Here is a 57,671-nt window from a genome sequence, read left to right on the forward strand (position 1 = left end):
AGAGAATTAAGATTATCAGCAGGAGCAGGATTTATAGTAGCCCTTACAGGAGAAGTAATGACAATGCCAGGATTACCAAAAGTACCAGCAGCAAACAAGATGGATATACTTCCAGATGGCACTATAGTTGGTTTGTTCTAAGTAAGGAATTTATATACGACATTAAAGAGGGTAGTTTGTACTATCCTCTTTTATTTATGAAATTTATTTTTGATAAATTTAGACTATCTATTTTGGCTAGATGAAACCTAGGTAGAGATTAGAGTTTTAATATTCTTAATAATTGATAAATAAACTTATGTATATTATATTATGTAAACTAAATATTCTTTTTTTCGACATGATTTAGGTTACAAACAATTCACAACTTGTCCACATAAAAATATTTAAAAAAACAGCTTACTTGTGGATAATGTGGAAATATTACTATGATGGACATATAATATTGTATAAAAATGTGGATAACATTGTGGATTATGTGAATAATATGTGGATTAAATGGGGAGAATAAAATTTTTGTTTTAAAAATTAGAATAATATGGAACCAAATCTATTATTTTACCGTTGACATAATTCGATAAGATAAATCAAAAAAATAAATAAAACATCATTTTAATCAGACTTGATTAAAATAGGGTTAAATGCTTTACCTCTATTTTAATCAAGTCTTTGAAGTTATTTTTTAATATTAATTCTATCTATAAATCTATTCTATATATTTGCTTCCTCAGTCAGCATAACCCATTTATCATAGAGCTCTTCAAGTTCGTCCTTAAGCTTTAAAATTTCTTGGTGAATTTTCTGACTTTTTTCGTGATCAGAATATACACTTGGATCGCACATTTCAATTTCTAATTCATGAATTTTATTTTCATGTTCAGATATATTCTTTTCTATGTTTTTTATCATTTCTTTCTGTTTTTTTTCAAACAGCTTTTTATCTTTTTCTTTTTTTCTTTCAGCCTTAATCTGTGTTCTAGTTTTTTCAATAGCATCATCTTCATCATCATATATAGGTGTATTCTTTTTCTCTAGGTAATATGAGTAATTGCCTAGATACTCGCTAATACCTTTACTAGATAAATCAAGTATTTTATTTGCAACCTTATTTAAGAAATATCTGTCGTGTGAAATGACTAAAAGAGTACCATCATAGTTTAAAAGTGCATCTTCTAATACCTCTTTAGAGTCTATATCAAGATGGTTAGTAGGCTCATCCATAAGAAGCAGGTTTGCTTTTGACATCATAAGTTTTATTAAAGCTACTCTGCTTTTTTCGCCACCGCTTAATTCAGATATTTCTTTAAATATATCATCACCAAAGAATAAAAACTGAGCAAGGAGAGATCTAATTTGGTAATGATCTAAAGATGGATTTTCATCCCAAATTTCATCTACAATAGTTTTTTCTTCGCTGAGACTAGATTGCTCTTGGTCAAAATATCCTATATTTACATGATGGCCCAAATCTATTGTACCTTCATTAATAGGCACCTTACCTAATATCATTTTAAAAAGAGTAGTCTTTCCTACACCATTAGGTCCTATAAGCCCAACTTTTTCTCCTCTATAAATTTTGAAGTTTACATCATTAAATAGATGAAAGTTATCGAAGGCTTTACTTAAGTTTTCTACATATATTACATCGTTTCCACTTTTAATCTTTGGTTCAAATATAATTTTTGATTTTTTACTTTCATTAATAGGAGCATCGATTTTTTTCATTTTATCAAGCATTTTTTGCCTGCTTTGAGCTTGTCTTATATATCTTTGACCACCATAAGACATAAATCTTCTAATGATTTCTTCTTGTCTTGAAATCTCTTTTTGCTGCTCTTCATATTTTTTCCCCAAAAGCTCTAACTCATCTTTTCTTTTCTTCATAAAATCAGTGTAATTTCCGTTATATATTTTTAATAGAGACTTTTCTAGATAGAATATTTTAGAAACGGTATTATCAAGAAAATACCTATCGTGAGAAATAATTATTGCTGCACCCTTATATTCATTAATATATTTTTCAAGCCAATCTATAGCTTGTATATCAAGATGGTTAGTAGGCTCGTCTAAAAGTAAAATATCGGGCTTGCTTAATAATAGCTTTGCTAGCATAACCCTTGCTTTTTGACCACCGCTTAAATTGGATACAGGCATATAAAGTTGTTCTTCACTAAAACCTAATCCTTTTAGAGTGCCTTTGATTTCACTTTTAAAGCCATATCCATTCTTATTTTGAAATTCTTCTGTAAGATAGGCGTACTCATCCATTAAAGAATCTAGTAGTTTGGATTCCTGCTTTTGTCCTTCTATACTAATATTATGTTCAAGTTGTCTTAACTTTTTTTCCATATCCATTAAAGGCATGAATACATCCATAACTTCATCAAAAATAGATTTATTACTTTCTATTTGAGTGCTTTGTTCTAGATAGCCTATTTTACAATCCTTTGATACATACATTTCTCCAGAATCCATTGAGATTCTTCCAGATAAAATATTAAATAATGTGGACTTGCCAGCACCATTTAGTCCAACAAGGCCAACCTTTTCATTATCATTTAGCGAAAAAGTGACTTTATCCAGTATTGTATCTACTACATAGCTTTTAGATATATTGCTACATGATAAAACTATCACTTTGAATCCTCCTTATTTCTTATCAATAATATAATTTTAACAAAAAACGTTTAGAAAAGAAACAATAGGGTAATATTTTTAAAAGACAAAGAGATAATAAATATGATATAATGTGCTCGTTATGACTTTATCATTAAATTGACAGAAATTTAACCTAATGGTATAATATTTAAAATATCTTATAAGTGTGAAAATCAGAATAAGAGTAGGTGGAATAATAATATGGAAAAAGTAAATCGAATTTCGATGGCGGTCATAAGAAGACTACCTAAATACTACAGATATTTAGGTGAACTATTAGATAAAGACATCAATAGAATATCATCTCAAGAATTGAGCAATATTACTGGATTTACAGCTTCTCAAATAAGACAGGACTTAAATAATTTTGGAGGCTTTGGTCAGCAAGGGTATGGTTATAATGTTGAGGAATTACACAAACAGCTTGGCAAGATTTTAGGCTTAGAGAGAACCTATAAGGCTGTTTTAGTAGGGGCAGGTAATCTTGGGCAAGCAGTGGCAAACTATAAAGGATTCGAAGATGCTGGATTTAAACTTTTAGCCTTGTTTGATAAAAACCCTAAGCTAATAGGATTAAAAATAAGAGATATTGAAATATTTGATGTTGATCATATGGAGAATTTTATTAATGATAATGGGGTAGAGATAGGTATTATAACTACTCCAAAGGAACAAGCACAAGGAGTAGCAGATAAGTTTATTAAGAGCAATATCAAGGGTATATGGAATTTTGCTCCTACTGATTTGAAAGTTCCTGAAAACGTTGTAGTTGAAAATGTTCATCTAAATGAAAGTTTATTTATATTATCATATATGTTTAAAGAAAAAAATAGAAAATAAATAGGTTTTTAAAATATAGGAAATTAAGTGGACGGGGTTAGTACTTTAAAATAAAGCACTAACCCCGTTAAATTATGCATAAATGGTAAACCTGAGTGTAGCAAGTGGAGGAGCAATAAGTTTTAACTCCTTTTTTATTTGAATCAAAAATAGCATATTGCTTTATTAATATTTCCTATATTAGATATTAAAACTATAGAAAATATTAATTGGTTTTTTTATGTCGAATTCGTTAGAATTTTAAAATGAGAGTAAATTCCGTAGGAGCGATGATATGATTAAAATTAAAAATCTAAGTAAAAGCTATGGGAAATTAAAGGTATTAAAAAATATAGATTTAGAAGTGAAGAAAGGTGAAGTGGTGGCTATTATTGGACCGTCTGGAACTGGGAAATCCACTTTATTAAGATGTATTAATTATCTTGAAGAGCCTGAAGCTGGTGAGATTGAAATTGATGATATAAAAGTTGATATAAAAAACATTACTAAAAAAGAAATATATGCTTTGAGAAGGAAAACTTCAATGGTGTTCCAAACATATAATCTATTTAAAAATAAAACTGCATTAGAGAATGTTATGGAACCTTTAACTATTGTGAAAAAGATAGATAAAAAGGTTGCGAAGGAAAAGGCGTTAGAAATATTAAAGTCTGTAGGCTTATTTGATAAAAGTGACTATTATCCATCTAAGTTATCAGGAGGACAACAGCAAAGAGTAGGTATAGCCAGAGCTATGGCTGTAGGACCACAGGTAATGCTTTTTGATGAACCCACTTCTGCATTGGATCCAGAACTTGTAGGAGAAGTATTAGATGTTATTAAAGGATTAGCAGAAGCTCATACTACTATGATTATAGTTACACATGAAATGAGTTTTGCAAAAAACGTAGCTGACAGGATAATTTTTATGGATGATGGAATAATTGCAGAGGAAGGTTCACCAGAGCAGATATTTAGCAATCCTAAAAATCCAAGAACTAGTCAATTTTTAAGACAAGTAGTAAGAGAAGTATAGGTATAAAACTTAGCTACAAGTATTTATGAGGTGAATTTATGTATGATAATAAGAAAAATTCTGCTTACAATATAGTTTGCAAGAAGGGTACATGCGGAATTTGTAATTGTTTTTGTGGGATTCAATTATTAGTAAAGGACAATAAAATCATTGAGGCTAAAGGAGACAAGGAACATCCTTTAACTAAAGGTTTTATTTGTCCAAAGGGTAGGGCGATTCCTGAGATAGTACATTCTGAAGAGAGGCTTAGAAAGCCTTTGAAAAAAAATGGTCAAGGTGCTTTTGAAGAAATAAGCTGGGAGGAAGCATTAGATATTATAGTTGAAAAGCTAAGAAATGTTAAGAAAGAGTTTGGACCAGAAGCACTGGCCTTACATACAGGACAAGCTGGTGTATTTATGCAGTTTACAAGTTATGCTGAAAGGTTTTGCCAAGTTTATGGAACGCCGAACTTTTCAACAGCTGGAAGTCATTGTAATACATCAAAGGAGTTGGCAAATATTGTAACTGTTGGGTCGTTACCTGTTCCTGATTATGGGAATAGTAAATGTATTCTTTTGTGGGGCTATAATCCTCAATACTCAGCTCCAGCTCAGATGATGTACATAAATAAAGGTTTACAAAATGGAGCAAAACTCATAGTTATAGATCCAAAGCAAACAAAATTAGCGAAAAAGGCAGATATTCATTTGAGAATAAGACCAGGAACAGATGGTGCATTAGCTCTTGGATTTATCCATTTGATTATTAAAAATAAACTATATGATGATAAGTTTGTTAAAAAATGGACAATTGGTTTTGATGAATTAATAGAGCTGGCTAAGGACTATTCACCAGAAAGGACATCTAAAATCACAGGGATTTCCTCAGAAGACATTATAGAAGCATGTAAAATATTTGTTCAAAATAAACCGGCTAATATTTCACCTGGAATATCTTTAGAACTTCAAAGTAATGGCTTTCAAACTGCTAGAGCTATTTCAATATTACAAGTTATAACAGGAAACATAGATATAATTGGCGGTGCAAGACTAAATAAAACTATACCTCTCTCTCCCATAGTAATGGATCGAAAGGTTCATACTGGTAAGCCACCTATAGGTGGGGATAAGTTTCCACTATTTTATAAAATAAATGGTAGAGCTCAAGCTAATATATTTAGTGACGCTATACTTGATGGGAATCCGTATCCTTTAAAAGCTATGATTGTTATAGGTAGCAATCCAATATTAACTTGGCCAAATACAAATAAGTTAAGAAAGGCATTAGAAAAAATTGATTTTTTAGTAGTAATGGATATCTTTATGACGGAAACAGCAAAATTAGCAGATTTAATTATTCCAGGTGTTAATTATTTAGAGAGATATGAAATTTGGAATGGAGCTATACGTTTTGGTGAAGAGCTTATGGGATTATCACCTAAAATAATAGATACTACAGATGGCATGTCTGAATGGAAATTCATAAGTGAAATAGCTAAAGGGCTAGGATATATCAAGGAATTTCCTTGGTCTACAGAAGAAGAGGCACTAGATTATCGTCTTGAGGCTCTTGGTTTAACATTTGAAGAAATTGAAAAAATGAGCAATGGATATGAATATGGAGTATATAAAGAAAAAAGATATGAGCTAGAAGGATTTAAAACTCCTTCGAAAAAAGCAGAGATATATTCAAAGACTTTAGAAGAATTAGGAATTGAGCCTTTACCAAAATACTATGAACCAGCAGAGAGCCCTAAAAATACTAAGGCATTAGCTAAAAAATATCCGTTAATATTATCAACGGGAGCAAGAAATTTAGAGTATTACCATTCTAGGTTTAGGAATATAGAATCTTTAAGGAATTTCAAAAAAGCTTTTGAACCATTATTAGAAATCAATCCTAAAACAGCATATGAAGAGGATATTGAAGAAGGAGATACTGTAATTGTTGAAAGCTTGAGAGGAAGTATAGAATTAGCTGCGAGGCTCACAGAAGATTTGCCTCAGGGAACTATTTATATTCCTCATGGTTGGGATGAGGCTAATGCCAATGAACTAACTGATAATAAAGAATTAGATCCTATAACTGGATTTCCACCAGATAGAACATTGCTAGCTAGAATAACAAAGGTTAATAAATAAGATTAAGTTTTTACTTAATATAAATAAAAAAATAGATGGAGGAATGAACATGTATAAAAACAAGAAAAAATTAATATGTTTTTTAGTTCTAGTTTTAACAATCTCAGTTTTTGCAGTAGGATGTGGTGAAAAAACAGAGCCTGCAGATTCAAGCAAGGGAACTATAGTTGTGGGAGCTTCTGGTGAATTTTATCCTTTAAATTTCATGAAAAATGATGAACTTCAAGGATTTGAAATTGATGTATGGAATGAAATTGCTAGCAGAACAGGTTATAAAGTAGAATATAAAACTGCAAAATTTGCAGGGCTTTTTGGTATGTTAGATGCAGGTCAAATTGATACGATTTGTCATCAAATAGCTATAAATGCAGAAAGAGAAGAAAAATATTCATTTACAGAGTCATATTTAAATGCAAATTATCAATTGGTTACAAAAAAGGATAGTGGATTAAATAAGTTAGAAGATTTTAAAGGTAAAAAGATTGGTGTAGTAGCTGGCGGATTAGGAGATAAAATGCTGCAAAAAGTTAATGAGGAGAACAATCTTAACATAAATATACAAGGTTATGAAGGCACTGCAGCCATGGATGCAGATCTTGAAATGGGAAGATTAGATGCTAGATTAGGACCTGCTATTCAAACTAGGGCTACTATTAAAGAGCAGAATTTAGATTTTATTGTAACTGATGTAGTTATTTTTACTGAAACAGCTGCTTTTCCATTCAAAAAAGGTGAAGAAAGTGAAGCTATAATAAATGATGTCAATGAAGCTTTAGAATCTATGAAGGAAGATGGCACTTTATCAAAGTTATCTATGAAATGGTTTGAAGTAGATGCTACAAAATAGTATTAGGATGGTGTAGCATGATGCTTAATTTTGATACTGAATTTTTTATTAGTTTATTTCCAATAATTCTTAAATATGTGAAAGTTACTTTGAAGCTTTCTATAGTATCTTTGATTTGTGCACTCCTATTAGCTACAATAATTGCCTTAGTAATATATTTTAAAGTGAAAATTTTATCGCCATTTTTAAAAATTTGGGTTTCAATTTTCAGAGGAACTCCTTTAGTAACTCAATTATTTTTTATATATTTTGGGCTTGCACAGGTTATACCATTTTTAAAAAATATGAATGGGTTAACAGCTGCTATATTAGGTTTAAGCTTAAATGCATCAGCCCATATGTCAGAGACATTAAGGGGAGCTATATCATCTGTTGATAAAGGGCAAATAGAAGCTTGCTTATCTATAGGAATGACTAATCTTAGGGCTATGACTAGAGTAGTTCTTCCTCAAGCTATGAGAGTTGCTATACCAGCTTTGTCAAATAGTTTTGTAGATATTATAAAAGGCTCAGCTATGGCTTTTACTATAGGTGTTACTGAATTAATGGGAGCAGCCCAGATGGAAGGGGCATCAAACTACAAATTTTTTGAAACATTTACAGCTGTGATGCTTGCTTATTGGATTATAACTTCTATATTTGGACAACTTCAAAAGATACTAGAGAAGAAGTTAAATAGCTCTTATAGTTGAAAATATTCATCTAAATGAAAGTTTAATTATATTATCATATATGTTTAAAGAAAAAATAGATAGCAAACAGGTTTAGGGACAAAAGTGTCTGAATAACGGACACACAATGTCTGAATAATGTACAAAAATAGACTGTTTTTACAATAGTCTATTTTTTTATGTAATTTTAGGAGCAATTAACGTTATAGAATTAACAAATAAATTTCTAAAAAATATAACCATTATCACATTATGATAATAGTCGATAAATAAAACTTCTAGTTTGAAAAAAGTAATGATTTATTAATAAAGCTAGTAATTTCAATGATTATAATGTTTAAGCATAGTTTAATATTTACAAAAAATGATTTACATCTCAAATAATGTTAAGGAAATTTAAGATAATTGATTCACAAGGATAATGGAAATTTAATATCTATTAAAGTATAATAAAATTAGTGGCAAGACTTTTGCAATATAGTAGGAAAGTGCGTTATAAAATTATCAAATTTTTATATTATAGAATAATGAGGAGGGAAAGAAATGAATTTTAGCTTTACTAATGAACAAGAAATGATAAGAAAAGTTATGAGGGAGTTTGCTGAAAAGGAAATAAAGCCAATTGCAGCAGAAATTGACGAGACGGAAAGATTTCCTAGAGAAAGCGTAGAAAAGATGGCAAGATATAATATGCTTGGTATACCTGTACCAGAACAGTATGGTGGGGCAGGAGGAGATGACATAGCTTATGTTATAGCCATAGAAGAGCTTTCTAGAGTTTGTGGTACTACTGGAGTAATATGTTCTGCTCATACTTCTCTTGGCTGCTGGCCTATATTAAAGTATGGAACTGAAGAGCAAAAGCAGAAATACTTAATTCCTTTAGCTAAAGGTGAATACTTAGGCGCTTTTGGACTTACAGAACCAAATGCAGGTACAGATGCAGCAGGGCAACAAACAGTTGCAGTTCCTGATGGAGAAGATTATGTGTTAAATGGAACTAAAATATTTATTACTAATGGTGGACAGGCAGATGTTTATATAATTTTTGCTATGACAGATAAATCAAAAGGTACAAGGGGTATAAGTGCTTTCATTGTGGAAAAGGATTTCCCAGGGTTTAAGATTGGTAAAAAAGAAAATAAAATGGGTATTAGAGCATCTTCAACAACAGAGCTTATATTTGAAAACTGCAGGGTTCCAAAAGAAAATCTGCTAGGAGAGATTGGGAAAGGCTTTAAAATAGCTATGACTACCCTTGATGGTGGTAGAATTGGTATAGCTGCTCAGGCATTAGGAATAGCTCAAGGAGCATTAGATGAGGCTATTAAATTTGTAAAAGAAAGGCAACAATTTGGAAGGTCAATAGGACAATTCCAAGGAATTCAATGGATGATTGCAGATATGGTTACAAGAGTAGAGGCTGCAAGATTTATGGTGTATAATGCAGCTTATAGAAAATCAGCAGGCTTAGATTATAATAATGCAGCTGCTATGGCCAAGCTATTCGCAGCAGAGATAGCAATGGAAGTAACTACTAAAGCAGTGCAGCTACATGGAGGCTATGGATATACTAGGGATTATCCAGTTGAGAGAATGATGAGAGATGCTAAGATAACTGAAATATATGAAGGAACTTCTCAAGTTCAAAAAATGGTAATATCAGCAAATGCATTAAGATAGAAAAGGAGTGAAAATGCTATGAGAATAATTGTTTGTGTTAAGCAAGTTCCTGATACTAATGAAGTCAGAATAGATCCAGTAAAAGGCACCCTTATTCGTGAAGGTGTTCCAAGTATTATAAATCCAGATGATAAAAATGCTTTAGAGGAAGCTTTGAAGATAAAGGATACACATGATGATGTAGAAGTAATGGTTCTTTCAATGGGACCTCCTCAAGCTAAGGAAGCGTTAAAGGAAGCTATTGCTATGGGAGCAGATAAGGCTATACTATTAAGCGATAGAGCTTTTGCAGGGGCTGATACATGGGCTACCTCTACTACAATAGCTGCTGCCATAAGAAAAATAGGAAACTACGACATTATATTCTGTGGTAGACAAGCAATAGATGGAGACACAGCACAAGTAGGACCACAAATAGGTGAACACCTTGGATTGTCTCAAATTACTTATGTAGAAAAACTTGAAATCAATGGGAAAGAAGTTACGGCTCATAGATCATTAGAAGACGGATATTATGTGGTAAAAGCAGAGATGCCAGTTCTACTTACTGCAATAAAAGAGCTTAATGAACCTAGATATCCTTCTGTTAAGGGCATATACAAGGCATATAGAAATGAAGAATTGGTCAAAGTTTGGACAGTCGATGATATAGATGTTGATAGAGAGCAAATAGGACTAAAAGGTTCACCTACTCAGGTTAAGAAATCATTTACACCTGCATCAAGCAAAACAGGTGGAGAGATGCTGACAGGTAGTCCAAGTGAAATTGCAAGACAGTTTGTAGTTAGGCTGAAAGAAAGACAAATCATATAATTTCTTATGTTGAGGTGATAAAAATGGCTGTTAAGGTAATAGAAGATAAATGCAGGGGCTGTTCTTTATGTATAAAAGCTTGTCCTTTTGACGCAATAGAAATGAAAGAAAAAAAAGCTGTTATAAAAGATAATTGTACATCATGTGGTGCTTGTGTAGAAGTATGCCCTTTTGAAGCTATAATAAAAGAAGAAGAAGAAAAAGTAATAACAGAGGATATATCAAAGTACAAAGGTGTATGGGTATTCGCAGAGCAAAGAGAAGGGAAATTATTAAATGTTGCAGTTGAGCTTTTAGGAGAAGGTAGGAAAATAGCAGATAAGCTAGGAGTGGAGCTAACAGCAGTTCTACTTGGGAACAAGGTAGATGATATTGCAGAAAAGCTAGTAAAATATGGTGCAGATGTGGTATTATATGCCGAAAGTGAATTGCTAGAAACATATACAACAGATGGATATACAAAGGTTATTACAGAACTAATTAAAGAAAGAAAACCAGAGATTATTTTGATAGGGGCTACTAATATAGGTAGAGACTTAGGACCTAGACTTTCAGCAAGGGTACATACAGGTCTTACTGCAGACTGTACAAGACTAGAAATTGATGAAGAAGATAATAAGCTACTTATGACAAGACCTGCCTTTGGTGGCAATTTAATGGCTACTATAGTATGTCCTGATCACAGACCTCAAATGTCTACAGTTAGACCAGGAGTAATGGAAAGAGCAAAAAATGACGAAAATAGAAAAGGTAAGGTTGAGCTAGTAGATATTAAATTAACTGAAGATGATATAAAGGCTAAAGTTGAAAACATAGTTAAATCAGGCAAAGCAGAAGTTCCACTAGAAGAAGCAAAGATAATAGTATCAGGTGGAAGAGGATTAGGAACTCAAGAAGGCTTTGAGTTAGTTGAAAAACTTGCTAAAAAGTTAGGAGGAGTTGTAGGAGCCTCTAGAGCTACTGTTGATGCAGGTTGGATTGAGCATTCTCATCAAGTTGGGCAAACAGGTAAAACTGTAAGACCTAAGCTTTATATAGCTTGTGGAATATCAGGAGCTATCCAACACTTAGCAGGTATGCAAGATGCAGAATGCATAATCGCTATAAATAAAAATCCAGATGCTCCAATATTTAAAATAGCTGATTATAGCATAGTTGGAGATGTGACTGAAATAATACCAGCAATGCTTGAGGCGTTAGATAATGTAGATGATATAGTGTCTGCTGTTAAGGCTATGGCGGCTAACGCTTAGGGTTAAGAGAGAATCGTGAATGTTTTGCAACTTCAGTAGCAAGACACTCACGATTTTTTTATAACGAATACGAAAGCAACAATTTCCTTCTCTTATTTTACCCTTGTTTTATTGATTTTTATAAAAGCTAAAATGTCCTAAGCAAATATACCTATAATATGATAAAATGTTCTTATGTAATTTTATATAATAGGAGTGATAACATATGAAAAAACTAATAAGCAAGTTAAAAAGTGTAGAAGGTGGCAGAGTATTAGATGTAGCTACAAGGGATGGAGCTTTCATAGTAAAGCTTAAAGAAGGGCTCAAAAACTATGAGGAAATAATAGGAATAGATAATAACGAAGAAATAATTAATAAGAACAATGAAAATAATACTGAATTAAATATAAAGTATTTATTTATGGATGCTACAGACATGGACTTTGAAGACAACTCATTTGATATAGTTTGTATGTCAAATACTCTTCATCATTTACCAGATAAAAATAAGGTACTTAATGAAATGAAAAGAGTTTTAAAGCCAGGTGGAATCTTTATAATAAATGAATTACTTGATGAAAATCAATCACCTGCACAGATGACACATGTGAAATTACATGAATTAGAAGGAGTAATGAATTCTTTATTAGGAACTTATCATAGTAAAACCCTTAAAAAGCAAGAAACGATAGACTTAATCAAGGACTTAGGAGTAAACATAGAGGAAATCTTTGAAGACTATGAAACAGACAGAGAAATACAAAAAGGATTAGCAAATAGAGTCCTTAATTTATCAAAAAAAGTAGCTAAGTTAAAAGACTATTCTCAATATGAGGAAATTGTTAAATTAGCAGAAGATATAAAGAAAAACTTTGATAGTTTCGGTGTAGAAAGAAGTACACAGTTGGTTATTATGGGTAGAATATAGAGGATTATATTTACTCAAATATCTGGAGGAATTTTATGAAAATAGTAGCCTTAATAGGTCATAGTGGTACAGGGAAAAGCTATAAAGCAATTACCGTGGCTAAGGAAAAAGATATTGAATATATTATAGATGATGGTCTTTTAATAAGAGGAAATAAGATAGTTGCGGGGAAATCTGCCAAAAGGGAAACTACGACAGTTAGTGCTATTAGAAGAGCAATCTTTATGGACAGTACTCATAGATTAGAAGTAAAGAATGCAATAGCAAAGTATAATCCTTCTAAAATACTCATATTAGGCACTTCAGATAAAATGATAGACAAGATTACAAGCTCTCTAAGGCTATCAGAAGCAAGCGAAAGAATTTATATTGAGGATATTTCAACAGAGGAAGAAATAGATACAGCTAAGAAATTTAGAAAAAAAGAAGGTAAGCATGTTATTCCTGTTCCTACCTTTGAAGTAAAAAAGGACTTTTCTGGATACTTTATTGATAGTCTAAAAATATGGAGGAAGAAAGAAAATCATAAGGAACAAGTATTTGAAAAAACAGTAGTTAGGCCTACCTTTAGCTATCATGGTAAATATACAATTTCAGATGGTGTCATAAAGGATTTACTAAGACATGCTGCAAGTAAAGTCATTGGAATTTCTAGGGCTTATGGAGTACAAATAAAAAGTCTGGAGCAAGGAATTATTATTAGAATAAATGTTGAGATTATGTATGGAAATCCAATCATACCATTGATTACTTTAATGCAAGAGCAGATAATCTATGAAGTTGAGAATATGACTTCTCTAAATATTTTAGCAGTTGATGTAGTTGTGAAAAAAATGATACTACCTAAAAAAGAAATCAACTTTTTTCTTCAAATTTGAAGAAAAAAGTTGATTAATATTTTTTATAGCTTAAATGTATTTACAAGAGAATTTAATTCTTCAACAACATTTTCTAAATCTATAGCCATTTGAGCAATACTTTCTATTGTAGCAGTTTGTTCTTCAGTAGTAGCAGATACCTCCTCTGTAGAAGCAGCTGATTCCTGAGATATTGCTGCAATACTCTCTATAGAAGAAACTACACTATCCTTAGTTACATTAACCAAACTTACTTTTTCTAAAAGAGTATTTATTTGCTGAATAGATTTTTCTATAGAATCATAAATTAATTCAAAGGTTTTACCGTTTTCGTCCATTGCAACATTTGATTCTTGGAAAATTTCATTGAACAGATCTACATTTGTTTTAGTCTTAGTCATACTATTTTTTATATCTGAAATAATGTTTTCAATATCATTTGAATAATGTGCTGATTGTTCGGCTAATTTTCTAATTTCTTCTGCAACTACAGCGAATCCTTTACCATTTTCTCCTGCTCGAGCTGCTTCAATAGAAGCATTCAATGCAAGTAAGTTTGTCTGTTCAGATATAGATTGAATTGTGCTTACTATGCTATGAATAGAATTAGATTGCTCTGATAAATTGTGCATATTATTAGACACTTCAACAGCAAGCTGAGCATTTAATCTAAACTTTTCCTGAAGGACTTTTATTTTTTCTAAGCCTTCAATGCTTTGTTTTCCCATTTCATCGGAAAAATCCTTCAATCTTGATGAGCTTTCTTCTATACTATTGATTTCTCTAGCAAGGACTAATAACTGCTCCGTACCTTCCTGAGTCTGTTTAGCTTGTTCAGTTGCTCCTGCTGCCATTTCCTCTATTGCCTTCGCTACTTCCTGAAGTGAAATAGAACTTTCATCAGTTGTAGTGACTAAACCTTTCGAATAAAGACCTAACTGACTAGAATTAGTAGAAATTCTATTAACTATTTCTCTTAGGGCAGTTCTCATCTGAGCTATTGATTTTGCCATTACTCCTATTTCATTTTGATGAAGATATAGATTGTTGTTTTTATCATCATCTTGTTCTTCTAGATTAAATTCAGAAGTTCTATTAATAAGTTTTGTTAAGCTAGATATAGGAGATGAAATCTTTTTACCAGATAAAAAGGCTCCAATAACCGATATGATTATTCCTATAACAATGATTCCAGAAAGAAGAACTATTAGTGAATACATATCTTTATATACTTCAACTATTGGGGCGATAATTATTAAAGTATATCCATTGATAGTCCTAGCGTAACCTAATAATTTTTCTTCTCCTCCAAAAAATGTTCGTAAAACATTTGAACCACTTTGCTCAATATCTTCTACAATATACTTATACTGACCATTATTAATAGTACCTATGTTGTCATTTACAGTAAGAGTTGGATGAACTAAGTAATCATATTCTTCATTTAAGAGAAAAGCATATCCAGTATCAAAAACTTTGATTTTATTTACTAGATTTTTAAAATCCTCAAATGAAATTCTCAAGCCAACAACACCTATTACTTCACCGTTGGAGATTATAGGAGATGAAAATGTTACGACTTCAGAATTAGTTCTTTCATCTATATATGGATGAGACCATATACTTTTCTTTTTATCAACTACATCATGAAACCATAAATTACTATCTTTTTTTTGAATAAAATCTACTTCTTCAACATCTGTTATTTTATTAAAATCACCTGTTCCACTAATTCTCTTGAAATCTACATGCTTTAAATTATCTGTCAAATCAGGTCTAAAATAAATAAATACTCCGTCTATGGTTTCATCAGTTTTTGCTACATTCTCTACTAAAGGTTCTAGGTCATTTAAAAAGTGTTCTGTAGCTTCTGGTTCATTTAATATAGAGATAATATTTTCAGTATTGGATACTGTTGAAGCAATGATATTTATTGAGTTTTCGAAATGTTTAATACTTTGGTTTAGTTCATTTACATTGGTAGTGGCAGTTAATAGAATATTTTCTTTTGCCTTTTCCATAATTACCTTACTACTTACAAATATACTTACTGCGCCAGTAATCACTGCTAATAATACAGTGTAGACTAATATAGATGTGATTATTTTAGTCTTAATAGTTTTGCTTTTAGTACTGTTAAATTTGATTTTTTTCATATGTACTGCCTCCCATAATAAATTTAGTGTTTTATGGAAGAATAATTTAATTAGTTAGGAAGATTTTCAAATAGTATTGTACTATATAGTATCTTTAATTGAAATAGTTAAAAGGTTCTAAATAATATAAGTAATATGAAAAGATGTATATAATACGTCAACAATATACAAAATTCACTGATTATTAGAATTTTTGAGTTGTGAAAAAATGATAAAAAATTAATACTTGTTTACTTTAAGACGAATTATATGTTATAATTCATTTGTAACAATAAGGAAGTAAGGAAAACGTATACATCAGATGTCTATTCATAATCCAAGATTTTTTATGGTCTCATTTGTCATTTTTATTTAACATTTTGATTCCTTATTACGAATATTTAATATAACGAATCAACTATGTTAAAATTTTAAAAATTAACCTTAAAGGGAGGAACAAAAATGGCAGAAAAAACTTTAAATCCTTTTGAAATTGTTCAACAACAGATAAGGTCTGCTTGTGACAAACTAGGTGCAGAAGACGCTGTTTATGAATTACTTAAACAACCTCTAAGAGCGCTTGAGGTAAATTTCCCAGTTAAAATGGATGACGGAAGCATCAGAGTATTTACAGGCTATCGAGCACAGCATAATGATGCACTTGGTCCAGCAAAGGGAGGAATAAGATTCCATCCTGGAGTTAACTTCGATGAAGTTAAAGCTTTATCAGCATGGATGACATTTAAGTGTGGGGTAGTTGGAGTTCCATATGGTGGAGGAAAAGGTGGAGTTATTGTTGACCCTTCAGAATTATCTCAGGGAGAGCTAGAGAGACTTTGTAGAGCTTACATAATAGCCATATCTCCTGTTATCGGAGAAAAGAAAGATATTCCAGCACCAGATGTAGGTACTAATCCACAGGTAATGTCTTGGATGACAGATGAATATTCAAAGATGAGAGGAGAAAATGTTCCTGGAATTATTACTGGTAAACCTGTTGCATATGGAGGTTCACTAGCTAGAAATGAAGCTACTGGATACGGAGTTGCTTTAATGATGAGAGAAGCAGCTAAGAAAAATGGTCTAGATATGAAAGACTTAAGAGTGGCAGTTCAAGGCTTTGGTAATGTAGGAAGTTTTGCTGCATTATTTGCTGAAGTACTAGGGGCAAAGGTCGTTGCAATATCTGACTTCTCTTGTTGTTTAGTTGATGAAAATGGAATAGATGTTAAAGCATTAAAAGAATATGCTAGTAAAAATAAAAATAAATTCATAACAGGATTTGGAAACGGTACAAAAGAACTTGACAGAGAAGAAATATTTGGAATAGATTGCGATTTGTTCTCACCATGTGCACTAGAAAATGCTATAACAAGTCAAACTGTAGATAAAATAAAAGCTAAAATCGTAGTTGAAGGCGCTAATGGTCCTACTACTCCTGAAGCAAATAAGGTACTTAACGAAAAAGGAATGTTTGTAGTACCTGATATTTTAGCTAATTCTGGCGGAGTTACTGTATCATACTTTGAATGGGTACAAAACTTAATGAATCACTACTGGTCATTCGAAGAAGTACAACAAAAACAAGAACAACTAATGGTTAAGGCATTTAATGAAATTATAGAATTAACAGAGAAATATAATGTTGACATGAGAACTGCAGGATATATGATTTCAATTAAGAGAGTAGCAGATGCTATGAAACTAAGAGGATGGTATTAATTAAATAAGATTAACTTGAAGAACTCTATTTTTAGGGTTCTTCTTTTTATGTCTATGACAATTGGCATGCTAATTGCTTTACAATAAGAAAAGTTTCTTTATTACGGCAATTTACATAAAGAGGTGGGAATTGAAATGAATTATAAAACAGATGTGCTAGTTATAGGAGGAGGTAGTGCAGGTTTACATGCTGCCATAGAAGCCAAAAAACATGGAGTAAAGGTGATTCTTGTATATAAAAAAGGTGGAAATGCTACTATTATGGCTGCAGGTGGATTTGCAGGAAATTTTAGACTGAATGAGGAAATAGATGAAGAAAGGGTTAACGAAGTATTTGTAGAAGATATTTTAAAATCAGGCAGAAATATTAACAACAGAAAAATTGTAAAAAAGCTTGTGGAAAATAGCAGTAAAGAGATTTATGAGTTACAAAAGTTAGGCGTAAAACTCTATGAAGAAGAGAATGGAAATATAAAAGTATTTCATGCTTCTGGTCATTCTTATCCTAGAACTGTTAGATGTGTAGGTGGTAATACAAGACAATACTACTCAACATTAAGAAATTTAGCTCTGGAACTAGGTGTTATAATCATAGAGGATGTAGAAATTATAGATTTAGTAAAAGTAAATGGAAAAGTTTGTGGAGCTTTTGGCATTCATAAAAATAATCTTATATTCTTCTCTAGTAAAAGTGTAATATTAGCTACAGGTGGTATAAGTGCAAACTATAAATTTTCTACACATAGAAAAGGAATTCAAGGTAATGGGCTAATCATGGGCCTAAATGCAGGAGCAAGGCTTGTAGATATGGAATTTATACAATTTATGCCTACAGTTATAGCCTATCCCCAAAATTTAGCGGGTTTTATTGTTACAGATACATTAAGGGGAGAAGGAGCAATTTTATTAAACAAACACCTAGAAAGATTTATGGAAAAATATTCACCAGTAAAAAAAGATATGGAAACTAGGGATATAATTTCTCAATCAATTTTTCAAGAAATTTATGAAGGTCGTGGAACGGAAAGAAGTACAGTATATTTAGATGCAAGACACATCGATAGAGAAAAAATCAAGAAAAGTTTTACAAATTATGAATTGCTTATGAAAGCAGGTATTGACCCTAAAGAAAATCTCATAGAGATTACTCCCGGCACTCATTATACTTGTGGTGGCATTAAGATTGATGATAATGCTTATACTGGTGTTGAAGGGCTATGGGCTGCTGGTGAAGTAACAGGAGGACTACATGGAGCAAATAGGCTAGGTTCTGTGGCTTTAACGGAAAATATAGTGTTTGGTAAATTAGCTGGAAAAAATGCAGCATTATATTGTTTAGAAGCAAAGAAACATTTTGTTGACTATAGACCTGATTATTCTATATCTTATGAAGGTCAAAATCAAGAAAAACATAAAGAAATCATTGAAAATTTAAGAAATATTCTTTCTAATGCTGCTGGTATAGTTAGAAATGAGGATGATTTATTAAAAGGATTAAAAGATGTAGAAGATATTTTATCTAAATTAGAAAGCAAAGAAAAGGAAAAGAATAATTACTCATATGAATTGTCTAGTACACAGGCAAAGTCCTTTGCCTTGATTAATTATTGTATATTAAAATCTTGTTTAATTAGAAAAGAAAGTAGAGGCACACATTTTAGAAAAGATTATGTAGAAGAAAAAGAAAAATTAGCAGAACCAATATCTATAGAAAGAAAAGGAGAGAAAATTTCACATTATTTTGATGAGGAACTCTAATTAAATAGAGTTTCTTTTTTTATTGAAAAATATATTGTTTAGAAAACTACAAAATCATTTCAAATAACAAAAGTGCATTTCATATTAGAAATGCACTCCAAAGCCATGTAATTGCTTGGATGAAATGTTTTATGAAAATTTGCATTTCAAAAATGAAATACCATTTATGAAAGAATGACTTTTTATCCTCTGGAAAGCTAGTATTTAGTCAAAACACTTTGTTAAAAACTTGGCATACATCTTGCTATATTTATAGATAAATAGTATAAGTTTCCTACTACTGCTTAATTTGTACATAACACGTGCATAACACATAGTACATGTCAAAAAGTAAGCACTATACAGTATATACTGAACATAATAAGACATTAACTCATATATACAGCAATGGAAACGAAAATAATAGAAAGGAGGGAATAACTAATACTGGCAGTAGTAATCAGTTATTTTTCTAGGAAACTAATTGCTATTTAATAGAAAACTTGTCGATTACTAAACAATGAACAGGAGGAGAAAAGATGTCTGAAAAAAATAATAGTAATGCATTAGAAAACGCCTTCAACTCAGTTCCTGATTCTGAAAGAAAATCATTATTAAGTCTTACTGTAGTGCTAGCAGGCTATCCAATAGCGTTATCTAACTTTGTCATTGGTGGTGCTGTTGGAGTAGGAATGACATTTTCAAAAGCAACAACAACTTTATTAGTTGGTAATGCTATACTTATAGCTATAGTATTGGCTACAGGTTATATGGCTTTTAAAACAGGTTTATCCACTTCCTTTTTATCAAGAAGAGTTTTTGGTAAAAAAGGTTCAACAATATTTTCGCTATTATTAGCTTTTTCTTCAGTAACATGGATTTCTTTAAATGGAGATATATTTGCTAGATTAATAGATAGCACTTTTTCTTGGTGGCCACTACCTATTTCGATTACTGCAATTTTATGTATAGCTTTATGGACTCAATCAGCTATTAGAGGATATAAAGGACTAGAATTTATAAGTTATTTAGGAGTTCCTGCAGCACTTGTAATGTCCATTGCTGGAGTTATAGCTGTAGGAAAAGCATCAGGAGGATATGCAGATATTTTTACTTATGTACCTGCTACTTCATTATCTTTTACTGCTGCAACAGCATCAATTATTGGAGGATGGGTTTTTGGAGCTACTATAACACCGGATGTTTGTAGATTTGCTAAAAGTACAAGAGACCTTGTTATTGCAGGTATAGTTGCATTTACTATAGGGTGTTTCGGTCTACAATTTGCAGGAGCTCTTGTAGGTATAAAGACTGGTAATGGAGACTTTACAGCAGCTATGACTTCTTTGGGACTTGGTGTACTAGCCTTTTTTGCAGCCATATTCTGTTTATGGACAACTCAAGACAACAACATATATGGAGCCAGTTTAGCTATACAAAATGTATTGGATGATACATCTTTAAAAGGAAAAGTTAAACATAAACATATTGCACTTGCAATAGCAGGTTTAGCAGCTATATTTGCAGCTCTTGGTATATTTAACTATCTGGTTCCAATTACACAAACTCTTTCAGTGTTAATACCACCAGTTCCAGGATTATTAATTGCAGAAGAAGCTTTCGTAAGAAATTCTAAGGAAAATATGAAAGTAAATCCAATAGCAATGGTCTCATGGCTATTAGCTGGAATTGCTAGTTATATAGCATTAAAGACAGACATGTTTGTTCCACCTATAGTTGGTATAATATCAAGTGTTATATTCTACGTAATTTTAAGTAAAATATTTGATGCAAAACATGTAGCTAAAGTATCAAATAACTAAAGTTTTTATGCAAATAGGCTCTTGGTTAACCTTACAAGAGCCTATTTTATTAATATTGTAAGAAATGGTACATTCTTTATTTACTAGATATAAGGGGAAAATCACCATTTAAATGAGTAACTTTTATTAAATAACTTGTAAAGCTATAAGTTGCATTATTAATTAAAACACCCTATATCCATAGATGAAATATTCTGTTATAATTATAATGAACGATAATATTACAAATATGACAAATAATATGTTAAGTTGAATCGAGGTGTTATTTATTATGAGTAAAATGCTTAATACTCTACTAGGTTCACTTCCCATTATTGCAAAAGTTACATCTGGATATGCAGCTCTTACTGATAGAAATGGAGAAAGAATTAAAACAACAGATTCCGCAGGGAATGAGGTTATTGAATTAAAAGGTGTATATTATGATTTGGCTAAGGAAGCAGCTGAAAAGCAAGAGACGGTGTATGGAATGTCTCAGCTTGAATATGGTGCAGAAACTTGGTGTATACCGATTGAGGACTATGTTCTTTGCTGTAGCAATGTTGAGCGTGTAGGATATAGTAACTCGTTAAAGAATTCACTTATCGAAGCCCTTCCTTTTATAGCTAGGGTCGCTGGTGGTGAAGCAGTAGTATTTGACAGTGAAGGTAAAAGATTGGCCTCAGTAAACTCTGATGGTGAAGTAAATACTAAATTTTTAGGTACTATTAGTAAAGATGCAAATGAAGCGATGAAAAAACAAAGACCTATAATAGGTGAATCAAATTATATTAGTGGAGCAAATGCAGTTAGAATTCCTATAGGAAAAGATTTTGGATTTGGATTCAATAATGAAGATTATGTATCAAAAAATCAAAATCTAATGGATGAAATGAAAAAATATCAGGCTGCAAAATATAACTTTTCTGATATTATTGGAAAAAGTAATGAAATTAATAGAGCAAAAGAAGTTTCTAAAATTGCAGCTCAATCTAATTCTAGTGTCTTGATACTTGGCGAAACTGGAACAGGAAAAGAAGTATTTGCACAATCTATTCATAATGCTAGTATTAGGTGTAATAAGCCTTTTGTAGCAATAAATTGTGCTGCTATACCACAAAACCTTATGGAAAGTAGTTTCTTTGGATATGAAAGTGGAGCCTTTACAGGAGCCAAAAAAGGAGGTTCATCAGGAGTATTTGAACAAGCTAATGGTGGAACATTGTTTCTGGATGAAATCAGTGAAATGCATCTAGAACTCCAATCAAAGATACTAAGAGTTTTACAAGAAAGAGAAGTTAGGAGAATAGGCAGTGAGAGAGTGATTAAGTTAGACATACGTGTCATATCAGCTTCTAACAAAGACTTGGACGAGTTGGTTAAAGAAGGCAAGTTCAGACGAGATTTATTTTATAGGCTAAATGTTCTCGATATACATCTTCCTTCCTTAAGGTATATAAAAGAAGATATTCCACTACTAGTTAATCATGCAATCAGAAATATGAATATTACTTTTGGAAAATTCGTTGAAGGAATAGATGAAGAGTCTCAAAACATTTTAGTTAACTATAGCTGGCCTGGTAATATTAGAGAGCTAATGAATTGTATTGAAAAAGCATTTAATATTTTAGGTAATGAAAGAATAATTAAAAAAGAGCATTTACCTAGAAATATTATGGAAAACTACAGTATTACAGATGTCAATAGCGAAGGGCTTGACGAAATGATTAAAAAATATGAAAGAGAAATAATATTAAGAGCACTTGAAATAAACGATGGGATTAAGTCTAAGACTGCAGAGTATTTAAAAATAAGTACAACTACTTTATGGAGAAAAATGAATCAATTAGATATTAAAGAATAAAATCATTGCATTAATGTAAAGCTACATTTCATTTTCGAAACACATCTTACATCGTTATTTATGCGCAATAAGCGAAAATTCAATAAAACATTTCAAAAGCGAAACATTTCTAGAGGCAACAATTTAAGGGCCAAGCATGTGAATTTTTCAATGCGATTTATTAAAAATCTTTAACAAAGAAATTTTTATCTGTTATGGAATATAATTGCTGTTTCATCTATGGCTTAGTTAAGCCTATATAAGCTGCTATATAAGCCAAAAAACTATAATCTAATGAGAATTGAATCTTTATCTTAAAAACTTGGCAAGAATATTGCAATAAAGTTTATTGTGAAACTATAGCAAGAATTATGGTGAAATAATTATCAAGTTTCACAATAAAATTTTCTAAAATAGGAGGGGAAATATGAATTCTTATGAATACTTTTCGCCAAAAACGATGAATGAACTATTAGATGTATTAGAAAGTGCAGATGAGCGCACTCATATCATAGCTGGCGGAACAGATATAGTTTTAGACATACGTTCAGGCAGAATAAAGCCTACGAAAGTGGTAAACATCAATAAAGTAGAGGAACTGAAATATGTAAAAGAAGAAGAAGGCTATATAAAAATAGGCTCTATGATGACTTTTACTGACTTAGAAATAAATGAGCTTATTAATAATAAGGTTAAGATTTTAGCCAAAGCTTGTAGTGAAGTAGGTTCACCACAAATAAGAAACTTAGGTACAGTTGGAGGAAATATAGTAAATGCCTCTGCTGCTGCTGACTCTGTAGCTGCATTTATAGGCTTAGATGCAAGTGTTGTACTTAAGAGCAAAAAAGCAGAGAGAACTATGAAACTTGTGGATTTTTATGACAATGGGAAGCCAAATATAAGAAAAGATGAAATTTTAACAGAAATATTCTTCGAAAAACCAAGTGACAATACAGCTACATGTTTTACTAAACTTGGTAGAAGAAAGGCATTAGCTATTGTTGTTTTAAGTATGGGAGCTCTAATTGAAAAAGATGAGTCAAATAAATGTACTAAGGCTCAATTTGTTTTAGGCGCTGTTGCTAAACACCCTATGAGAATACATGAAATTGAGGAAAAAATAATAGGGAAAGAGTTAAACAGAGAAAACTTATATGGATTATTAGATGACATGTCAACAGTTATTTATAATACTATTTTAGAGGGATCTCCTAATAGGCTAAGGAGTGCTAAATATAAGAGTAAGAGTATAGTAGGAATCGCTAAAACAACTTTTGACAGCATTCTTTCAGACCTAAAGATTGAATAATATAGGAGGCTTGGAAAATGAGCAAAGTAAAAATTAATTTTAATTTAAACTATGAAGACGTTACTGTAGAGGTTGATTCAAACAAAAGATTAGTGGACATGTTGAGAGAAGATTTAGGGCTTAAAAGTGTAAAAGAAGGCTGTGGCGAAGGAGAATGTGGAGCTTGTACTGTGATTTTAGATGGGAAAGCAGTGACTTCATGTACTGTATTAGGGCCACAAGTAGATGGGTGTAGTGTAGTAACATTAGAAGGTCTTTCGAAAAATGGAGAATTAGATAAGCTTCAAGAATCATTTATTGAGGCAGGTGCAGTTCAATGTGGTTTCTGCACACCTGGAATGATTCTTTCTGCAAAAGCACTTTTAATGGAAAATCCAAACCCAACTAAAGAAGAGATTAAAAGAGCTATGGCAGGAAACTTATGTAGATGTACTGGATATGTAAAAATAGTTGAAGCCGTTGAGTTAGCTACTAAACGTTAAATAAAGGAGGGGAAAAAGTGAAAGATTTTGCAGTTGTTGGAAAAAGTCCTATTAAAAAGGATGTTTTAGGAAAAGTAACAGGAAACGCTTTATTCGCAGCTGATATTGAAATGGAAGGTATGCTTTTTGCAGCTGTAAAAAGAAGTGATGTAGCGTCAGCATATATAAAAAAAATTGATACAAGTAAGGCAGAAGCATTAGATGGAGTTGAATGTATACTAACATCTAAAGATATTCCGGGAGGAAACAGAATCGGAATAATTATAAAAGATGAACCTGTATTAGTAGATGATAAAGTAAGAAGAATAGGCGATGCAATCGCACTTGTTGCTGCTAAGACAAAGGAAATTGCTGAAAAAGCTGTAAAGCTAATAGAGGTAGAATATGAAGAAATAAAACCTGTATTTACTATTCAGGATGCTCTTAAAGAAGATTCAGCAAAAATACATGGAGACTCAAATATTCTACAAAAGAAACAGTTAATACGCGGAGATGTAGAAGAAGCATTTAAAAAATGTGATGTAATAGTTGAAAACACTTATGAAACATCATACTTAGCACACATGTTTATTGAACCTGATGCAGGAGTTGCGAAATTTGAAAATGGAGTAATGACAATATGGAGCTCCACTCAAAATCCTCACTTTGATAGAGGAGAAGTAGCTAGAATGCTAAATATGCCTCAAAATAGAGTGAGATCAGTACAAACTGTAACAGGTGGAGGATTCGGAGGAAAACTTGATATATCTGTACAATGTCATGTTGCACTTTTAGCATATTATACTAAGAAACCAGTAAAAATGGTAAGAAAAAGAGAAGAGTCTATGCTTGTTTCAAGTAAAAGACATCCTATGAAAATGAAGTTTAAAACAGGTGCAACAAAAGATGGAAAAATATTAGCGACAGAGGTGGAAATGTTCAGTGATACAGGTGCATATGCTTCATATGGACCAGCAGTTCTTACAAGAGCATTAGTACATTGTACAGGACCATATGAAATCCCAAATGTTCGCGCCGTAGCTACATTTGTTTATACAAATAACCCAATGGCAGGTGCCTTTAGAGGTTTTGGTGTTCCACAAGTTGCCACAGCACATGAAGGTCAAATGGATGCTCTAGCAAAAGAACTAGGAATGGACAGAGCAGAAATTAGAAAATTAAATGCTCATAAAGTAGGTACTGTTATAGCTACAGGCCAAGAATTAAAAGACAGTGTAGGTATTATAGCAACAATAGATACTGCTTTAGAAAAGTCAATTGAATTAGGGATGATTAATAGAGGAGGTGACTGTAAATAGCCATGAAAAAGAGAGGAACAGGAATTGGAAGCATGTGGTATGGAATAGGTAATACAGGTCTACCAAATCCAGCTTCAGCTTTTGTGGAAGTTCATTCAGATGCTACTGCTACTGTGCTAGCAGGATGCGCAGATATAGGACAAGGTGCTATGACTGTTATGGCACAAATAGTTGCTGAAGAATTAGGATTGAATTATGAAGATGTATATGTAACTGTTGCTGATACAGGGGTGACTCCAGATGGTGGTGCAACTTCTGCTAGTAGACAAACTTATATTTCTGGTAATGCTTGTAGATTAGCTGCAAAAATGGCTAAAGAGACAATTCTAGAAGTAGCAAGTGAAGTTTTGAATGTAAAGAAAGAAAAAATCAGCACAAGAGATGGTTTAGTTTATGAAAGTGAGAACAAAGAAAATTCTATTATCTACAAAGATTTAATGATAGAAATGAAAACTAGAGGTAAGGTTGCAGTTGGAAGCGGGTCTTACAATCCTAATACAACTTACTTAGACCCAGAAACAATGGCAGGTATTCCTTTTGAAACTTATTCTTATGCTACAGCAATAGTAGAGGTGGAAGTTGATACAGAAACAGGTTTAGTGGATGTATTAAGAGTAGTTTCTTCTCATGATGTGGGACAAGCAATAAACAAACAAATGGTTGAAGGACAAATTCATGGTGGAGTTATGATGGGTAAAGGCTTTGCATTACTTGAAAAAGCTGAAGTAAGTAATGGAAAAGTCAATAATATTAACTTCTCAAAATATTTAATAGATACAATGATGGATACTCCAGAAATATATCCAATAATTGTTGAAGAGCCTAGCCAAACTGGACCTTTTGGTGCTAAAGGAGTAGGAGAACCAGCTCTTATACCAGTTATTCCAGCTATAGCTAGTGCGATAGAAGATGCTATAGGAATAAGAATAAATAAATTTCCTATAACACAACATGATATTGTAGAAGCCTTAAATCAAAAATAATGACTAGAAGTCTTGAAAAAAATTAGGTTTTTACTGTTATACTATTTTATTTTATGGGTTGATTATGGGTTGAAGCTTTGAAATGAGCTTAAAGAGGCTTCTTTGAAAGCATTAACAATTCAAAGTAGCTTCTTAAAACCCATATACTTGAAGTTATTAAAGATATAAGAGAATTTATCTATGGATAAAATAAAACAAAAAATGATATGGGGGTTGTTTCGTTGAGTCAAAATCAAAACACAGCAACAGCATCAAAGCAAAGCTTTCTAAAAAGAAAGAACATAGAAATATCTGTTAAGAGATATTTAATTGATGCCTTGGGACTAATGGCTCAAGGGCTTTTCGCTTCTTTATTAATCGGTACAATATTGAACACATTAGGAAGTAAGCTAAATATACCTTTCTTAAGTGAAACTGTGTGGCCTATAGCTAGAGATATGACTGGAGCTGCCATAGGGGTTTCTGTAGCTTATGGTTTGCAGGCGCCACCACTAGTATTATTTGCTTCCACTATTTCAGGTGCTGCAGGAAATGCATTAGGGGGACCAGCTGGTGCTTTTGTTGCAACTATACTTGGTGCTGAATTTGGTAAAATCGTTTCCAAAGAAACTAAGCTTGACATTATTGTTACACCAGCAGTAACAATTTTAGTAGGTGTTCTAGTTGGATCAGCTGTAGGACCAGCAGTTAATGCATTTATGACTGCTACTGGAGAATTAATAATGTATGCAACAACTTTACAACCATTATTAATGGGAGTAATAGTTTCTGCAATAGTTGGTATGACATTAACTCTTCCAATAAGTAGTGCTGCACTATGTATGATGCTTAGTCTTGGGGGAATAGCAGGTGGTGCTGCTACTGCTGGATGCTGTGCACAAATGGTTGGATTTGCTGTAATGAGCTTTAAAGAAAATAGTTGGGGTGGATTAGCTGCACAAGGTTTAGGTACATCTATGCTTCAAGTACCTAATATAGTTAGAAACTGGAAGATATGGATTCCACCAACATTAGTTGCTGCTATAACAGGACCTATGGCAACAATACTATTTAAGATGGAAGGAACTCCAATGGGTTCTGGTATGGGAACTAGTGGTTTTGTTGGACAATTTGGTACTATAGAAGCTATGGAAGCTGCTGGTAAAGGTGGAATGCAAATGTGGATTGGAATTTTATTATTACATTTTATAATACCAGCTGTCCTTACTCCAATAATATGTAATTTAATGAAGAAAATTGGATGGATTAAAGAAGGAGATTTAAAATTAAACTTATAATTAGTTAGATTTAATAACAGTATTTATTTGGAATAATTTAAGTTAGGGAGATTTTTACCACTAGTAGAGGCGGGGCACTCTATTAGTGGTAATTAATTATGCTAGGGGTATTATGCATGAAGAAGAAGGTTTGGGATGAATGATTTAATATTTACATAACACTCCTGTAAATAAACATTTCAATATCGAACCTATATTTCAATTTTGAAATGCTATGTAATATGAGTATGTTGATATTCTCGGGAAAATAGGAAAATGGCATTTCAAAATTGAAATATATAAAGAAAAAAACTATGTATTTAGGCAAATTTAAGGGGGGATTAGTTGGCATGAAAATTGCTATATTATTTTAATAGAACTTTTCTAATTTATTATAAAATATAAAAATATAAATATAAATAAACAATCAGGAGGTACAAAATGAAAATAGGTTTTATTGGTTTAGGGGTTATGGGCAAGAGAATGGCAACTAATGTGTTAAAGGGTGGCTATGAGCTTACTGTATCTGACCTAAATAAGGATTCAGTAAAAGATTTACAACAATTAGGAGCTAAAGCAGCAGAAACTCCAGCTGAAGTAGCTCAAAATTCTGATGTAGTACTTACATCTTTACCAAACTCCGCTATAGTAGAAAATGTTATTCTAGGTAAAAAAGGAATCCTAGAGGGAGCTAAAGAAGGAACTATAATAGTAGATTTAAGTAGTATTACTCCAAAGTCAATACAAAATATTGCAAAAAAAGCTAGCCAAAAAGGTGTAGAAGTTTTAGATGCGCCTGTAAGCGGTGGAGCAGCAGGAGCAGAAAAAGGAACTCTTACTATTATGGTGGGAGGAAAAAATGAAGTTTTTGAAAAAGTTCTTCCAGTACTAAACTGTATAGGAACAAAAGTTAACCACGTTGGTGAAGTAGGAGCTGGAGATACTGTTAAATTAGTAAACAATCTATTACTAGGAGCTAATATGGTAGCAGTTGCTGAAGCACTAGCTTTAGGAGTTAAAGCAGGACTTAAACCTGAAATTCTTTACAATATTATTAGTAAAAGCTCAGGTTCTTCTTATGCACTAACTGCTAAGTACAATAACTTTATAGCTAAAGGCAATTTTGAACCTGGATTTATGATTGATTTACAATACAAAGATTTACAACTAGCAGTAGACACTTCAAAAGATTTAAAAATGCCATTAGTAATGGGTAATTTAGCTCAACAAATGTTTGAAATGGCAAGAGCAAAAGGATTAGGAACTGAAGATATATCAGCTGTATTAAAATTATATGAAGAATGGGGAAATATTGAAGTAAGAGAGGAGCAAGCGTAATTATGGCTATTGAAACTATGATTAAAGAAAAAATGCCCCTAACTCTCGGGGATATAGTAGAAATTGCAGATAAAAACAATTTAAGATTTGTTGATGTAGTGCTCAATGAAGCAGAAATTCAAACAGGTAAAAATAGAGAAGAAATATTAGAAGAAGTATTAAAAGAGTTTGAACATAATTTACAAGCTGTAGAAGTTGGATTAACTACTGGAAGTAGTTTGTTACTTGGTACAACTGGCTCAGAATTAAATAATATGGAGGGATTTAGATTATTTAAGGATGAGTTTGTTGACAAAGCTCTAGTATATACAATAGCAGCTCAAGTAGGAAATCATGGTATAGGGCTTAATCCATGTGCAGGTACTGGAGACTCTTGTCCTTATACAGGCTTTATTAAAGCTATGTTTGAATCTGGTTATGAAAAGAGTAGAGTAGCAGAAGTAGCTGCAATAATATTGAAAGTAGGCTCAATGTTTAGAGTAGGTAAGACAACTACTGGATGTAATATGGAAGGCTTCGGTGCAGGTTCAGCTGCCATTGCCGCTGCAACAGTTGAACTATTGGGAGGAAGCGCAAAGGACACAGAACGTGCTATGGTTATAGCTATTTCTCCTACGATAGGAGTTCCTTGTACTCCAAGGGTTATGGTACCAGCCCTATGTGCAACTCATATAGGAGGAGCTATATTAAATGGTACAATGTCAGCAGGCTTAGCAGTTAAGACTAGTATTGAAGTTAATGTGCCAATAGATGTTATGCTTGCAATGGCTACAGAGATTCATCCTATATCAGCAAAGGCTTTAGTACCTGTAGTAGTAGAGTTTATGCAGCCATTCTTTAAAACTAAGGAACCAGTAGAAAAACTTATAGATGAAAAAATTAAAGCTGAAGAAAAAGCACATATTGAACAAACATTAGTTAAAGCAAAAAAAATAGCTAAGAAGCTAGCTGAAGGTGCAAGACCAATTACTAACACTTTAGGTGAAGCTGTTGTTGGCGGTAGTAGTCAAGCTGTTGGTTCTCCAACAAATACAGGTAGAATTGCTCACTTCTTAGCAAAAGGGAAAATAAAGAAAGTTAAAATAGAGCTTTACCCAGAATTATTTGCACGTAGAGGAATAAATGTTCCAGGAGTATTGATGGGGGCTGTTTATGGAGCATCTACTGCTGATGGAAAAATGTATAAAGAAGTAATGGAGCTAGTAGAAAAAGAAGGAATAGCAGTAGAAATAGTTAAAGATGATGAGTATCAAGTTCAAAGAATTACAATTGAAACTGACCAAGGAACATACATGGTAGATGCTTTAAATAGAGGTGGAGGAAGATTAGTATTAAGAAATGCTACACCTTCAAAACAAGAAGCTATTGATATAGCTAATAAATTAGGCATAGTACTAGTTGAATAGTCGAAAGAAGGTGAGACAAGTGAACATTATAGAAAGAATTATTGCAAAAAAAGCTAATAAAGAAACTGTTAAAGTTGGAGAAGAACTAAGTGTAAAAGTAGATTTAGCAATAGCTCACGATGTTACTGGTCCCTTAGCAGTGGCTCAATTTATGAAAATAGGAGTAGACAAAGTATTTGATAAGGATAAAGTCGTATTTGTAATGGACCATAATATACCTTGTTCATCAGTGGACTCAAGAATTCAGCATAGAACAATAAATGAGTTCTGTGAAAGATTTGGTGCAAAAATATATGGCAGGTCTGAAGGAGTTATTCACCAAGTTGTCCATGAAGAAGGATTGTATAAAAAAGGCGATATTGTAGTAGGAGCTGACTCCCATACTTGTACAGCAGGAGCCTATGGAGCAGTGGCTATACCATTAGGTTCAACTGAACTTGCGGCAGTTATGGCCTTAGGAGAGCTTGACTTGGAAGTACCAGAAACTTATTTAATAAACGTTGATGGAAAATTAAATCCTGGAGTTTATGCAAAGGATATTATTCTTTATGTTATAGGTAAATTTGGAACAAATGGATTTACTGATAAAGCAGTAATATTCAGTGGAAGTACAATATTAGGACTAAGTAATGAAGAAAAAATGACAATCTCTAATATGATGATAGAAATGGGAGCTATGATTGGTTACATTGATCAAGGAAATGAAGAAATAGGTAATGTAAAAAAAGCATATAATATTAGCGCATTAGCTATTCCACCTGTAGCGGCTTGTCCTTCATCTCCAGGTAATGTAAAACCTGTTAAAGAAGTAGAGGGACAAAAAATAAATCAAGCTGTTGTTGGAAGCTGTACAAATGGAAGGCTTTCAGACTTAAGAATAGCAGCAGAAGTATTAAAAGGAAGAAAAGTTGCACAAGGTGTTAATATGGTAGTAGTTCCTGCTTCAAAGACGGTTCTAGATAAAATGGAAGAAGAAGGCTTAACAAAAATATTTAGAGAAGCAGGTGCAATAGTTACTAACCCAGGATGTGGACCTTGTTTTGGGGCACATCAGGGACTACTTGCAAAAGAAGATGTGGCTATATCTACTACAAATAGAAATTTCCCAGGAAGAATGGGACACAAGGAAGCAAAGATTTACTTGGCTTCTCCTAGAACAGTAGCAGAAAGTGCTGTAAGAGGATGTATTACATGCCCAGGCACAGTAATTCCATTGGAGGGGTAGTTAATGGACAAGATAAAAGGAAATGCATTTATATTAAATGAAAATGTGGATACAGACCAAATACTTCCTGGATATGCTATGAGCTATCCTGTTGAAGAATTGAAGAAAGTTACATTAAGAGGAAGTATAATTCCAGACTTTCCAGAGAAAGTTAAAACTGGAGACATTATAATAGCTGATGACAATTTTGGCTGTGGCTCTAGTAGAGAACAGGCTCCTGTAGCTTTAAAAAGCTGCGGTGTAGGAGTAATAATAGCCAAATCCTTTGCAAGGATTTTTAGAAAAAATTCTATTAATATAGGGCTACCAGTAGTAACTTGTGAATATATAAAAGAAATAAAAAACGAAATAAAAGAAAATGACGAGTTCGAAGTAGATTTAATAAATGGAACTATAACAAATCTAAGAACACAGAACCAATACAAGCTTAATCCTTTATCAGAAACCACACTTGAAACTCTTCAAGCAGGTGGACTAATAAATAAAGTTAGAAATAAATTAGTGGAGAGAGGTGCAATTAATGGCTAAGAAAAGACCAAATACCGAGAGAATTATTAGAGAAGACATTGACAGAATAAAGGCTTATGAAAAAGCTTTCGGTGTCAAAATGCCATATATTGATGAAAATGGAGAAGTACAAGGTTTACCTGACCCATATCCAAGAGAAATCAATGGAGTAGTACGTAGTGGATATAGATTAACTGAGCTTGGAAGAAAAGCTGTAGAGACAGGAAACCCTATTCTAAATCCTATACTTGGAAGAAATAGTGCAGAAGAGACATTTAAAGAATCACAACATATGTATGATATGGCTGAAAAGCTTGGTGTTACAATATTTCAGTTTGTTCACTCAGAAGCTACAAGACATATTGATCCACTAGACGGTATAGAACTAATAGAGCAATCTAGAGGAAAAGGTGGAATTACCCCAGAAGGAGAAAGAGAATTTGTTCAAATGGGTGGTGGCTCAAAGCATCCTATTAGAATAAATGCTACAGGAGATACAACTCATTTAAATGTTTTAAATGCATTAATAGCTGGATTTGATGGTACTGACATAGGGCCAGTTATTCACGTACACTTTGGTGGAAGAGGAATACATGATTTCAGAACAAAGGTAGAAAACGGATACAAGGCAATTCAAATCTGTGCAGAAAATAATATGTTTGTTCAGCTTGATACTCACAAGCATATAAACAATATAATGGGAACAGATGGTATGGCTTTAGCAATGGTTTTATTATCTGAAGGTTTAGCGGTGAAAGCAGGCTTAGATAGAGCATTAAGTGCTATTCAAATGAACGTAGCAGGAATCAACGTATTAGCTGACTTAGCTTTAGTAAAAGCTTTTAGAGAAACTATTTGGAGTGAATTTATAATAGCAGTTCCAGAAACGTTCCAAAATCCACCAGCAGATCTTATTGCAGAACAGGCTCACTTTGCTAGAATGGCAGCATCAGCAAAGCTTGCAGGAGCAAACTTCTATAGGCCAAAGGCAGCGGAAAATGTAGGTATACCTACTGGTGAATCTATGGCTAAGGCTATGTGGGCTACACAAAATGTATTTGAGGGAACTTATAAGGTTGATATTCATGATCCATTTATAGACCAAAGAAAAGAAGAAATAAAGACTGAAGCTATGGCAGTATTAACAGCTGCACTTAAGAGAGATAAGATGTTGAAACCTGAAGAAATAAATGCTGATTTCTGGGCTAAATATGATGATCATGAGTTAATTGATTTAATAGTTGAAGCAGGAAAAAACGGTATTTTAGATACACCTAGAGCAGGTGGTTGGGATCTTAAGAGATTCGTTAAAACACATAGAGATAAAGATGGTATTAGAAGATATGTGCCAGGTTACACTCCACTAGGAGTAGATGAAAAGTACATGCCTATTGCTAAAGAAAAAGTAGAAGTTCAAAAAGAAACTCCAATTACTAAGAAAGAAAAAGTAGTTTTAGCAACAGTTGGAGCAGATGCACACGTAGTTGGAATAAACATGGTTAAAGAAGCATTCCAAAAAGCTGGATATGAGGTAATATTCTTAAGAGGTATGAATTTACCAGAAACAGTAGCAGAAGTTGCTGCTGAAACTAAAGCTAGTGTTATTGGAGTAAGTAACCTATTAGGATTAGGCCTTACATTATTTCCAAGAGTTGCTAAGAGACTCGAAGAACTTGGACTAAAGGATGATGTGGTACTTCTAGCAGGTGGTAGAATAGCAGAAAAAGAAGAAGAACATGCTATGTACGAAAAGAAAATCAGGGAAGAGGGAACTGGTTTCCTTGGAGTCGATAACTTCTTTGGACCTGGAACTGACCTTGATGAATGCATAAAATGGGTTGAAGATGAATTAGCTAAAAAAGCAAATAAATAATTTTATTTGCAAGCAACCTTTTCTTATATAGATTAAAAAAAGACAGGGAGGAAATAATATGGACCAAATAAAAACACCTGTTGTAATAATGAGAGCAGGCACTAGTAAAGGAATATTTATTAAAGAAGAAAATTTACCAAAGGATCAAAAAGAAAGAGATGAACTTATACTAAAAATATTTGGCAGTCCAGATATTAGACAAATAGATGGTTTAGGTGGAGCTGATCCATTAACAAGTAAACTAGCTATTATAGGGCCTTCTACAAGAGAAGATGCTGATGTAGACTATACATTTGGACAAGTTTCATATGTAGCACCTAAAATAGATTATTCAGGAAACTGTGGAAATATATCTTCTGGAGTAGGTCCATTTGCAGTAGACGAAGGCCTTGTAAAAGTTGAAGAGCCTTATACAACAGTAAGAGTACACAATACTAATACAGGTAAAATATTAGTTGAAAGAGTAGAAGTTAAAAATGGTAAGGCTAAGGTTACAGGAGATTATTCTATAGCTGGTGTTCCAGGAACAGGCTCAGAAATAACTATTGATTTCTCTGATACTGCTGGAGCAGCAACAGGTAAACTTCTTCCAACGGGAAATGTAATAGATAAAATAGAAGTAACTGGATATGGTGAAATAGAAGCTTCTTTAGTAGATGCAGCAAATCCTGTTGTTTTTGTAAGAGCAAAAGACTTAAAATTAACTGGTATTGAGACACCATCACAAATAGATGAAAACAAAGCAATGTTAGCTACATTAGAGGAAATAAGAGGTAAGGCAGCTGCTATGATGGGATTAGTTAGTGATTGGAAAAATGCAGTTAAAGAAGCTCCCGCATTTCCTATGATAGCATTTGTTTCTCCAGCTCAAGACTATGTAGACTTTACTAAGGGAAAAGAAATAAAAGAAGCGGATGTAGATTTTGTTTCTAGACTTATGTTCATGCAAGTTGTGCATAAAACTTATGCAGGTACAGCAACAACATGTACAGGAGCAGCTGCAAGAATAGAAGGCACTATTGTAAATGAAGCAATGAAGGCTAAAGGAAGAGGTAAGGACAGCGTTCTAAGAATAGGTCATCCAGCAGGAGTAATAACTGTAGACGCAGCAGCAAAATGTGAGAACGGAAGCTGGAAATTGGAAAAGGCAGCAATAAGTAGAACTGCAAGAAGAATTATGGATGGCAATTGCTATACAGTTAAATAAGGGATGAATAAAAATGTGTAAATACGATTATCTAATAATAGATATAGGAAGCACTTATACTAAGCTAAGACTTTTTAAAGACTGTGAACTGGTGGCGACTGTACAGTCGCCTACTACAGTTGACAATGTTTATAAAGGCATAAAAGCAGGACAAGATATTATAAAAGAACAATTAGATGAGGATAAGATAGAAGCTAAAAATGTTCTAGCCTCTAGTAGTGCAGCAGGTGGCTTAAGGATGGTAGCCATGGGTTATATGACTAGAGTAACTGCAAAAGCCGCAAAAGAAGTGGCTATGAACTCAGGTTCTAAAATCCTTGAAATAGTGTCTAATGAAAATCTACCAGAATACAGAGTACAAATTCTAAAAGAGATAAATCCTGATATTATTCTACTAGCAGGAGGAACTGATTTTGGTGATGAGTCTTCACTTATTGAAAATGCCTCTTTAATAGTAGAAAGCAAGGTTAAAGGAGTAGTAGTTATTGCAGGTAACATCAAGGCTCAGGCAGAGGCCGCAAGGATATTAAGAGAAGGCAAGGTATCTCATGTAAGAGTTCCAAATATTATGCCTACAATTCACCAGCTTAGGGTAAAGGAAGCAAGAGATGCTATTCATAGAGAATTTATAAAGCAAATAACTAAAGCTCAAGGCCTAAGCATATTACAGGAAGAGATAACTAATGATAAAATCATACCTACACCTGGAGCAGTTTTAATAGCTTCTGAACTTCTTGCAAAGGGGACTTATCTAGAAAAAGGTATAGGTGAAATAATAGTAGTAGATTTAGGTGGAGCAACTACTGACGTCCATTCCATAATACCTGGATATGATAACCTTGAAGATGAAGAAATAGGACTTATAGTAAGCAATGAAAAGCAAGTTTCTTATAGAACTGTTGAAGGTAACTTAGGAATGCGTATTAGTGCAATGGGAGTTCTAGATACAGTAAGCCCTAAAGCTATTTTTCACAAAAGAGGATTAAAAGATGAAGAGCTACTAGAGGAATTTACTCAATACTGTACTGAAGTAGAAAAAACACCAAGACATATAGCTGAAAATGAAAAAGAATATATGTTTGATACACTTATTGCAGAAACTGCAGTAGAAGTAGCTTTAAAAAGACATGCAGGATTTATCTCTACTGTTGCAGACCCTATTACAGGTATTTTGCCAGGGATGCCAATAGGTAGGGATTTAAGAAATGTAAATACCATAATAGGAGTAGGAGGAATCTTCTCACATAGAGAAGCTTCTGAAAGTAAAAAAATCATAGAAAACGCATTAAAAGATAAGGGTATTTCGCTTTTACCTAATGACCCTAAAATAATAATAGATGAAAATTATATACTTTATACTGGAGGCATTATTTCACAAGTTGATGAAGAGTATGCATTTCAGATACTAAAAAAACAATTTAAATTATAAAAAAGTGGAGGTAACAAAATGAAAACATCTTCTATGCTAAGACAATTATTAAATGATAAGGAAATACTTGTAGCACCAGGAGCACATGATGCATTAACAGCAAGAGTAATCGAAAAATCAGGATTTAAAGCAGTATACATGACAGGATATGGACAAGCAGCTAGTGTTTTAGGTAAACCAGACATTGGATTATTAAGTATGACTGAAATGCTAGATAGAGCTAGAAAATTTGCAAGCGCTGTAAATATACCAGTTATAGCTGATGGAGATACTGGTTTTGGAAATGCTATAACAGTTATGAGAACAGTAGAAGAATACGAGGCAGCAGGAGTAGCAGCAATTCAGCTTGAAGACCAAGTAGCACCTAAAAGATGTGGACATATGCTTGGAAGAAAAGTTGTAAGCCTTGAAGAAATGGTTGGCAAAATCAAGGCAGCTGTAGCAGCTAGAAAAGACCCTGATTTTGTTATAATAGCTCGTACAGATGCTCGTACAATATTAGGTATAGATGAAGCTATAAAAAGAGCAAAGGCTTATGAAGAAGCAGGAGCAGATGTAATATTTGTAGAGTCAGTTGAAAGTGTAGAAGAAATGAAAAGAGTAAATAGTGAAATAAAAGTTCCTACACTTGCTAATATGGTTGAAGGCGGTAGAACTCCTCTTTTAACTAACAAAGAGCTAGAAGAAGTTGGATACAATTTAGTTATATACCCAACAGCATCAACTTATGTAACTGCAAAGGCTATGTTTGGTTTAATGGAAGAGTTAAAAGTAAATGGTACTACTGCAAAGAGCTTTGATAAAATGATAACATTCGCAGACTTCAATGACTTAGTAGGTCTAGGAGAATATGCAAAACTTGAAGATGGCTATGTAAGAGAATAATTAATTATAAGTCTCTACAGTTTCTAGATAATTTCACAAACAAAACCATAATTTCATAAATGAAATGAAGCTAAGACAAGTATAATTGCCTTTCCTATTGATTAAAATAAGCACATTGCATTATTGAAATGGTTAATTGAATTATCAAAAATTAAGAATCAGTTAAAAGCAGGAGAAACCTCATATATTTTCGTTAATTTTATGGCATAGATTATGCAAGTATAATTAGTATCAAAATAATTACTTAATTAAGGAGGTAGTTAGAATGTCAAAATTAGGTATTAAAAATATTGGTATTTTAGTAACAGGGGATGTAAAAGCTCCTATTTCAAAAGCAACTACTATTATAGTTGAAGATGGTAAAATACTAAAAATAGGTGAAGAAAAATTATTAGAAGAGTTTAAATGCGATAAAGTAATTGATGCAAAAGGCTCAACTGTAGCACCAGGATTTATCGATTCTCACGTTCACCCAGTATTAGGAGACTTTACACCAAGACAAAACACATTAGGATTTATAAATGGTTCAATGCATGGTGGAGTTACAACAATGATATCAGCAGGAGAATGTCACACTCCAGGTAGACCAAAAGACGCTACTGGAACAAAAGCATTAGCAGTACTTGCACATAAGAGTTCAAAAAATGCAAGACCAGGTGGAGTTAAGCTTCATGGTGGAGCATTGATTCTTGAAAAAGGATTAGTAGAAAAAGATTTTGAAGAACTTGCAAAAGAAGGAGTTTGGTTAGTAGGGGAAATAGGACTAGGATCAGTAAAAGATCCTGAGGAAGCAGCTCCAATGGTTAAGTGGGCTAGAAAAAATGGATTTAAAGTTATGATGCATACAGGTGGAACTTCAATTCCTGGTAGTAGTACAATAACAGCTCAAGATGTTATAAATACAGATCCAGACGTAGTTTCACATATTAATGGTGGACCTACTGCAATAGCACCTGAGGAAGTTAATAAGATAATTGAAAATACTAAGATGGCTTTAGAACTTGTACAATGCGGAAACTATAAAATAATGAAACATACTGTTAATGCAGTAAAAGAAAAGGACCAATTAGAAAGAATTATTGTTGGAAACGACTCCCCATCAGGTTCAGGTATAATACCTCTAGGAGTTCTAAGAACATTATCTTATGTTGCTTCAGAAACAAATGCTTCAGCAGCAGAAGCAATATGTTTTGCAACAGGTAATACAGCAAAGGCTTATGGATTAAATGTAGGTTTTATTGAAGAAGGAAAAGAAGCAGACTTCGTAATAATGGACGCACCAATGGGCTCAATAGGCAAAAACTCCTTAGAAGCTCTTGAAGCTGGAGATGTTCCAGGAGTATCAATGGTAATAATTGATGGCGAAGTAATGTTTACAAAAAGCAAAAACACACCTCCTGCAACTCATGGTGCAGTTATCTGCTAAGCTAGAAAGGAGAAAAATAGCCTATGATAGTAATTGATTATGATAAATGTAAAGGCTGCAGTATATGTGTAAGAAACTGCCCTTTAGATGCTATAGAAGTTAAAGAAAAAAAAGCTTATACAAATGATAAATGTGTATCTTGTGGAATATGCTTTAGAGTATGTCCATTTAAGGCAATAGAAAAAACAGAAGAGCAAAAACCAGAAACAGTTAAATGTACTCACTGTCCTGTTGGATGTACAATACCAGTAGGAAAAACAGGTGCATGTAAGAGATATACTAATGTAGATGGCGAAATCGTTAGAAATAGAAAGTTAGTTGTAGATGCTATAACTACTGTTCCTGAAAAAGAAAATTTACCATATAAACCACTTATAACTGCTGTAGGTAGTGGGACAAACTATCCATGCTGTCGTCCAGCACCATTTATTGTACAAGATAATCTAGAAGGTGTAGACGTAGTAACAGTAGTTACTGAAGCTCCCTTAAGCTATAGTGGTGTAAAAGTAAAAATAGATACAAACATCCATATAGGAGACGAAGGCGCTAAAGTAAAAAGAGACGGTAAAGTAGTCGGAATGGTAACTACAGAAGAATATGGTTCTAAAATGCTTACTATAGGTGGAGCTAATCTTCTAAGTAACGGAAATGACGGATTTATAGTTGCAAGAACTATTGTAGATTTAGCCAATGGAAGAAGAGTAACATTAAAAGTAGATAATGGGAGCACACTAGAAATACAACAAGGTGAAGCACCTATTATTGATGGCACAAAGGAAAAGCTAATGAGAGTTGGCTGTGGTAGTGCTACTGTAGGACTATTCGCAAGACATTTATGTAAGATAGTAAACGAAGCAATAATATTAGACTACCATGTAATAGGACTCCTATCAGAACACCTTGCAGGTGAAGAAGTTGGATTGAAATATAGTGGAGTAGTACCTTATGGAGTTAAGAGTACAAGAGGTAGATATTTTGGAAAGCCTGGCCATGGTTGGGGAGGTACAGAAATAGTTAATCCAATAGATGCTGTTACTTCTGTAAACATGGATTTAGCAAAGCCAGGATACAAGATTCTTGTAACTGAAACTACTGGACAAAAAGCAGCACTATTAGAAGTTCAGGAAGACGGCTCAGTTAAGGAAATTTCTATGACAGAAGAAGTATTAGCTGCAGTTAAGCTAATATCAGATACATGTGAAGAATCAAAGGTTTCAGTTATATATACTGGTGGAACAGGTGGAAGTGCAAGAGGTGGAGTAACTAGTTTCCCAAGAAAATTAACTGATGCTATACATGAAGAAAAAATTAGAATGACTGTAGCAGGAGCGCCAGTGTTTATCCTTCCTGGAGGAGGAATAAATTTCATGGTAGATGTAGGAAAGATGGTACCAGAAGCTACAACTTGGGTTCCAACACCTGCAACAGTAGCTCCAGTTGAGTATACTATGACAAGAGAGAAATACGAAGAGCTTGGAGGACATACTGAGTCTATAATTACTAAAGATGAACTTTTAAAAATGCTTGAAAATGAGGAATAGTTATGATTGAAATGCTTCAAGACAATAGAGTATTTGTAAATCACGGTCCTATACAAATGGTTATAGATGTGTCTATAGAAGGCAAGAGAGTTCCTGAAATAGGATTTAAAGTAGGAGAATATATACTAGACCAATTTGATAAGCTAGTGCATTATATTCCTGATTTAAAAAAGATGAGAGCTTATAGGAATATAAATAATGAATTTCCTAAAGTCTTAAATAAGATGATTGCTGCAGTAGAAAAGTGTGGTTATGAAGAGCTTAACACCCTTGGAGCTGTAGCAGGTTCCTTTTCTGATGTGGCTCTAGAAAAAGCAATAGAGCTAGGTGGCACTAGAGTCATTATAAATAACGGTGGAGATATTGCATTAAAAGACTTGAAAGGAAAGCCAATTAAAGTTGGAATTCCATACACAAAGAGCAATGAAAAAAGACAGCTAGTTTTAACTATTACAGAAGAACAGGGAATTCACGGTATATGCACTAGTGGTATAGGAGGCAGAAGCTTTACTAAAGGAATAGCCACTGCTGCAGTAGCTTTAGCATCTAATGCTGCTACTGCAGATGCATGTGCTACTTATATAGGCAATATGACTAATGTGGAAGATGAGAATATTATTCGTTGTCTTGCAGAAGAAATAGATTCTGGAACTGATATTAAGGGTCAACTTATAACTTTAAAAGTAGGTAAAATCAGACAAGAGAAGAAGTATAAAGCATTATTAAACGGGCTTAAGATAGCAGAAGACTTGTATAATAATGAAATAATAAAAGCTGCTATTTTATGTATAGATGAAACAATTGTAAAATGTCCAGAAGACTTAAGTGTAGAATCTATACATTTATAAATAAAACTAATAATATAATAGGAGGCTTTACAAATGGATATTAAAATAAGAAAATATTATACTTTTGTAGAAGAAATCAAAGCAGATGGCGGAAAAGAAGTAGAAGGAAGCCATAAAAGAGTGTCAATAGCAGTAGTGTTTGAAAATCCTTATGCAGGAAAATATGTTGAAGATCTTTCACCATTATCAGATTGGGCATCATCAATAGCACCAGACTTAGTTGAAAGAGCATTAAATGCAGCAGGTATTGATAAAAGCGAAGCAGAAAGCTATGGTAAAGCAGCAATAGTTGGTGGAAATGGTGAGCTTGAGCATGCAGCAGCACTACTTCACCCATCACTAGGAAAGCCATTTAGAGAAGGACTTGGAGGAGGAAAAGCTATTATTCCTTCAGCTAAAAAAATGGGATATCCAGGTTGTTCAATAGATGTACCACTACACTTTAAAGATGCAGCATTTGTTAGAACTCACTTTGATGCAATGGAAGTAAGAGTTCCAGATGCACCAAGAGACAATGAAATAGTTCTAATCCTATCAGTTACAAACTGTGGAAGACCACATCCAAGAGTAGGCGGACTTAAAAAAGAAGAAGCTAAATGTGAAGACGGCTTAAGATAAAAAATATTTATTTAAAATATTCGTAATGTAGATTTAATAACTAAATATTAAACTGTATACGAACATTCCTTACATTCCTAGATAATTAACCATAGAACTAAATAGTTCTATGGTTAATTTTGTTGAGCAAACAATTTGTAACGTTTAGTTTGCTTTTTTCTGTATTTATAGGGTAAAATAAAGGTTATGGTATATTGTTTTTGGTTATATTATTAAAATAAAGCAAATTGAATATCTGGCCATGGAGGACGATATTTATGAAACATAGAATTTTTGAGGAAAAGGATAAGATAATAATAAAAGATTTAAAAGACTTTGAGCCTAAACATATTTTTGAATGTGGGCAATGTTTTAGATGGGATGAAGAAGCGGATGGAAGCTATACTGGTGTAGCATATGGAAGGATTCTAAACGTTAGAAGAGATGGTGAAGATATAGTTCTTTCTAATACCAACTTAGATGACTTCAATAACATATGGGCAGATTATTTTGATTTGAAGAAGGATTATACAGAAATAAAAAACAAATTATCCAGTGATTCAATATTAAAGGAGGCTATAGAGTTTGGACATGGAATAAGGATATTGAATCAGGATGTGTGGGAAATACTTATATCTTTTATATTATCAGCGAGAAATAGCATTCCTATGATTAAAAGATCAATAAATATGCTAAGTGAAAGATATGGGGAGTATATTGGTGAATACAACGGAAGGAAGCATTTTAGTTTTCCAGAAGCAAATGTTTTAGATAAACTATCTCTTGAAGAGTTAAAGGACTGTAAGACATCTTTTAGAGCAAAATACATAATAAATGCTGCAACTATAGTATCCAGTAAGCAAATAGATATATATAGGATTAAAAATCTTTCTACAGAAGATGCTAGAAAAGAGCTAATAAGATTTACAGGAGTAGGCCCTAAGGTTTCTGATTGTATTATGTTATTTTCAATGAATAAGCCTGATGCCTTTCCAATAGATGTTTGGGTAAAAAGGGTTATGGAGCATTTTTACTTAAAAAAGGATACTAATCTAAAAGAAATACAGGAATATGCCCAAGGTAAATTTGGAGAATATGCAGGATATGCTCAGCAATACTTATTTTATTACGCAAGAGAATTAGGTATTGGAAAAAATAATTGAGAATTGAGAATTGGAAAAGGTTTTTAACAGAACCAGCAATAACGGAGATGTCTGCTGTTGGTGGCGTTTTAATTATAGGTATAGGCATTAACCTTTTAGAGTTGAAAAAGATAAAAATAGGAAATATGCTGCCAGCTATATTTATACCTATTATATATTTTGTAATTTCCATTGAAATTGTTCCATTTTTACTGAGATTTTAATAATATAACTAGGTGTGTATAGAGATTTTTCATCTATTTTTTATAGAATTATGAAAAGCAAAGATATATCGCAATATCAAGTAAGAAACGAAGAAAAATTATTATAAAATGGAATAATGACGGTAAAACCGAAATTATAGTCTAAAATGGCATTTGATTCTATAAAATGCTTTAGATAACATATATGTTGTAAGAATTAGCACTCAACGATAGAGAGTGCTAATAAATAAAAAAGAAAAAGATAAAATTAAAATAAACAGGGAGGGTCAAACATGAATATTAAGCCATTAGGAGACAGAGTTGTTATTAAAAAGGTAGAAGTTGAAGAAAAAACTAAAAGCGGTATAGTACTTCCAGGTTCAGCTAAAGAACAACCACAAATAGCTGAAGTTATTGCAGTAGGTGCTGGAATAACAGGAGATGAAAAGAAAAAAGATGAAATAAAAGTTGGAGACAGAGTAATATTCTCTAAATATTCAGGAACTGAAGTTAAAGTAGATGATGTAGAATACACTATAGTAAAATTGGCTGACATATTAGCTGTAGTTGAGTAGAAGTAGATTAAAATAAATATACGTTCACGGTTTCGAACATGAATAATTCTAAAGCTCATTCCAATAAAAAATACTAAAATTCGTAAACTCACTACGTTCAAACATACGAATTTCTTAACGTATTTTTCATCTACATTTGCTAAGAATTATAGTCATGTTCTGCAAATGTTCACTAAATATTTATTTTAATCTCGAGTGTTTATTAATGATGGATTCAATAAAATTTAGGAGTGTGAATATAATGGCTAAAGATATTAGATTTAGTGAAGAAGCACGTCGTGCTATGGAAAAAGGTATAAACAAATTAGCAGATACAGTTAAAGTAACTTTAGGACCAAAGGGGAGAAATGTTGTTCTAGATAAGAAATTTGGTTCACCACTAATCACAAACGATGGTGTTACTATAGCTCGTGAAATAGAACTTGAAGATAAATATGAAAATATGGGAGCTCAATTAGTAAAAGAAGTAGCGACAAAAACTAATGATGTTGCTGGAGATGGTACTACTACAGCTACAATATTAGCTCAAGCAATTATTAGAGAAGGATTAAAAAACGTTGCTGCTGGTGCTAACCCAATGATTGTTAAAAGAGGTATACATAAAGCAGTAGACGTTGCTGTAGATGAAATAAAGACACTTTCTAAACCAATAGAAAGTAAAGAGTCAATAGCTCAAGTTGCATCTATATCTGCTGGTGATGATGAAATAGGAAGCTTAATTGCAGAAGCTATGGATAAGGTTGGTAAAGAAGGAGTTATTACAGTTGAAGAATCAAGATCAATGGGAACTACTCTTGATGTAGTTGAAGGTATGCAATTTGATAGAGGATATTTATCAGCATACATGGTAACTGATACAGATAAAATGGAAGCAGTATTAGAAAACCCATATATTTTAATTACTGACAAGAAAATAACTAATATTCAAGAAATTCTACCAATATTAGAGCAAATAGTTCAACAAGGAAAACAATTATTAATCATTGCTGAAGATGTTGAAGGAGAAGCTTTAGCTACATTAGTAGTTAACAAACTAAGAGGAACATTTACATGTGTAGCTGTTAAAGCACCAGGATTTGGAGATAGAAGAAAAGACATGTTAAGAGATATAGCTATTCTAACAGGCGGAGAAGTTATATCAGAAGAATTAGGATATGACTTAAAAGAAGCTACATTAGACATGTTAGGAAGAGCTCAAACTGTAAAAGTCGATAAAGAAAACACTACAATAGTAAATGGTGCTGGAGATGGGCAGGCTATTAAAGATAGAGTAAGACAATTAAAATCACAAATAGAAGAAACTACTTCAGAATTTGATAAAGAAAAACTACAAGAAAGACTTGCTAAATTATCTGGTGGAGTTGCAGTTATCCAAGTTGGAGCAGCAACAGAAACAGAATTAAAAGAAAGAAAGCTTAGAATTGAAGATGCATTAGCTGCTACTAGAGCTGCAGTAGAAGAAGGTATAGTATCAGGTGGTGGAGTTGCATTAATCAATGTTATACCAGCAGTTAAAGAATTATTAAATACAACTACCGGAGATGAAAAGACAGGAGTTAATATAATAGTAAGAGCTTTAGAAGAGCCGGTTAGACAAATTGCAGCAAATGCGGGATTAGAAGGCTCAATCATAGTTGAAAAGGTAAAAGCAAGTGAAAAAGGCGTTGGATTCGACGCATTAAATGAGCAGTATATAAACATGATTGAATCTGGTATAGTAGATCCAGCAAAAGTAACAAGATCAGCTCTTCAAAATGCTGCATCAATAGCTGCTATGATTCTTACTACAGAAGCTGTAGTAACTGATTTACCAGAAGAAAACGAACCAGCTATGCCAGGAATGGGCGGAATGGGCGGTATGGGCGGAATGATGTAAAAAACCCATTAACCAAACGATTTGGATAGTTTGATGATTAATTAAATAATTGATATTTAAATACCAACAAAAGTATGCTAATGAACTTTTGTTGGTATTTTTTATAAAGTATAGGAGAGTTCTGCTTTGTTGTTTTATATTTCTCATTTTTTTGTTTTATAAATTACTTATACTTAGTAACTAAATTTTCTATCTCTTTTTCACTAGCTAATTTCATATTATTCCAACATCTAATTTCAATTGCTTCGAGAACGGAAGACTGTATTTGCCGTACATTTGATTGACAATGTAAAAGTATTTGCCTAAGTTCTGAACATGAAGATTCCATTATAGTGCAGTTATAAGAATTTGATAGTTGCTTTTCGGAATAAATAAGATCTTTCAACAAATCCTTTTCTGTAAGGTGTTTATCTATGTACACAGATAATCCTCTCCTTGTAATAGATTTTTACTCACTAAAGAATCTTACAGCTTTAGCTACAATAGTATCAAGAACTTAAATAAGATAGTAGCAACTTATAGTTTTCCTCATGTATTTTTCCGGTATTGTAGCAAATATTTTTTAATTCGCTATCGAAGATTGTATTGCTGTAGGAAGTACATTTTTTTGAAAGAAGAAGCTCTTGATTTAAAAGCTCATCTATTAAGTGAAGTGTTTTGCAATCAACATCCTTTTTTGTTGCATATTTTTCCAAAATACCACCTCCATCTTGATAGCTTAAAACAATAGTATAATTATTATGTCAATTTATAAAAAATATATAGCTTGTAAAAAATGAGACTTAAAACAATATGATTAATAAACTGAAAAATTATGTCAGATATTTTAGAATATTATATTAATAATAATTAATAATAATATAATAAGTATTTTCCTTGACAATCATGTAATTTTTTGTTAAGTTTAAAAGAAAATATATATAAAAACTCATATATACCCTAGAATATGGCTAGGGAGTTTCTACCAGATTACCGTAAATTATCTGACTATGGGTGGAATAGAAATTAGCTAGAATTATTATTAATTCTAGTATTTGTCGTATTTTTATGTACACAATTCCACTCAAGGGACGGTGTACTTTTTTATTTCTAATTTTCAACTCTCAATTAAAATATGTAGGAGGCTATATAATGGAAAAGTTTATTAGTGAAGGTTTAACTTTTGATGATGTATTATTAGTACCAGCAAAATCTGAAGTACTTCCTAAAGATGTGCGCACTAATACTAATCTTACTAAAAAAATAAAACTTAATATCCCAATCATGAGCGCAGGAATGGATACAGTGACTGATTCAAAAATGGCTATAGCAATTGCTAGAGAAGGTGGCATAGGAATTATTCATAAAAATATGTCCATAGAAAAGCAGGCTTTAGAAGTCGATAGAGTAAAGAGATCAGAGCATGGCGTTATAACAGACCCATTTTATTTATCATCAGATCATATTTTAGCAGATGCATTAGAGCTTATGGAAAGATATAGAATATCTGGAGTACCTATCGTAGATGAAGACATGAAACTTGTAGGGATAATTACCAATAGGGACATAAGATTTGAGACTGATTCTTCTAAAAAAATATATGATGTAATGACAAAAGATAACCTAATTGTTGCAGAACCAAGTATAACTTTAGAAGAAGCACAAGAAAAATTAAAAGCTCATAAAATAGAAAAGCTTCCTTTGGTAGATAATAATAATGTTCTTGTAGGACTAATAACTATAAAAGACATTGAAAAGAAAATAGAATTTCCTAACTCTGCAGTAGATAGCACTGGCAGGTTATTAGCAGGAGCTGCAGTAGGAGTAACAGCAGATGTAATGGATAGAGTTAAAGCTCTAGTAAAATCAAAGGTTGATGTAATAGTCGTAGACACAGCTCATGGACATTCAAAGGGTGTTATAGAAACAGTAGCTAAGATAAAAAGAGAGTATCCTGAACTACAGTTAATTGCAGGAAACGTGGCTACTGCAGAAGCAACAGAAGACCTTATAAAAGCTGGTGCAGATGCTGTAAAAGTAGGAATAGGACCTGGTTCAATATGTACTACTAGAGTAGTGGCAGGTGTTGGTGTTCCACAGATTACTGCTATTTATAATTGCGCACAGGTTGCTAAAAAATATGGTATACCTATAATAGGAGATGGAGGTATAAAATATTCTGGAGATATAGTAAAGGCAATAGCAGCAGGTGCAGATGTAATTATGATAGGTTCAATGTTCGCAGGCACCGAAGAAAGCCCTGGTGAAATGGAATTGTATGAAGGTAGAAGATTCAAGGTGTATAGAGGCATGGGTTCTCTTGGTGCTATGGCTGCTGGAAGTAAAGATAGATATTTCCAAGAGAATAGCAAGAAACTTGTACCTGAAGGAATTGAGGGAAGAGTACCTTACAGAGGACCTCTAAATGATGTTACTTATCAATTAATAGGTGGCTTAAAGGCTGGTATGGGATATTGTGGAGCTGCAACTATAGAAGACTTAAAAGAGAAGAGTCAATTTATAAGAATAACTAATGCAGGGCTACTAGAAAGTCATCCACATGATATTCAAATTACAAAAGAGGCTCCAAATTATAGCAGATCATATTAAATAATGAAATTGGAGGAATGAAAATGGGTCAAAGGATAATACAAGAGAATTTTGTTGAAGAATCGATTCAAGAGATAAAGAATAAAATAGGAGATAAAAAGGCAATTTGTGCATTATCAGGAGGAGTTGACTCATCTGTAGCTGCCGTATTAGTTCATAGAGCTATTGGTAAAAATCTTACTTGTGTATTTGTGGATCATGGTCTTTTGAGAAAAAACGAAGCAGACCAAGTAGAGGAATTATTTAGAGAAAAATTCGACATGAATCTTATAAGAGTAAATGCTCAAGAAAGATTTTTAAACAAGCTAAAGGGTGTTACAGATCCTGAAAAGAAGAGAAAGATAATAGGTGAAGAATTTATAAGAGTTTTTGAAGAAGAGAAGAGTAAGCTAGGTCAAATAGATTTTCTAGTACAAGGAACCATATATCCTGATATAGTAGAAAGTGGTACTGAAGGAACAGCTGTTGTAAAAAGTCATCATAATGTAGGGGGCCTTCCAGAAGATGTTGATTTTGAACTAGTAGAGCCTCTAAAAATGCTTTATAAAGATGGAGTAAGAGAAGTGGGAAAACGTCTTGGACTTCCAGATGAAGTAGTAAACAGACAGCCATTCCCAGGACCTGGTATTGGTGTAAGAGTATTAGGTGAACTAACTAAAGAAAAGCTTGATATTTTAAGAGAAGCCGATTGGATATTTAGAGAAGAAATCAAAAAAGCAGGCCTAGACAAAGAAATATGGCAATACTTTGCAGTACTACCTAATGTTCAATCTGTCGGAGTTGTAAATGATGAAAGAACATATTGTCATACCATTGCTTTAAGAGCCATAACTACAAAAGATGCAATGGAAGCTAAATGGTACCCAATACCATTAGAGCTATTAGAAAAGATTTCTACAAGAATTACAAATGAAGTAAAGGAAGTAAATAGAGTAGTATATGATATAACAAGCAAACCACCGGCTACGATTGAGTGGGAGTAAATTTAATCAAAAGTTAAAGAATAATAAAAAAATAAGATTTTAAGTGAGATTGAAATGCACCGCCAAAAGTTAGACTATAAATTTAACTTTTGGCGGTGCATTTTTGTATACAAACAAAACGGTGCATTAATACACCATCAATATATATGGAGTGGCATTTATGCACCGGTTTTTGTTAATAATTTGTCAACAATTTTTAAAAAAATGAAAGAGAAGGCCATTTTTTGAGGTTTAAATAATTGGCATGAAAATTGCTATTATATAATAATAAGGAATTAATAATATCCCTTTTATTAATCAATTAAATAGATTACTTGAGTATTCTGATAACTAAACAAAATATTAATTAATCAAAAAATATTTTAGTAGATAGCATGCTTGGAAAACGTTACCACCATATTTTATATGTAAAATATTTTAAAAGGAGTTAATGTATAACTTATTTGTGGCTATTTATCAGACAGAGACACCACCTTTTTCAAGACAAAATCTTTGTCTCAAAGAGAGTATGGTGTAACTCTATCTAATAAGTATATTATATTTTTAAAATTATTTGTTTATTATTTAACAAAGGATTATAGGTTTCCTTTAATAACCTAAATAAATTGATAAGGAGAATAAAAATGAGCAAAGAAAAAAATGGATTAGCATTAGGCGGAATATTTAGTATTGCATCTGTATGGTTTGGCGCACACGTAGGAGGAGGTTTTGCTAGCGGGAGCCAAACAATGAGTTTTTTTATTAAATATGGTAAGCATGCGGCATTATTTGCAGTATTATCGATGGTTGTCGTAGGATTAACTTATCGTGAAAACATGATTATGGCGCGTCATTATAATGCTTACGATTATCACTCATTTGGAAAAGTATTATTTCAACCTTATAACAAAATTTTATCTCCAATTTATGATATTTGCTATATAATGGCAGGAATGTTGGCAGTTAGTGCATCTATTGCTGGAGCAGCAGCATTATTAACTCAAGTCTTTGGAATCACATATTTTTTATCTGTATTAATTATTGGTGTACTAACACTATTGTTAAGTATGTTTGGGTCAAATTTGGTTAGTAAAGCTTCTTCTGTTTTAACTATATTAATAGTTGTTTCCTTTTTATTAATTTGCATTCAGGGAATAGGCAAAAATAGTGTAACTTTACAGCAAAACTTATCTCAAGCTGTTGATAGTTCAACATTTTGGAAAGGAGCTTGGAAAGCTTTAAGTTATGCTGGATTTCAATGTTTTGCATTTTTAGGTCTTTTAGGTGCAACTTCATTAACAAAAACAGATGAAGATTGTACAAAAGTAACAGGAATTGGGTTTGTTATTAATGGGGTGATGATTGCACTAACTGTACTATTAATTCAAGCTTTTATGCCCGATGTTGCAAAAGAAACTTTACCAATATTAGCTACTACAAAATTAATGGGTGGAGGATATTTAGTTGTAATCTATTCTATTGCTTTATTTAGTGCATTTCTATCTACTGCAGTTGCTGTAGTTTATGGAAATATAATGCTATTTAGTCGCCTTTCAATTGAAAAGGGTCTTAAAATAGCAAATAATAAAAAATCTTTATCTTTGATTATAGGTATAATAATAATTTTGATTTCTATGCTAGTTTCTTCTGCAGGATTAACAAAGATTATTGCTGTAGGATATTCTTACTTTGGTTACATTGGAATTTTCTTGGTAATTTTACCATCATTGACTTATGGACATTTTAGAAACAAGAAATATAAAAAAAGTAATAATAATTAGTTGAATATTTTCAAAAGTAGGGAGGATTATTATGCAAGTTACAAATGAAATGAAAGATTTACGAGAATTAGTGGAAAGTTATTTGGAAAATGAAGTAGCTCCAGTAGTAGGAGAAATTGATGCTTCTGGTGAATTTCCTGAAAAAATTTATAAAGATATTTTAGATATGGGATTGCACTTACTAGAGGTTCCTGAAGAATATGGTGGAGCCATGGTGGATAGAAAAACCGAAGTATATATTGCGGAGACATTAGGCAGATATGATTGTGGGCTTGCTTCCGCTATTGGAGCAAGTAATTCTGCATGCAGTACGATAAATTTATTTGGAACTGCAGAACAAAAAAAGCAATACTTTGATATCCTTGTGTCTGGGAAATTAGCTGCTTTTTGCTTGACTGAACCAAATGCTGGCTCTGATGCAGCTTCTGTAAGTACAAAAGCTCGTTTAGAAGGCGATGAATATGTATTAAATGGAACAAAATGTTTTATTACCAATGGAGGAATAGCTGGAGTATATACTGTGTTTGCGTCTACTGATTTGTCGAAAGGAACAAAAGGCTTATCAGCATTCTTTGTGGAAAGAGACCGTCCAGGTGTATCTATTGGAAAGCATGAAGACAAAATGGGAATTCGTTTATCGAATACTACTGAGGTAATTTTTGATGAATGCAGAATTCCAAAGGACCATTTAATTGGGGAAGAAGGTAAAGGATTTGTTTATGCAATGAAAACACTAGATACTTCTCGTCCTTTTGTTGGAGCTACTGGTGTTGGATTAGCCCAAAGAGCTATTGATGAAGCTGTAAAATATTCTAAAGAACGTGTTCAATTTGGTAGACCAATTGCTTCTAAACAAGCATTACAGTTTATGCTTGCAGACATGCAAATTCAAACAGAAGCGGCTCGTCAGTTAGTTTATCATACTGCGGAGTTGATAGATGATAGAAAAGATTATTCGATTTATTCTGCTATGAGCAAGGTGATGGGAGCAGATACTGCCATGAAAGTGACATGTGATGCATTACAAATATTTGGTGGATATGGTTATATGAAAGAATATCCTATAGAAAAAATGATGAGAGATGCAAAAATTCTTCAAATATACGAAGGAACAAATCAAATACAACGTGTTGTCATTTCAGGTATAATGCTACATTAAATTGGAGGGATTTAAATGAATATTTTAGTTTGTGCGAAACAGGTTCCTGATACGACGGAAATCAAGATTGATCCTGTAACTAATACTCTTATACGTCAAGGTGTACCTAGTATTGTAAATACCTTTGATGCCTATGCTTTAGAATTAGCTGTTAGACTAAAAGAAAAGGAAGGCGGAAATATCACAGTAATTTCCATGGGACCAGAACAAGCCAAAACAGCTTTAAAAGAATGCTTATCTGTAGGGGCTGATGAAGCGTATCTAATTAGTGATAGAGTTTTTGGGGGCTCTGATACTTTAGCCACAAGTTATATTTTATCTACTTTTATTCGATTTTTAGAGCAAGAAAAAGGTGCATTTGATTTAATCTTTTGTGGAATGCAAGCCATAGATGGAGATACTGGACAAGTAGGACCAGAAATTGCAGAACATCTAGGTTTACCCCAAGTGACTTATGCAATTGATATCAAACAGGAAGACACTCAAACACTAATTAAAAGAGACAATGATCAAGGATATGATTGGATTGAAGTGCAAACTCCTGCAGTAGTTACAGTGTCCAAAACTGAATATGAGCCAAGATATGCTACTATAAAAAGCAAAATGGCTGCTAATCGAGCAGAAATTCCAGTATTAACTTCAAAAGATGTATCCATAAATTTAGAAAATTGTGGATTAAAAGGTTCTCCTACAAAGGTAAAGAAAACATATACACCAGTACGATCTAAAAATGGCGTAATTATTCAAAAAGAAACAGTAGAAAGTTCTGTAAAAACTTTAATGTCACTACTAGTAGATTCTAAAGTACTGTAAAGGAGGCTAATCATGAGTGTGAATTCAGAATATAAAAATGTGTGGGTTTATGTTGAAACCGAAGATGGAAAAGAAAAAAATGTAGGATTTGAATTATTACGTCCTGGCAGAGAAATCGCTGATGCATTAGGAGAAAAATTAGTTGCAGTTGTAATTGGACATAATGTACAAGGAGTAGCGAAAGAAGCCTTAGAGTATGGAGCAGATGAAGTTATATTAGTTGACAATCCTGTATATAATAGGTACTTAACTGATGCAGTTTATTTATGCTTTACACAACTAGTTGATAAATATAAGCCAAATACTATTTTAATTGGAGCAACAAGTAATGGAAGAGACTTTGGCCCAAGAGTAGCTTGTAAGCTAAAAACTGGGTTAACTGCAGACTGTACTAGTATTGAGTTCAACCAAGAAAGCAATAATGTAACTTGGATACGTCCAGCATTTGGTGGAAACCTTATGGCGAAAATCGAATGTCCAGATCGTCGTCCTCAAATGGGAACAGTTAGACCTGGTGTATTTAAAAAGCCAGAACGAGTTGGACAAGTAGAGGGAAAGGTAATTCAAGAAGACATTTCAATTCAGGAAGAAAATATTCGAACTCGAATACGAGAAACTATCAAAGAAGTATCAGCAGAAGTAAATTTAGAAGATGCAGAAATTATTGTTTCTGGAGGACGTGGCCTTGGAAAATCAGAAAACTTCTCTTACATTCGGGAATTAGCTGAAGTATTGGGTGGAGCAGTTGGCTCATCTAGAGCAGCAGTAGATAGTGGCTGGATACCACATGCTCATCAAGTAGGACAAACTGGAAAAACAGTAGCTCCTAAAATATATATTGCTTGTGGAATATCTGGAGCAATTCAACATTTAGCAGGAATGTCAGGCTCAGATATTATTATTGCAATCAATAAAGATCCAGATGCACCTATATTTAAAGTTGCAGATTATGGAGTTGTAGGAGATCTTTTAGAAGTTATACCACAATTTATTGAAGAAATAAAAAAATACAAAAATAACTAAATGCCAACTATTAAAACTAAGAGAAGATTTAGTTTTAACTGAATAAATAGGAGCTTTAAAAAAGGATTATAGGTTACCTTTATTAATCTAAATACGTTATATAAGGAGAAATGAATAATGAGTAATAATCCATATAATCTATTACAGAATGTGAAAATAGTTGAATTAACAACATATGTAGCAGCACCATCAGCTGGCCGTATATTAGCTGACTGGGGTGCTGACATAGTTAAGGTGGAAGCTGTACCTAAAGGAGATACGACACGTTTTGCCGTTCCTTTACCTGGAATGAAATACATTACTTACGATGTTCATAATGCCAATAAAAAAAGCATTGCCTTGGACTTAAAGACTTCTGAAGGTAAAGATGTCATGGATAAATTATTGGCAAATGCTGATGTTTTTCTAACCAATACTCGTGCTCGTGCTCTTGAGAAGTTAGGATTAGATTATAATACTCTTCATGACAAATATCCTAGGCTTATCCATGCACACATGACTGGATTTGGAGAAACAGGCTCAATGGCTAATGACCCAGGTTTTGATAATGTTTGCTTCTGGGCATTAGGAGGTGCAATGATTGCATCTATGGAAAAAAATACAGCCCCTGTAATCCCTCCAAGTTCATTTGGAGATAATTCTACTGCTAGCACTATGGCTGCTGCAATATGTGCTGCACTGTACAAGCAGAAATGTACTGAAGAAGGTAGTAAAATAGTTGTATCACTTTATGGACAAGCTATTTACAATATGTTAGAGCCTATACTTTCCATTCAATGTAGTGATTTAGATAAATATCCAAAGAGTCGTCTTGAGAATACTCCATTGAATAATACCTATAAATGTAAAGATGATAAATGGATAATGGTGTGCTGTCATGAGTATGAACGTTATTTTCCATATTTCATGAAGATTATAGGTAGAGAAGAACTAATTGAAAATCCAGAATATAATACATTTGCTAAGGGAAATGAAAATTGTAGAGAAATTGTTCAAATTATCAGTGAAGGTTTTATGAAATTCACTCGTGATGAGCTAGATGAAATTTTAAGGAAGAATGATATACCTCATTCCATAGTATGTAATGTTTATGAAATATTAGATTCTGAACAAGCAAAGGACAATTTATACTTGTCTAAGTTTACTCAGCCTAATGGTGATCAATATATAGAAAGTGCTACACCTGCAAAATTTGGCGGAGTTACGCTTCCACCGAGAAATCGTGCTCCATTCTTAGGTGAGCAATCCTCAAAAATTTTAACTGAACTTGGATATAACGAAGCACAGATTCAGGAAATGATATCAAAAGGCATTCTAATTGAGAAGCATCTACATGCCGATCAAGAAAAATAACCTATGTAAGCTGACTGTGTTATCGAACAAGGAGGATAAAATGGATTTATTGAATGTTACTCTTACAGATGTGTTGAAAAAAAATGCAGAAAATTATCCTGAGGACATAGCCTATATTTTTGATGATGTCAGCTATAATTGGAAGCAGTTGGATGAAATTACCGACATCATAGCATCAATGATGCTAAAAAAAAATATTCATAAAGGTACACATGTGGGGGTTTGGAGCATTAATTCTATCCAACAGGTTTGTATCATGTATGCAGCAATGAAGATTGGTGCAGTTACAGCTGTTTTTAATTATTCATATAAGCATTTAGAAATGAAAAGCGTTTTATCCTATGCTGATATTGAATATTTATTCTATGGAGAATCTACGGGTTCTATTGATTATTTGGAAGTTATCAATAAAATTAAGAGAAATCTTCCTGAGTTAAAGGATTTCTTTAGTATTACAAGTATATTTAATGAAGCTTTTGAATTACAGAAGTTAGATGATGCCCTGGGATTGAAGACCATGGAAGAGCTCAGTAAGGCCAAGGGATTGGTTACAACTGAAGATACAGCTTGTATGCTTTTTACTTCTGGAAGCACACAACTACCTAAAGGTGTTTTACTCTCATATTATAGTATACTTAATGATGCAAAAGTACTATCAGATTTATTGCGATGGAATAAAAATAAAGATGTCATGCTGATTGGTATGCCAATATTCCACTGCTCAGGGATGACATGTGGACTTTTATTGGGATTAATGGTTGGGATGCCTACAGTAATAATGCGTAAATATAAACCAGACCAAGCTATGAAACTCATAGAAAAATATCATGTTACAGCATTTAATGTGGTTCCTTCTATGTTAATGCTTTTAGTTCAGGATCCAGGCTTTGGTCATTATAATATTTCCTCATGGAACTCTGGTATTTTAGCAGGTTCAGGCATAACAAGTGAGAAATATCGTGAGTTTATTTCAAAGGTTAATATTCCTCATTTACAAATAGGATATGGCCAGACTGAAACGTCACCTTTAATTACTTTGTCACACTATGATGATGACACTATGTTAAAATCAGAAACCATAGGTAAGGCAATTCCGAATATGGAAATACGTATTTGGGACAATGAAGCTAATTGTGAGTGCGATGCAAATGTCAAAGGGGAAATCCAGACAAAAGGCTTTTGTATAATGAAGGGATATTACAATATGCCTCAAAAGGATTTGGAAAAGTATACTCATGATGGTTGGCTTAAAACCGATGATGTTGGGTATCGAGATAAAAACGATTATTTTTATTTCTGCGGACGCATGAGTGATATGATTGTTCGGGGTGGAGAAAACATTTCTCCAAGTGAAATTGAATGCGTTATAGAACATTATAGTGAGGATATTCTTAATGTTAAAGTTGTAGGAGTAGATGTAGATACTGCTGTTCAGGAGGAAATTACTGCTTTAATAATAATGAAACCAGGTAAAAAAATTGATCCTGATGGGTTAAAAGACTTTGTTAAAAAGCATCTTGCTAGCTATAAGACACCGAATTTTGTTTTTCAACTAGAGAAGTTTCCCATGAATAGTACAGGAAAAATTGATCTTGTAGCTATTAAAAAGTTAGCAAAAAATAAGATAACAGAAATATTAGAATATCAAAATGATGATAAAACATGGCTGGATCTAT

At 32.8% G+C, this 57,671-nt stretch carries 48 protein-coding genes and 1 riboswitch (1 of these 49 running past the window's edge); of the genes, 44 read left to right on the forward strand and 4 right to left on the reverse strand.

What is annotated here, in order from left to right; all coding sequences use genetic code 11:
* Positions 1-141: formate--tetrahydrofolate ligase (locus ABV008_RS08025; RefSeq protein WP_352418383.1), on the forward strand; the 141-nt coding region annotated here is incomplete at its 5' end.
* Positions 142-711: 570 nt separating this feature from the next.
* Here the strand turns inward: ABV008_RS08025 and abc-f are convergent.
* The gene (abc-f, locus tag ABV008_RS08030) at positions 712-2,637 is read right to left on the reverse strand and encodes a ribosomal protection-like ABC-F family protein (protein ID WP_352419307.1); all 1,926 of its coding nucleotides are present in this window, start codon (positions 2,635-2,637) and stop codon (positions 712-714) included.
* Positions 2,638-2,859: 222 nt separating this feature from the next.
* Here abc-f and ABV008_RS08035 point away from each other — a divergent pair, with 222 nt between their 5' ends.
* The 10 genes from ABV008_RS08035 (at position 2,860) to ABV008_RS08080 (ending at position 13,691) form a co-directional block, all read left to right on the forward strand.
* Positions 2,860-3,498, forward strand: a complete 639-nt coding sequence (locus ABV008_RS08035; RefSeq protein ID WP_352419308.1) for a redox-sensing transcriptional repressor Rex — start codon at positions 2,860-2,862, stop codon at positions 3,496-3,498.
* A 274-nt stretch (positions 3,499-3,772) separates the two neighbouring features.
* A complete protein-coding gene (locus ABV008_RS08040; RefSeq protein WP_352419309.1) occupies positions 3,773-4,513 on the forward strand; it encodes an amino acid ABC transporter ATP-binding protein in 741 nt (246 codons plus the stop codon).
* Positions 4,514-4,551: 38 nt separating this feature from the next.
* A complete protein-coding gene (locus ABV008_RS08045; RefSeq protein ID WP_352419310.1) occupies positions 4,552-6,636 on the forward strand; it encodes a molybdopterin-containing oxidoreductase family protein in 2,085 nt (694 codons plus the stop codon).
* Positions 6,637-6,685: 49 nt separating this feature from the next.
* Positions 6,686-7,483 carry a transporter substrate-binding domain-containing protein gene (locus ABV008_RS08050; protein ID WP_352419311.1) on the forward strand — a complete coding sequence of 266 codons (798 nt, stop codon included), beginning with the start codon at positions 6,686-6,688 and terminating at the stop codon, positions 7,481-7,483.
* Between the two features lie 17 nt (positions 7,484-7,500).
* Positions 7,501-8,175 (forward strand): amino acid ABC transporter permease, encoded by a 675-nt coding sequence (locus ABV008_RS08055; RefSeq protein ID WP_352419312.1) that lies wholly within the window; start codon positions 7,501-7,503, stop codon positions 8,173-8,175.
* Between the two features lie 522 nt (positions 8,176-8,697).
* The gene (locus tag ABV008_RS08060; RefSeq protein ID WP_352419313.1) at positions 8,698-9,837 is read left to right on the forward strand and encodes an acyl-CoA dehydrogenase; all 1,140 of its coding nucleotides are present in this window, start codon (positions 8,698-8,700) and stop codon (positions 9,835-9,837) included.
* Positions 9,838-9,855: 18 nt separating this feature from the next.
* The gene (locus ABV008_RS08065) at positions 9,856-10,650 is read left to right on the forward strand and encodes an electron transfer flavoprotein subunit beta/FixA family protein (protein ID WP_352419314.1); all 795 of its coding nucleotides are present in this window, start codon (positions 9,856-9,858) and stop codon (positions 10,648-10,650) included.
* Positions 10,651-10,673: 23 nt separating this feature from the next.
* Positions 10,674-11,903 carry an FAD-binding protein gene (locus ABV008_RS08070; RefSeq protein WP_352419315.1) on the forward strand — a complete coding sequence of 410 codons (1,230 nt, stop codon included), beginning with the start codon at positions 10,674-10,676 and terminating at the stop codon, positions 11,901-11,903.
* 205 nt (positions 11,904-12,108) lie between these two features.
* On the forward strand, positions 12,109-12,813 hold the full coding sequence (locus ABV008_RS08075) for a class I SAM-dependent methyltransferase (protein WP_352419316.1): 705 nt from the start codon (positions 12,109-12,111) through the stop codon (positions 12,811-12,813).
* 35 nt (positions 12,814-12,848) lie between these two features.
* Positions 12,849-13,691: an Asp23/Gls24 family envelope stress response protein gene (locus ABV008_RS08080; RefSeq protein ID WP_352419317.1), complete on the forward strand. Its 843-nt coding sequence runs from the start codon at positions 12,849-12,851 to the stop codon at positions 13,689-13,691.
* 23 nt (positions 13,692-13,714) lie between these two features.
* Here ABV008_RS08080 and ABV008_RS08085 read toward each other — a convergent pair whose 3' ends face one another.
* Positions 13,715-15,826 carry a methyl-accepting chemotaxis protein gene (locus ABV008_RS08085; protein ID WP_352419318.1) on the reverse strand — a complete coding sequence of 704 codons (2,112 nt, stop codon included), beginning with the start codon at positions 15,824-15,826 and terminating at the stop codon, positions 13,715-13,717.
* Between the two features lie 441 nt (positions 15,827-16,267).
* Between ABV008_RS08085 and ABV008_RS08090 the strand changes: the two genes are divergently transcribed.
* The 25 genes from ABV008_RS08090 (at position 16,268) to groL (ending at position 46,315) form a co-directional block, all read left to right on the forward strand.
* Complete coding sequence (locus ABV008_RS08090; protein ID WP_352419319.1) at positions 16,268-17,527, forward strand: Glu/Leu/Phe/Val family dehydrogenase; 1,260 nt, start codon at positions 16,268-16,270, stop codon at positions 17,525-17,527.
* A gap of 135 nt (positions 17,528-17,662) precedes the next feature.
* On the forward strand, positions 17,663-19,285 hold the full coding sequence (locus ABV008_RS08095; RefSeq protein WP_352419320.1) for an L-aspartate oxidase: 1,623 nt from the start codon (positions 17,663-17,665) through the stop codon (positions 19,283-19,285).
* 518 nt (positions 19,286-19,803) lie between these two features.
* A complete protein-coding gene (locus ABV008_RS08100) occupies positions 19,804-21,087 on the forward strand; it encodes a purine-cytosine permease family protein (protein WP_352419321.1) in 1,284 nt (427 codons plus the stop codon).
* Positions 21,088-21,358: 271 nt separating this feature from the next.
* The gene (locus ABV008_RS08105) at positions 21,359-22,930 is read left to right on the forward strand and encodes a sigma-54 interaction domain-containing protein (protein WP_352419322.1); all 1,572 of its coding nucleotides are present in this window, start codon (positions 21,359-21,361) and stop codon (positions 22,928-22,930) included.
* Between the two features lie 406 nt (positions 22,931-23,336).
* Positions 23,337-24,218: an FAD binding domain-containing protein gene (locus tag ABV008_RS08110; protein WP_352419323.1), complete on the forward strand. Its 882-nt coding sequence runs from the start codon at positions 23,337-23,339 to the stop codon at positions 24,216-24,218.
* A gap of 17 nt (positions 24,219-24,235) precedes the next feature.
* A complete protein-coding gene (locus ABV008_RS08115; protein ID WP_352419324.1) occupies positions 24,236-24,700 on the forward strand; it encodes a (2Fe-2S)-binding protein in 465 nt (154 codons plus the stop codon).
* A 17-nt stretch (positions 24,701-24,717) separates the two neighbouring features.
* Positions 24,718-25,998 carry a xanthine dehydrogenase family protein molybdopterin-binding subunit gene (locus ABV008_RS08120; protein ID WP_352419325.1) on the forward strand — a complete coding sequence of 427 codons (1,281 nt, stop codon included), beginning with the start codon at positions 24,718-24,720 and terminating at the stop codon, positions 25,996-25,998.
* 2 nt (positions 25,999-26,000) lie between these two features.
* A complete protein-coding gene (locus ABV008_RS08125; protein ID WP_352419326.1) occupies positions 26,001-26,981 on the forward strand; it encodes a xanthine dehydrogenase family protein molybdopterin-binding subunit in 981 nt (326 codons plus the stop codon).
* A 221-nt stretch (positions 26,982-27,202) separates the two neighbouring features.
* Positions 27,203-28,258, forward strand: coding sequence for a PTS sugar transporter subunit IIC (locus tag ABV008_RS08130; protein ID WP_352419327.1), 1,056 nt, complete (start codon positions 27,203-27,205; stop codon positions 28,256-28,258).
* Positions 28,259-28,678: 420 nt separating this feature from the next.
* Positions 28,679-29,575: an NAD(P)-dependent oxidoreductase gene (locus tag ABV008_RS08135; RefSeq protein WP_352419328.1), complete on the forward strand. Its 897-nt coding sequence runs from the start codon at positions 28,679-28,681 to the stop codon at positions 29,573-29,575.
* A gap of 2 nt (positions 29,576-29,577) precedes the next feature.
* On the forward strand, positions 29,578-30,981 hold the full coding sequence (locus tag ABV008_RS08140) for an L-serine ammonia-lyase, iron-sulfur-dependent, subunit alpha (RefSeq protein WP_352419329.1): 1,404 nt from the start codon (positions 29,578-29,580) through the stop codon (positions 30,979-30,981).
* A gap of 19 nt (positions 30,982-31,000) precedes the next feature.
* Positions 31,001-32,206, forward strand: coding sequence for a 3-isopropylmalate dehydratase large subunit (locus ABV008_RS08145; protein ID WP_352419330.1), 1,206 nt, complete (start codon positions 31,001-31,003; stop codon positions 32,204-32,206).
* A gap of 3 nt (positions 32,207-32,209) precedes the next feature.
* Positions 32,210-32,734, forward strand: a complete 525-nt coding sequence (locus ABV008_RS08150; protein ID WP_352419331.1) for a LeuD/DmdB family oxidoreductase small subunit — start codon at positions 32,210-32,212, stop codon at positions 32,732-32,734.
* Positions 32,727-34,586: a cobalamin-dependent protein gene (locus ABV008_RS08155; RefSeq protein ID WP_352419332.1), complete on the forward strand. Its 1,860-nt coding sequence runs from the start codon at positions 32,727-32,729 to the stop codon at positions 34,584-34,586. The genes ABV008_RS08150 and ABV008_RS08155 overlap by 8 nt, the downstream gene beginning before the upstream one ends.
* Positions 34,587-34,644: 58 nt before the next feature.
* Complete coding sequence (locus ABV008_RS08160) at positions 34,645-35,793, forward strand: 2-methylaconitate cis-trans isomerase PrpF family protein (RefSeq protein ID WP_352419333.1); 1,149 nt, start codon at positions 34,645-34,647, stop codon at positions 35,791-35,793.
* A 13-nt stretch (positions 35,794-35,806) separates the two neighbouring features.
* Positions 35,807-37,222: a glutamate mutase L gene (locus ABV008_RS08165; RefSeq protein ID WP_352419334.1), complete on the forward strand. Its 1,416-nt coding sequence runs from the start codon at positions 35,807-35,809 to the stop codon at positions 37,220-37,222.
* 18 nt (positions 37,223-37,240) lie between these two features.
* A complete protein-coding gene (locus tag ABV008_RS08170) occupies positions 37,241-38,107 on the forward strand; it encodes an isocitrate lyase/PEP mutase family protein (protein WP_352419335.1) in 867 nt (288 codons plus the stop codon).
* 265 nt (positions 38,108-38,372) lie between these two features.
* Positions 38,373-39,533, forward strand: a complete 1,161-nt coding sequence (locus tag ABV008_RS08175) for an amidohydrolase family protein (RefSeq protein ID WP_352419336.1) — start codon at positions 38,373-38,375, stop codon at positions 39,531-39,533.
* Between the two features lie 23 nt (positions 39,534-39,556).
* Positions 39,557-41,074 (forward strand): DUF362 domain-containing protein, encoded by a 1,518-nt coding sequence (locus ABV008_RS08180; RefSeq protein ID WP_352419337.1) that lies wholly within the window; start codon positions 39,557-39,559, stop codon positions 41,072-41,074.
* Positions 41,075-41,076: 2 nt separating this feature from the next.
* Positions 41,077-41,922: a UPF0280 family protein gene (locus ABV008_RS08185; protein WP_352419338.1), complete on the forward strand. Its 846-nt coding sequence runs from the start codon at positions 41,077-41,079 to the stop codon at positions 41,920-41,922.
* A 33-nt stretch (positions 41,923-41,955) separates the two neighbouring features.
* The gene (locus ABV008_RS08190; RefSeq protein ID WP_352419339.1) at positions 41,956-42,540 is read left to right on the forward strand and encodes an amino acid synthesis family protein; all 585 of its coding nucleotides are present in this window, start codon (positions 41,956-41,958) and stop codon (positions 42,538-42,540) included.
* A 257-nt stretch (positions 42,541-42,797) separates the two neighbouring features.
* Entirely contained in the window at positions 42,798-43,682 is an 885-nt protein-coding gene (locus tag ABV008_RS08195) for a DNA-3-methyladenine glycosylase family protein (protein ID WP_352419340.1), read from the forward strand.
* The gene (locus ABV008_RS08200) at positions 43,679-43,885 is read left to right on the forward strand and encodes a DUF554 family protein (protein ID WP_352419341.1); all 207 of its coding nucleotides are present in this window, start codon (positions 43,679-43,681) and stop codon (positions 43,883-43,885) included. The genes ABV008_RS08195 and ABV008_RS08200 overlap by 4 nt, the downstream gene beginning before the upstream one ends.
* 272 nt (positions 43,886-44,157) lie before the next feature.
* Positions 44,158-44,439 (forward strand): co-chaperone GroES, encoded by a 282-nt coding sequence (locus tag ABV008_RS08205; RefSeq protein WP_074348949.1) that lies wholly within the window; start codon positions 44,158-44,160, stop codon positions 44,437-44,439.
* A gap of 241 nt (positions 44,440-44,680) precedes the next feature.
* The gene (gene groL / locus ABV008_RS08210; RefSeq protein ID WP_352419342.1) at positions 44,681-46,315 is read left to right on the forward strand and encodes a chaperonin GroEL; all 1,635 of its coding nucleotides are present in this window, start codon (positions 44,681-44,683) and stop codon (positions 46,313-46,315) included.
* A 163-nt stretch (positions 46,316-46,478) separates the two neighbouring features.
* On the opposite strand, the gene ABV008_RS08215 is transcribed toward groL, so the two are convergent.
* Both ABV008_RS08215 and ABV008_RS08220 read right to left on the reverse strand, forming a co-directional pair.
* A complete protein-coding gene (locus tag ABV008_RS08215) occupies positions 46,479-46,736 on the reverse strand; it encodes a spore coat protein (protein WP_352419343.1) in 258 nt (85 codons plus the stop codon).
* Between the two features lie 67 nt (positions 46,737-46,803).
* Positions 46,804-47,010, reverse strand: a complete 207-nt coding sequence (locus ABV008_RS08220; protein ID WP_352419344.1) for a hypothetical protein — start codon at positions 47,008-47,010, stop codon at positions 46,804-46,806.
* A 213-nt stretch (positions 47,011-47,223) separates the two neighbouring features.
* A riboswitch (purine riboswitch) is annotated at positions 47,224-47,325 on the forward strand.
* A gap of 121 nt (positions 47,326-47,446) precedes the next feature.
* On the opposite strand from ABV008_RS08220, the gene guaB reads away from it, so the two are divergent.
* The 8 genes from guaB to ABV008_RS08260 all read left to right on the forward strand — a co-directional run.
* On the forward strand, positions 47,447-48,904 hold the full coding sequence (gene guaB / locus ABV008_RS08225) for an IMP dehydrogenase (RefSeq protein ID WP_352419345.1): 1,458 nt from the start codon (positions 47,447-47,449) through the stop codon (positions 48,902-48,904).
* A gap of 17 nt (positions 48,905-48,921) precedes the next feature.
* Positions 48,922-49,887: a glutamine-hydrolyzing GMP synthase gene (gene guaA, locus ABV008_RS08230; protein ID WP_352419346.1), complete on the forward strand. Its 966-nt coding sequence runs from the start codon at positions 48,922-48,924 to the stop codon at positions 49,885-49,887.
* Between the two features lie 623 nt (positions 49,888-50,510).
* Positions 50,511-51,647, forward strand: coding sequence for a YkvI family membrane protein (locus ABV008_RS08235; RefSeq protein WP_352419347.1), 1,137 nt, complete (start codon positions 50,511-50,513; stop codon positions 51,645-51,647).
* Positions 51,648-51,678: 31 nt separating this feature from the next.
* Positions 51,679-52,806 carry an acyl-CoA dehydrogenase family protein gene (locus ABV008_RS08240; RefSeq protein WP_352419348.1) on the forward strand — a complete coding sequence of 376 codons (1,128 nt, stop codon included), beginning with the start codon at positions 51,679-51,681 and terminating at the stop codon, positions 52,804-52,806.
* Positions 52,807-52,821: 15 nt separating this feature from the next.
* Positions 52,822-53,619, forward strand: coding sequence for an electron transfer flavoprotein subunit beta/FixA family protein (locus ABV008_RS08245; protein ID WP_352419349.1), 798 nt, complete (start codon positions 52,822-52,824; stop codon positions 53,617-53,619).
* A 12-nt stretch (positions 53,620-53,631) separates the two neighbouring features.
* Positions 53,632-54,642, forward strand: a complete 1,011-nt coding sequence (locus ABV008_RS08250; protein ID WP_352419350.1) for an electron transfer flavoprotein subunit alpha/FixB family protein — start codon at positions 53,632-53,634, stop codon at positions 54,640-54,642.
* Positions 54,643-54,759: 117 nt separating this feature from the next.
* The gene (locus tag ABV008_RS08255) at positions 54,760-55,995 is read left to right on the forward strand and encodes a CaiB/BaiF CoA transferase family protein (RefSeq protein ID WP_352419351.1); all 1,236 of its coding nucleotides are present in this window, start codon (positions 54,760-54,762) and stop codon (positions 55,993-55,995) included.
* A 40-nt stretch (positions 55,996-56,035) separates the two neighbouring features.
* Positions 56,036-57,671, forward strand: partial view of a class I adenylate-forming enzyme family protein gene (locus ABV008_RS08260; protein WP_352419352.1) — the 5' portion only. 8 nt of this gene lie beyond the right edge of the window; 1,636 of the gene's 1,644 nt are visible here — the first part of the coding sequence; its start codon is at positions 56,036-56,038; the stop codon falls past the right edge of the window.

Source organism: Proteiniborus sp. (assembly GCF_040308045.1).
Lineage (GTDB): Bacteria > Bacillota > Clostridia > Tissierellales > Proteiniboraceae > Proteiniborus.

What these genes read in the sequence shown, in the direction of transcription:
- ABV008_RS08035 (WP_352419308.1), top strand. Translation starts at nt 2,860, where the DNA reads ATGGAAAAAGTAAATCGAATTTCGATGGCGGTCATAAGAAGACTACCT.
- ABV008_RS08040 (WP_352419309.1), top strand. Translation starts at nt 3,773, where the DNA reads ATGATTAAAATTAAAAATCTAAGTAAAAGCTATGGGAAATTAAAGGTA.
- ABV008_RS08045 (WP_352419310.1), top strand. Translation starts at nt 4,552, where the DNA reads ATGTATGATAATAAGAAAAATTCTGCTTACAATATAGTTTGCAAGAAG.
- ABV008_RS08050 (WP_352419311.1), top strand. Translation starts at nt 6,686, where the DNA reads ATGTATAAAAACAAGAAAAAATTAATATGTTTTTTAGTTCTAGTTTTA.
- ABV008_RS08055 (WP_352419312.1), top strand. Translation starts at nt 7,501, where the DNA reads ATGATGCTTAATTTTGATACTGAATTTTTTATTAGTTTATTTCCAATA.
- ABV008_RS08060 (WP_352419313.1), top strand. Translation starts at nt 8,698, where the DNA reads ATGAATTTTAGCTTTACTAATGAACAAGAAATGATAAGAAAAGTTATG.
- ABV008_RS08065 (WP_352419314.1), top strand. Translation starts at nt 9,856, where the DNA reads ATGAGAATAATTGTTTGTGTTAAGCAAGTTCCTGATACTAATGAAGTC.
- ABV008_RS08070 (WP_352419315.1), top strand. Translation starts at nt 10,674, where the DNA reads ATGGCTGTTAAGGTAATAGAAGATAAATGCAGGGGCTGTTCTTTATGT.
- ABV008_RS08075 (WP_352419316.1), top strand. Translation starts at nt 12,109, where the DNA reads ATGAAAAAACTAATAAGCAAGTTAAAAAGTGTAGAAGGTGGCAGAGTA.
- ABV008_RS08080 (WP_352419317.1), top strand. Translation starts at nt 12,849, where the DNA reads ATGAAAATAGTAGCCTTAATAGGTCATAGTGGTACAGGGAAAAGCTAT.
- ABV008_RS08085 (WP_352419318.1), bottom strand. Translation starts at nt 15,826, where the DNA reads ATGAAAAAAATCAAATTTAACAGTACTAAAAGCAAAACTATTAAGACT.
- ABV008_RS08090 (WP_352419319.1), top strand. Translation starts at nt 16,268, where the DNA reads ATGGCAGAAAAAACTTTAAATCCTTTTGAAATTGTTCAACAACAGATA.
- ABV008_RS08095 (WP_352419320.1), top strand. Translation starts at nt 17,663, where the DNA reads ATGAATTATAAAACAGATGTGCTAGTTATAGGAGGAGGTAGTGCAGGT.
- ABV008_RS08100 (WP_352419321.1), top strand. Translation starts at nt 19,804, where the DNA reads ATGTCTGAAAAAAATAATAGTAATGCATTAGAAAACGCCTTCAACTCA.
- ABV008_RS08105 (WP_352419322.1), top strand. Translation starts at nt 21,359, where the DNA reads ATGAGTAAAATGCTTAATACTCTACTAGGTTCACTTCCCATTATTGCA.
- ABV008_RS08110 (WP_352419323.1), top strand. Translation starts at nt 23,337, where the DNA reads ATGAATTCTTATGAATACTTTTCGCCAAAAACGATGAATGAACTATTA.
- ABV008_RS08115 (WP_352419324.1), top strand. Translation starts at nt 24,236, where the DNA reads ATGAGCAAAGTAAAAATTAATTTTAATTTAAACTATGAAGACGTTACT.
- ABV008_RS08125 (WP_352419326.1), top strand. Translation starts at nt 26,001, where the DNA reads ATGAAAAAGAGAGGAACAGGAATTGGAAGCATGTGGTATGGAATAGGT.
- ABV008_RS08135 (WP_352419328.1), top strand. Translation starts at nt 28,679, where the DNA reads ATGAAAATAGGTTTTATTGGTTTAGGGGTTATGGGCAAGAGAATGGCA.
- ABV008_RS08140 (WP_352419329.1), top strand. Translation starts at nt 29,578, where the DNA reads ATGGCTATTGAAACTATGATTAAAGAAAAAATGCCCCTAACTCTCGGG.
- ABV008_RS08150 (WP_352419331.1), top strand. Translation starts at nt 32,210, where the DNA reads ATGGACAAGATAAAAGGAAATGCATTTATATTAAATGAAAATGTGGAT.
- ABV008_RS08155 (WP_352419332.1), top strand. Translation starts at nt 32,727, where the DNA reads ATGGCTAAGAAAAGACCAAATACCGAGAGAATTATTAGAGAAGACATT.
- ABV008_RS08160 (WP_352419333.1), top strand. Translation starts at nt 34,645, where the DNA reads ATGGACCAAATAAAAACACCTGTTGTAATAATGAGAGCAGGCACTAGT.
- ABV008_RS08165 (WP_352419334.1), top strand. Translation starts at nt 35,807, where the DNA reads ATGTGTAAATACGATTATCTAATAATAGATATAGGAAGCACTTATACT.
- ABV008_RS08170 (WP_352419335.1), top strand. Translation starts at nt 37,241, where the DNA reads ATGAAAACATCTTCTATGCTAAGACAATTATTAAATGATAAGGAAATA.
- ABV008_RS08175 (WP_352419336.1), top strand. Translation starts at nt 38,373, where the DNA reads ATGTCAAAATTAGGTATTAAAAATATTGGTATTTTAGTAACAGGGGAT.
- ABV008_RS08180 (WP_352419337.1), top strand. Translation starts at nt 39,557, where the DNA reads ATGATAGTAATTGATTATGATAAATGTAAAGGCTGCAGTATATGTGTA.
- ABV008_RS08185 (WP_352419338.1), top strand. Translation starts at nt 41,077, where the DNA reads ATGATTGAAATGCTTCAAGACAATAGAGTATTTGTAAATCACGGTCCT.
- ABV008_RS08190 (WP_352419339.1), top strand. Translation starts at nt 41,956, where the DNA reads ATGGATATTAAAATAAGAAAATATTATACTTTTGTAGAAGAAATCAAA.
- ABV008_RS08195 (WP_352419340.1), top strand. Translation starts at nt 42,798, where the DNA reads ATGAAACATAGAATTTTTGAGGAAAAGGATAAGATAATAATAAAAGAT.
- ABV008_RS08205 (WP_074348949.1), top strand. Translation starts at nt 44,158, where the DNA reads ATGAATATTAAGCCATTAGGAGACAGAGTTGTTATTAAAAAGGTAGAA.
- groL (WP_352419342.1), top strand. Translation starts at nt 44,681, where the DNA reads ATGGCTAAAGATATTAGATTTAGTGAAGAAGCACGTCGTGCTATGGAA.
- guaB (WP_352419345.1), top strand. Translation starts at nt 47,447, where the DNA reads ATGGAAAAGTTTATTAGTGAAGGTTTAACTTTTGATGATGTATTATTA.
- guaA (WP_352419346.1), top strand. Translation starts at nt 48,922, where the DNA reads ATGAAAATGGGTCAAAGGATAATACAAGAGAATTTTGTTGAAGAATCG.
- ABV008_RS08235 (WP_352419347.1), top strand. Translation starts at nt 50,511, where the DNA reads ATGAGCAAAGAAAAAAATGGATTAGCATTAGGCGGAATATTTAGTATT.
- ABV008_RS08240 (WP_352419348.1), top strand. Translation starts at nt 51,679, where the DNA reads ATGCAAGTTACAAATGAAATGAAAGATTTACGAGAATTAGTGGAAAGT.
- ABV008_RS08245 (WP_352419349.1), top strand. Translation starts at nt 52,822, where the DNA reads ATGAATATTTTAGTTTGTGCGAAACAGGTTCCTGATACGACGGAAATC.
- ABV008_RS08250 (WP_352419350.1), top strand. Translation starts at nt 53,632, where the DNA reads ATGAGTGTGAATTCAGAATATAAAAATGTGTGGGTTTATGTTGAAACC.
- ABV008_RS08255 (WP_352419351.1), top strand. Translation starts at nt 54,760, where the DNA reads ATGAGTAATAATCCATATAATCTATTACAGAATGTGAAAATAGTTGAA.